Origin of the sequence: Carboxylicivirga linearis, assembly GCF_018271995.1 — a bacterium.
Classification (GTDB): Bacteria; Bacteroidota; Bacteroidia; order Bacteroidales; family Marinilabiliaceae; genus Carboxylicivirga; species Carboxylicivirga linearis.
On record NZ_JAGUCO010000007.1, the window covers coordinates 57,672 to 115,342 of the forward strand.

Genomic DNA, 57,671 nt, shown 5'->3' on the forward strand with positions numbered 1-57,671 from the left:
CCAGTTCTGAAGGATCTCTTAATAATATTTGAGCACTGTTGTAATAAGAAGCAATACCAACCAGGGTTCCATTGCCTTCGGGTAAATTATCGCTGGCAAAATCAGAAGCACTTCTTGTATATACAGCAATATTATCAGTACAATCTGTTAATGTTTGAGAACCACTAAAAGTTCCCGGAACACTACTGAATTGTACATTGCTTATTTGAACCAATTCACTTTGGTGACTACCATCTGTTAAGTCAGCAATAGTAACTGATGTTGGAGTTACTTCAGAGCCTGTTGGAAGCAATACTTCAACCATAGAGGTATAATCAACACTTCCGAATTGGAGTAAGCCATTGTATTCGGTTAGAGTTAAGCCCTGGCAATTAACTTTAATTTTACTGCCTTCTGTAAATGAATCTGTTCCTGATTCTGTTAAGGTAATTGCTGCTGTTTCATCTTGAATATAAGCTACAAAATCAGGAATATTACCTTGACTTGGTGTAAAGGTTATAGTTCCTTCTATGTAAACATCATCAGAAACACTAATGTCAGCCCCTGAATACAATGCTCTGAGTTGATTGATTGTAAGTTTTGTTCCTTCAGGAGTAGAAGGAGCCTCAGGGTCTTCGCTACAGCTAAATGTGACAAAAGCAATTAGCAAAAAATAAAAGCTTAGTTTAAATAACTTCATGGTAGTTAATTATTAAGTTAGTTTATTGTAATATTATCGATTCTCATTGATGTACTTTCAGTATCTGAACCTGAATATATAAAGGCTATAACAATCGAATTGTTTGATGTTGGTAATGAAATGTTACCTGAATCTACCCATGTAAATTCATTATCAATTCCATCTGTTGCAATGGTGGCATCTAACTCAATCCAGTTTGAATTGGTTGGATCACCTCCAGTAAAATCGGTAGAATAAACTACTTTTAAAGGTGTATTACCATTTGTGTGTGCCCAATAGGCAAATTGAGTTTCAAAAGTTAGTGTTTTTGCAGCAGATGTAGTAACCGGAGGCAGCATTAGCCACGATTCAATAGAAGCTTCTCCTGAATTGTAACCGGTAGCCTGAGCATATATTTCATCGCTATAAGTTCTTCCTCTCCATACTCTTGTTCCCGAAGTTGTGAAGTTATTCCAGCCTGTAATACTAATATCTGTATTATTACTTTCAGAGCTAAAATCTTCATTAATATTGTCAACCGGATCGCCCAATGTGATATCAATGTCGTTTCCGCATCTTTCACCTGTAAGTTGAACTTCATCAATACTTCGAATAACAATTTGTATAGTAGTTGTTGTGCCACTGGTGAATTTGGTTACAATACCCACAAAACTTCCATTTCCTTCGGGCAAATAATCACCGGCGAAAGATGAATAACCACTTGAACGAACAATTATGGAGTTGCCATCACAATCGGCTAATGTTCTATTTGCAGAAGCAGCATCCTGATCTTCCGTTTCTGCAATTGCATAGGTTAATCCCAATTGGCTATCGGCAAATTGTACATCATTAAACTGAACCAGCATTCCCATGTATTCTTCACCAGCCTCATTTATTGAAATAACTTTAGGTTCGATGACCTGTCCTTCAACTACATTTCGTTTGATATAATCGTGTTTGTCAATACCGGTTAAACGGTAATTGTTGCTATCATCAAAATAAGGAACCCCACCCAATTGAATAAAATCGCCATAGTCACTTAAATACAGTCCTTTTAGGTTAATGGTTACCGAGTCGTTTACATATAAACCTCCGGTTGATTGAAAAGTCATTCGCAAACCACCTGTTTCGTCCTGCACATAGGCTTCTTTATATAAATTACCATTTGAGGTTTTGTCGTCAGCAACAATAACTCCTTTTAAACTAATGTCTTCAGTAATTTCCACCGGAACTCTATCTGTCCAATATTTTGCTAATTCTTCATCATATAATGATTTAACATACATTACTGTTGTGGTCTCTCCGGGAACAAATTCTTCGTAGGGAGGTGCATCTTCGTTATTAAAATCGCAAGCACTTAACAACGATGTCATTAATACAATTAGAATGATATATATGCTGTTTATTCTTTTCATGATCATAAACTCTTAAAAGCTAACACTTAGGTTAAGAAAATAGTTAAAGCCGTAATAGTAGTAGTACTTAGGTGCAAATAATTCCGGACGTTCCGGGTTAAATCTTAATTGTTCGTATCCACCTGTAATAAAGCTTTGGTTGTTAGTTATATTACTTAAGTTGGCACTAAGTGAGATGTAATAACCGTTAAATCTCCAGCTTTTTCCGGCAAAAGCATCAATGGTATAGGCTGCATCTAACTGTTCAGGTGTACTCCAATATAGATATGATGTACGAGGTATTGGATTGTAATCCATATAAATCTGATCGAAATAAGAAGCTGTTACACCTGCCCACCAGTAACGTGGTGAATTGTATTTTATACCTGCAGAGTATGCATGTTGTGGAGTACCACTAATTTTAAACCCTTGCGAATAAACGGTGCTGGTCTCCAAAATTTCGCGACTGTTATCCTGGGTGATAATTACACCCGGATTGGATTGATAAGTGTATTCACCTAACGAAGCTACAGCATTAACAGTAATAGTGTTGGTTAGCTTGTACTCAGCTCCAAATTCAAATCCCATATATTGCTTATCGATGTCGTACATCGAATAGTTTACAAACGATCGTAATTCTTCGTGATAGAAGTTCATGTTTTTAACTTGATCGTTAATACGGGTGAAATATCCGGTGGCTCTCATGGTAAGGTTTGGAGAGCTGTAGAAATATCCTCCATCAACCGACATATGTGTTTCTTCTTTTAAGTTAGGAACAATATCATGTCGTGTACGAGGCGAAACGTATGCATTACGGAATACAGGTGGTTGAGTACTGTAACTGGCATTAGCCTTTACAATATGTCTACCTGTAAAACGGTATTCACCACCTAATTTTAAACCATAGGTATGAAACTGTTGTTTCTCTGAATCACCAAACGAGTTATCTGGAAACAAGCCTTTTCGCATTAATCCTTCGCGCCAGAATTCATTGTATTTATAATGACCTCCGAAATAAACGGAATATTGTGTTCCTGTATATTGGGTCATCAACCAAATATTATAAGTGTTAATATGTGGTTTGTAATGATGAGAGTATATATCACCTTCTTTAACAATTCGGTTGGGATTATTAAGGTCGTTTTGAATAATGTTATCATCATTGGGGAAGTCGCGTTCTGCAAACTGGTCAATATCTAACCAGTAATCACCTCCTAATAAATCATCCACCACATTAAAAACGTCACCTGTATAAATATCAACATTTAGTCCGCTGTTTATCTTCCAATTGTCATTAAAAGAATGTTCGAGGTTGGTGTTGAACTGAAATTGTGAAATGTCGTTTCTGCGATCTTCAACAATATAGAATGAACGGTTTCCACTATATGATTCGGTTCCTCCGTTAGCATTTTCAACCGTAAAATATCCGTTGTTACGGTTGGCTCTGTATAGAGCATCCCAATCGATTTGTCTAACAGTAGGATCAGTTCTCCACATTTCGGCAATTCTTTCCTGGTCGGCCGAATTGGTATAATAGCTTGGTAAGTATCGATAATAATCAGGGCGAGGATCTTTAGCATTGTTCCAGTTTAGCGAAGTATAACCTCCTTTACCAAACCAATAACCTGCAGTTGATTTAACTTTAGTTGAGGGTGTTGGTGTCCATGTGTGTTGTAATGTAAATAATGGTTTGTTACCACTTCTTACACGGGAATTACGTTTTTCACCATTCTGATACCCCCAATATGGATTGTAATAATTATCATCAACCAAATCATACACTTCCTGCATGGCACCACCACCAACTCCTCTTTCATACATGGCTGTCAAGGCAGTAAAATTTATTCGGTGTTTTTGATTAAATATTTTTTCAGCAGAAATGAAAAAGCTATTCGCATCATAAAAAGTAGCTTCTTTGTATCCTTCTTCACTCCATCGTCGAGAAGCAGAAACAGTAAGAGCCCAATCGTTTTCCATTAAACCGGTAGAAGCTGTAACCATGGCTCTGTTTCGATACGAACGGTTTGAACTGGAATAAACTAATTTAATGCCGGGGCGATATTCCGATGCAGAGGTAATTACTTGTGTTAGTCCGCCAAGCGGTTCGAACATAGCACCTGTTGGTGAGGCATCGCTGGTAATTATTGTGTTGCGCATTACATCGTTTAATCCTCCCCAGTTCGACCAATAGGGGCGTCCACTTTCGGCTTCATTCATAATAAAACCATTAATCATCACTTTTTGCAACTCAGAGTCGTATCCTCTTATTCTAAAGCGAGCCGGCCCAAAGGTATAGGCTGCTGCCGAAACAAACACATCTCGCGATGAGCTTAATAAGCCATGGATGGTTTGAGATTCCAAAGAGTTTTCGCTGTCTGAGTCGGTAATGGTTATAGTAGGAACATCCTGATTGGCCGTGGTTAGGTTTACTAAGAAAACATTCCCCAGATCGGTTGTGCCTTCACTACTAACAGAAGCATACATGGTTAAGCTTCTGTAGCCTTCTTTCGAAAAAGTAACCTGATAATCTTTGCCTTCGGTTACATTTATACTAAAAAAGCCTTGTTCATTACTGGTAGTGGTGTTTGTGATGTTTTCGATTTCAATGAGTACCTCATTAAGAGGTTGGTTTGAATCGGCATCTTTTACAACACCTTTAATGGCTGAGTTTTGGCCAAATGCACTTGAAGCAAGAAAAATGAGCCCCAGAAGCCATAAGATTTTAGGTTGCATAAACAGATTTTTTTTCAAAAATTAAGTTAATATTAAATTTCGACTTTAATATTTTAAAGTACAAATTAAGTAAAAAATATTGTACAGACCGGACGGTCTATGTCTAATTTTGATGAACTTAACACCTAATTAATATGTCGTGTTAGTTATTAATCAAAATTTAACTGGGTTTGGTCACCTTATAAGATGATGATATTTGTTTTTTATCCTTAAAAAATACTAACTTGCTCGCAAAAATCATATAATAGTATGTTAAATAAGATGATTAAATTTTTACTGACACTTGTTGTAGTAATTTCATTTTTACCTGTACAGGCCCAAACTTATAAAGCAGGTATTATTGCATTTTATAATCTCGAGAATTTATTTGATACCATAGATACACCGGATGTAAGAGATACTGAGTTTACCCCTTTAGGAGATAAAAAGTGGGATGGAGACAGATACTGGGCGAAAATTGGTAAAATGGCCGAGGTGATATCTGAACTAGGAGCAGAAAAAGGCTTAGGAGCACCGGCAGTGGTGGGTATGTGCGAGATGGAAAATAGAGATGTTATTGAGGATTTAGTGAATGATCCGAAACTAAAGCCTTTTAACTATCAAATAGTGCATTACGACTCGCCTGATAGAAGAGGAGTGGATGTGTGTTTGATTTATCAACCTCGGTTTTTTCAGGTAACTAACTCAAAATCGATACCCTTATATATACACGATAAAAATTCAGGCGATCGAATCTTTACTCGAGATCAGTTAATGGTATCTGGTGTTTTCGATGGAGAACCAATGCATTTTATAGTTAATCATTGGCCTTCGCGTTATGGAGGAGAGGCCCGAAGTGCACCTTTAAGAAATGAAGCTGCCAAATTAAGTCGTTCAATAGTCGATTCTATTCAAGCGGTTGATGAATGGGCAAAAGTAATTTTAATGGGAGATTTGAATGATGATCCGATTAATGAAAGCGTCGAGCTATATCTAAAAGGGATTGGAAAGAAAAGCAAAATGCGTGATGGAGATATGTATAACACCATGTATAAACATTACAAAAATGGTATAGGAACATTGGCTTATCGCGACAAGTGGAATTTGTTTGACCAGGTTATTATTACCGAATCATTATTGGGTAAAGATTTTTCTACCTATAAATTTAAATCCTCACACATTTATAATAAGCCCAAAATGATAGTGCCTGAGGGTCGATATAAAGGATATCCGCTTCGAACCTATGTGGGTAATCGATATCAGGGAGGGTACAGCGATCACTTCCCGGTTTATATTGTTTTGTTGAAGGAATTATAAATATTTGATATTTGTTTGAATTACCTTATCCAAAGGAGAAGAAGCCAATCATATTGATTGGTCTTTTTTTATTGGTATAAATGATTGGTGTTTATGTAATTCATAACTGCTGGAGAAGTAAGAAATGGCAATTGTTTCCCATTCTTAATCCACTCTCTTATTTGGGTAGATGATACTTCAATATTAGGAGCTTCAGTAATACGTACACTTAACGGTAATTGCATGTGATCAGTGGAGTATCTCAGGCGTGGATAAACCAATATGCAATAATCAGTTAATATACGGTCGCCATCTTTCCATCTGTGAATATTTTGAATATTATCGGCTCCCATGATAATATTAAATTCACAATCGCTATGAATCTTACGTAATTCAGTAAGAGTATTGATGGTGTATGATGGAACCGGCATACTGCTTTCAATATCCTCTACTTGGAAATTGGCATATTGGGCTATTGCCAGTTCAACCATTTTAATGCGATGATGGGTGCTAATTAAATCTAGTGAAGATTTAAATGGATTTTGAGGACTTACAACAAACCAAACTTCGTCCATTTCTTCGAATTCGCACATATAATTGGCCAGTGCTAAATGACCAATGTGTATGGGATTAAACGATCCGAAGAAAAGTCCGATTTGTTTCATGGCTTATAAAAAGTTAGTTAATAACTCTTCTGTTTCTTTGATTGCCTCATCCAGATTGTCGTTCACTACTACCTTATCAAATTGTGATGCAAAGCCCAATTCATATTCAGCTTTAGCCAGTCGTTGTTTAATTTTGTCGGCACTATCTGTGGCTCTTCCAATTAAACGTTCTTCTAAAGCTTTAATCGATGGAGGCTGCACAAAAATGCTTAAAGCATCATCATTGAACTCTTTTTTAATATTTACTCCACCTACCACATCAACATCAAAAACTACATTGTTTCCGGCACTGGTTATGCGGTCAACCTCACTCCGAAGTGTTCCATAATAGGTATCTTCATATACCTCTTCCCACTCCAAAAAAGCTCCTTCTTTTATTTTTTGCCTGAACTCATCAGGTGATAGAAAATAATATTCACGACCGTGCTGTTCTTCTCCACGTGGTGCTCTGCTAGTAGCAGAAATGGAAAATTCAAGATGAAAGTCTTTCTTTAATAAAGCTTGTACAATAGTACTTTTTCCTGAACCAGACGGTGCAGAAAATATTAGTAGCTTCCCTTTTTTATTCATGTTGTTGTGCTTGATGGTTAAAGAATATTGAGGATTTGCTCCTTAATTTTCTCTAATTCATCTTTCATTCTAATTACTATTTTTTGCAAATCAGCATCATTTGCTTTCGAACCCAATGTGTTAATTTCTCTTCCAATCTCCTGAGTGATGAATCCTAGTTTCTTACCTACCACATCGCTTGATTCTAATGTTTCAATAAAATACTTCAGGTGGTTAGATAATCGAACCTTTTCTTCTGTTATATCCAGTTTTTCCAGATAAAAAATAATTTCCTGTTCAAAGCGGTTTTCATCAGCCTGCGTTTGCAAGGCAATTTCTTCCAGGTTTTCTTTTATGCGGTTCCGAATTTTATCAATACGTTGGGTTTCGTATTTTGGAACCTCCTGTAATAACCCATCAATAGTTGTAATTCTATGGCGTATATCAACTTCCAGGGCTTTACCTTCGCTCTGCCTGAATAAGGTAATATCATCAATAGCCGCATCAATAGCTTGTGCAATTGCTTTCCATTCCTGCTCATCCAATTCGGCCAGTTCCACTTTCACAGTGTCGGGCAATGGCATAATCACCTTTAAAAAATCAGTGTTTTCAGATAGTCCTAAATTGGTTGAAACCTCTTTAAGCTGAGCGTAATAATCTTTTATTACCTGTTGATTTACTTTTGTGATTTTATCAGAAGAAGCAGCTTCCACATAAAAACTAACATCAACTTTTCCTCTAACCAGCTTTTTACCAACCTTATTTCTGATTTCAATTTCTTTTTCGCGATATAAATTGGGTACACGTGTGTTAAGATCAAGCTGTTTACTGTTGAGCGATTTAATTTCTATACTGATCTTCTTATTGGGAAGTTCGCAAACGCCTTTCCCAAATCCAGTCATTGAATGAACCATGCAATTATTTTTTCTATTGGGGCAAAGTTAATCTTTTTATTTAACTAAGATTTAGTGCTTTTTCGGTTAGTTAGTTCAATGAAATACTATAAAAATTAAACAAAATTTACAATGTCTAATGTATTGAAAATTAGTTGATAGATATTTGTCTTGGTAAATAATGTTTAATAAAGAGTAAAAAAGAATAAACAAAAATAGTCATCTGAAGTTATCCTTTAAAGAATTAATTAACTGACCAAAAAATTGGAAATCATGAAAGCATTTAAAAAAAATTATTGGGCTTTGGCACTTGTTTCAGCATTAATGTTAGTAGCAGTATCGTGTGAAGAAGATGATGATATGGATATGGATCAAAATCCTGTAGAAACTCCTCAATCAATTACTGACATTGCAGCTGCGAATGAAGATTTTAGCATACTGGTATCAGCTTTGCAAAAAGTTGGTTTAGATGATGATTTGAGTGGTGATGGCGATTTTACCGTTTTTGCTCCCACTAATGAGGCTTTCGTAGCTTTATTGGACGAACTTCAGGTTTCGGGCTTAGACGATATTTCGGATGATGTACTAACAGAAGTGTTACTCTATCATGTAGTTTCGGGATCGAAAGCATCTTCGATGATAGAAACCGGATATTATAACTCCTTGTCAGCAGGTCCAGTTGATGGTTATACTTTATCATTTTATGTTGATATGAATTCAACAATGATTAATACTCGGGCAAATATTATTCAAACTGATATTGAAGCTGATAATGGTATTATACACGTTATTGATAAGGTAATGTTACCTATGAGCATTACAGATCATGCTATTGCTAATGAAAATTTTTCATCGTTGGTGGCAGCTGTAAGTAAAGCCGATCTTGCATCAACCTTGGATAGTGATGGAACTTTTACAGTGTTTGCTCCTGTAAATAGTGCATTTGATTCATTTCTTGAAAGTAATGAGCTCACCTTTGATGATCTGACAAAAGAAACTTTAACACCTATTCTGTTATATCATGCGTTAGGGGCTGTTGTTCCGGCTTCAATGGTTGAATCGGGATATGCTTCAACTTTATCAACCGCATTTGACAATAATTTGAGCGTTAAAATTGATGTTGATAATGGAGTAATGTTAAATGTTTCAGCCAATGTGGTTGCAACAGATGTTGTTGCTACAAACGGAATCATACATGCAATAGATAAAGTTATAACGCCCAAATCAATTGTGGATATTGCATTACAAAATTCAAATTTCAGCATTTTAGTAGATGCATTAATAAAAGCTGATTTGGTAGATGCTTTGTCAAGTGAAGGACCTTTTACTGTTTTTGCCCCAACAAATGCAGCTTTTGAAACTTTCCTTCAGGAAAATGGCTTAAGTAGTTTAGATGATTTATCAAAAGAGGATCTAACACCCGTTTTATTGGCTCATGTGGTAAGTGCCAATGCGGTCTCAACTGGTTTAAGCAATGGAACAGTTCCTACATTAAACTCCGAAAAGAGTTTAACTATTAATGTAGATAACGGAGTTTCTATTGATGGAGAGATAAATGTAGTTGCTGCAGATATACAAGGAACAAATGGAATAATACACGTTATTGATAAAATTATAGTGCCGTAAGGCATGCTTTCAGACGTTGTTATTTCTTTCCGGGAGGCTTTTGCCTCCCTTTATAGTTTAAGAAATATCAAACGAAGCTTGAACATTAAACGTAAATTGCCTGTTTAAGAGGCAACCTAATAATTATAAAACATATTGATTCAATATGGCAGTCTATTCGATTAAAGATCTGGAAAAAATATCAGGAATTAAAGCACATACTATTCGTATTTGGGAGCGACGTTATAAATTGATTGAACCTCAAAGGACATCAACCAATATAAGATTTTATAACGATGATGATCTCAAGCGGATATTAAATGTGTCTATTCTCAATCAGAATGGATTTAAGATATCTAAGATTGCTGATTTAACAGAAGGTCAGCTGCGTGAGAGGGTATTAGATCTTTGTTTAGATAGCAAAAATATTGATGTGCAAATTGAGAGTTTGCTTGTGGCTATGCTGGAGTTGGATGAAAGTAAATTTACCAATGTGCTGACCAATTCTATTATAAAATTAGGTTTTGAATCTTCTGTTGAAACCATTCTTTTTCCTTTTCTTGAGCGCATAGGGATTCTATGGCAGGCAGGAACTATTAATCCTGCGCAGGAGCATTTTATTTCCAATTTAATTCGTCAGAAACTGATTGTTGCTATTGATAATGAGATGCAAAATTTTATTCCGAAGTCAGATAAAAATATATTATTCTTTTTGCCGGAAAATGAGCTGCATGAAATTGGTTTGTTGTTTTACAGTTTAATTGCCCGCAAAGAAGGATATAATGTTATTTATCTTGGAGCATCGGTGCCTGTAAATGACCTGAAAGTAATTGTTGAAACTCAAAAAATAGATGCCTTATTTACTTCGTTTGTTGCTGCTCAAACTCAGGAAGAATTAGAACAGAATCTTCATAAGTTATCTGAAGCAGTGCCTAATTATCCTATTTTTCTTATGGGATTACAAATAAAAGAGTTGAATCCGGTATTATCCAAGCAGTATATAAAAGTGCTATCTGCAACAGATTTTAAAAGCAATATTGCCAGTATTTAATCTCTTAATATTGTTTGTAATGAGGGCTTAAAATGCTGTGTTTTTTCGTTGCTTATTGTGATTCCGTATTTACCTATGCAAATAGCCTCTGTTTGTTGACCATTTATCTCGCTCAGTTGAATGCGGGTTTCTTTTTGCTTTGATGGATCTAAAAAATCGGTGATTTTTATGAAGAAAGGTAATTGTGTTTGGTTGATGTATTGATATCCGATTAATAAAACTTCATTATTTACTTTATTAAAATCGGCACCAGTTATTAAACCATACGAATTTATGGTGAATTGAGGTTTAGCAACTCTTTCTGTTGTATTAATTATATAAAAGGAGCTCTTACCATCAGCCCAGTTTTTAGTGAATAACCCAAGCTGATCATTAAAAGAAATAAGGGCTTCGCAATCAAAATTATGAGCATAAGGCTGAAGGTTAGTGCCCTGATCTTCATATTTAAAGTCGATAATCTTTGCTAAAATATGAATGTCTTCTTTTGATGGAGGAATGTCTTTTTTTCTGATTTTATATATTGTGAAGATTGTCCTGTTCCCGTTGTTGTTTCCCGTATCTGCTATGTAAATATTCTCTTCATCCTGAGTAATGTCTTCCCAATCAATGTTTTTGGCATTTGCTATTTTAATGGTTTGGTTTACTTCACCTTCTTCATTGATCCGGTACAAACATGCTTCGTTACCGCTATCGTTAATGGTCCAATAGCTATTATCAAAATAAATTAATCCCGATGTTTCATCTAACTTATTGGTTAAATCGCAAATATGAGAGATAGTTGCTTCTTGACTGAATAAAAGGCTTGAGAATAAAAGAAAGATGGTTAGTGTGGTTAATCGTGTCATTGTTTAGGAATTAAGTTATAACTCTTTTGCTTTTCCATTTGCCACTGAAATAATAAATAATTGAGCCTATTAATCCCATTGTCCACCCGATAGGGATGGCCCACCATATGCCATTAATTCCAAAATGCTTGGATAAAAATACGGCGAATGGAATGCGGATAATCCATAACGAAAATAGAGTAATAAACATTGGAATTAGGGTGGCTCCAGCACCACGCAATGTTCCATGTATGACAAACATGGTGGAGAATATCATATAAAAGGAACTAACAATCACAAGGTAGTTGTTTCCGTAATCAATTACATTGGTATCGGTTGTAAATAAGCGCATAATGTTGTCGCCAAAGAAAATGACAATCAACATAACTATTAGAGAGAGACTCCAGGCCATGCCTAATGTAGCTTTCAATCCTTTTTTTATCCGTTCTATTTTATTGGCACCTAAATTCTGACCGACAAAAGCAGAAAGGGCACTAGCCAGATTAAGAGCCGGCATAGCTGCCAAGGCATCAATTCTGCTGGCAGCCGTATAGGCAGCCAAAGCATCGGTGTCAAAATTGTTTACAATGCGGATTAAGGCCATAATGCCTAATGCAACAAATGTTTGCTGAAATCCTGTTGGGAGACCAATTTTAATGCTCTTGATGAATAATTCTTTATCAAATTTAAACTGGAATATATTAAAAGAGATAATTTGATGTTTATGTGTTAAGTATATTGCCCCTGAAATAAAAGCGCTAGACTGAGCTATCACAGTTGCCAAAGCAACGCCTTCAATTCCCCAGTCGAAAATCACAATAAATACAATGTCGAGTACAATGTTTATTACAGTTGCAATCATCATAAAATACAGAGGCGTCATAGAGTCGCCCAATCCTCTTAATACCGATGATGTTGCACTAAAGCCAAAGAAGGCAATCATGCCCAGCATAAATACGTTAAAGTAGCTTGTGGCCATTGGTATTACTTCTTCATCAACATGTAAGAGGGTAAATATTTCTTCACTAAATGAGATTCCTACAGCAGTAATTACAATTGATGCCCAAAATAGAAAGATGAAAATAGTGTCGATGGCGCGCTTAACTTTTTCAATTTCTTTAGCACCAAAGTATTGACTAATGACAATAGTTGCTCCGCTACCAATACCAATAATAAAGGCAATAAGGGCGTAAAAAATAGGAGAGGAAGCTCCCAACGCAGCCAGTGCTTCTTTGCCTATAAAGCGACCGACAATTACGCTATCTACAAAATGATACATCTGCTGAAGTAGATTCCCAAATACCATAGGTAGGGCAAACCTGAAAATTAATTTTGCTTCGTTCCCTACTGTTAAATCCTTCATCTATTCAGCTTATTGTTAGTTGATCAAGTAAATCCGTAATGTTTTACTCTTATAATCTATTTGAGGATTACAAAGCAAGCTAAAAAATGGCTCTCATCAAAGGGGATAAAAGAAAAAAGGTTGTGCCTAAATGGCACAACCTGTATTGTTAAATTGGGAATTATTATAAACTGGCACTGGTCTTTACTGCCGGAGCTAGTTCTACCGTAAAATGCCTCATAATTGGGGCTTCTGAAATAATTTGGTAGCCATTTTTTATTTCATTTCTGCGATCAAATACATTTTTTAAAGCTGCAGCAATTACATCCATATGGTTATTGGTGTATGTTCGGCGTGGAATTGCTAAACGTACCATTTCCAATACCGGATATCGGTTTTCTCTGGTATCGGGGTCTCTGTCGGCTAGCAAAGTGCCAATTTCAACGCCTCTTATTCCAGCTTCTTTATACAATTCAATGGCTAATGTTTGTGCAACATATTCTTCTTTCGGTATTTGCGGAAGAAATTTCTTGGCATCAATAAAAATGGCATGTCCACCAATTGGTTGTTGAATGGTAATTCCATATTCTATTAACTGATTTCCTAAATATTCAACTTGTTTTATGCGTGTCTCCAGATAGTCGAATTCAGTACCTTCATCCAGACCTTGAGCCAAAGCATTCATGTCTCTTCCCGACATTCCACCATAGGTAATAAATCCTTCGAAAATAATATTGTATTGACTTGCCTTCTTAAAGAGCTCTTCTTCTTTTAATGCAATAAAACCACCCATGTTTACAATAGCATCTTTTTTACTACTCATGGTCATTCCATCGGCATAGTTGTACATCTCCTTCACAATCTGCTTGATGCTTTTATCGGCATATCCTTCTTCACGAACCTTAATGAAATAGGCATTTTCAGCAAAGCGAGCAGAATCAAAAATAACACGAACGCCATATTTTTGAGCCATAGAGTAAACATCCTTCAGATTTTGCATTGAAACCGGTTGTCCTCCTGATGTATTGCAGGTTACGGTAACAATAATCATCGGAATTTTTTCCTTTGGATTGGTTAATAATATATGCTCCAGTTTGTTTAGATCTATATTTCCTTTAAACGGATGGTCTAATGTTGTATCAAATGCTTCGTCAATGGTACAATCAATGGCTTTTGCCTTTCTGAATTCAATATGACCTTTTGTAGTATCGAAATGAGAGTTTCCCGGTACAACGTCCCCATCTTTTACCAGAGCTGAGAAAAGCACATTTTCAGCGGCACGGCCCTGATGTGTGGGTAAGAAGTATTCAAAACCAAGAATGTTTTTTATGGCATTCTTTAAGTTATAATACGATGAGGCTCCGGCATAGCTTTCATCACCCAACATCATGGCAGCCCATTGTCTGTCACTCATTGCGCCTGTTCCACTATCGGTTAATAGATCAATAAAGACCTGATCGCTTCTTAAGTTAAATAAATTGTATTTCGCTTCTTTAATCCATCTTTCGCGTTCTTCTCTTGAGCTTTTACGTATGGGCTCAATCATTTTTATTTTATATGATTCAGAGAATGGTAATTCCATAATTAAGTTTTTTAATGACAACATCAAAATCACCACGAACTGTTGTTTACAGTATGCGGTAAAATAATTTGAGAAATAAGTATATTATAAAAGTGATTTTTGTAGCTGAAGTAAACAGCTTATTAACAGGAGAATTCGTCCCTGTTTTTGATGTTGATGTAAACGCGGGATGATAAAGCTGATTGTATGAGTGTGTTAATCATAACGGTAACTTTTATCTTTGGTAAAGATAACAAATCTAGTTGTGCTGAAAAAAGTTCTGTGGCTGATATTCATCAACCCAAGTTATTTTTTCATGATAATCTTTAATCTAATTATTTTTGTAAATCGCTTTTCGTGCTATTTTTGTCATTGAAAAATCATAAGAAGCAAATTTATTGTGCAAATAAAAAAGCTGGGGGTAGATAGTCTGTTTATCTTTGTTTTAGTGTTTTTCATAAGCCTCGTATTTATATCTCAGGATAGTAAAGGACAAATTGTTTCAGGTCAGATGTTGGAACAATTATGGGAGGCGAATGAGATAACTCAGGAGAGTTATGTCGATTCTTTAGGCGAAATTTTTCAAGGTAGTTATATTTCAAAGTATATACGAAGGCAGATATACAATGGGAGTATGCTTGGTAAACTTGGATATCCGATTGGTGAACAATCGAAATATATGCCACATACTTTTGGTTTAAAATATCGAGTGCCCGATTATCCAAAAATAGAGCATCAGAAAAAAGATTATTCATCGAAAGCATTTAACGATTATCAGCAATTTATAAAAAAGTTGAATCAGGGCGGATCGTATTCTTCGGAATTAAACTTAGATCAAAGACCTATTCTGCAAGTAATGCGAGATGCTTCCATTCATTATCCTGAGTATGTCGATTATATGTGGAATGATATTCCTGATGTTTCTCATGTGGGAAGAAGAAGATTATCGAGGAGGGCTGTTGAGAAGAGAATTAGTACTTTTATACCAGATACTTCCAGTACCAGGCCCAGTCTTGAACAAATTATTATAGAAAAGAGCCCATGGGAGTTTGGCGGGAAAGAGAATATTCAATTATCGCAAGGTTACCTTGAGAATTGGACTAAAGGGGGAGAGAGTAATGTAGCATTAAGTAGCGATTTACGTTTAAATATAAATTTTACCAAAGGAAAGCATAGTTGGGAAAATAAGATTACCCATAAAATAGGAGTGATATCAACGGAGTCAGAATCTGGACGTTTTAATGATGATTTAGTAGAGATTGATACAAAATACGGATTGCAGTCATCTAAAAAATGGTATTATAGTTTTTTGTATAATATTAAAACGCAGATATTTAAAGGTTATGATAATTCTGATAAGGAACATGAAAATCCGATTTCAGGCTTTTTAGCTCCAGCTTATATGTCATTTGCTGTGGGTATGGATTATAAACCTAGTAATAAGTTTACCTTGCTTTTATCACCTTTAACTTCAAGGTTGACAATTGTTAAAGATACAGCTACTATAGATCAAACAAGGTATGGTATAGATGCCAATAAGAAGGCGAATGTCTTAAATGGATTATCCGTTGTTAATAGCTTTAGCTATAAGGTTTCGAAGGAAATTAATATAACATCAAAAATCGATATCTTTTACCAGTACTTAAATGACGATGGAGAAAATCAGAAACAAGTTGATTGGGAATTAATAATGGATATGCGAATTAATCAGTTCTTATCTACTAGGTTGTTAGGTAATCTGCGTTATTTTACAACGGAATCGGACAAGGTGCAGATACGGGAAAATTTTAATATAGCATTTCAGTACCACTTTTAAGTATCTAATTATGTGAAGATAAAGATAAGTTAACATTTGTGTTAACAAAAATTAACAATTAATATTATGAACTGTATTAAAAAAGGGTGTATTTTTGCAGTGTAAGATTAAAGGGAAAACATCTTCTTACAATTTGAAATGATAGTAAAGCACTATGTGCTACAAGATATTGAGTAAGTTTTCTCATAGTTTAGGGTTAGGTTTGGTTAAAAGTTGAAAGTCGTCTTAAAGAATGCTTTAAGGCGGCTTTCTTTTTTTGTATTTGTTTAAGCATATCTTCTTTCTTATTTTGGCAGTGTAATACTTAAATTATGAGTAAAAGGGGTATTAGCTATCAAAAGGATTTACAATTTTATAAATTCTGTGCCTACGGTTTTTTTAAGAATTTGCGTTTCTTCGATCCTTTTTTGTTATTGTTCTTTCTCGAAAAAGGAATTTCTTATGCTCAAATTGGGGTTTTATACGGTGTACGTGAAATAAGTATAAATATTCTGGAGGTTCCATCGGGTATAATTGCTGATATTGTTGGGCGAAAGCGATCTTTGATATTTGCTTTTGCGGCATACATTATTAGTTTTTTAATGTTTTATTTTCTAACGGGTTTTGTTGGTTTTCTTGTAGCTTTTGTATTTTATGGAGTTGGAGATGCATTTCGTTCGGGTACCCATAAGGCTATGATTTTAGCCTATTTGAAGAAGAATGGTTGGGAAGATTCAAAAACAGCCTATTATGGCAGAACCCGATCCTGGTCGCAAAGAGGATCAGCATTAGCATCCGTTTTAAGTGCCGCTTTCGTATTTTATACAGGATCTTATAAATTCATCTTTTTGATGTCAGTTATTCCTTATGTTATTGATTTATTTTTAATGATGTCTTATCCTTCCTATCTTAATGGAGATGGCAGGCAACAAAAGCATCATGTTGGACAATTGTTTAAAGAGTTTTTTACTTCAGTAAAACAAGCATTCTCTGAGTGGAAGCCTTTCCGTATTATTGTAACTACAAGTAGTTATACCGGATACTATAAAGCTGTAAAAGATTTTATTCAGCCATTGTTGGTTGGGTTGGCTATAAGTTTGCCTTTTCTTACCGATTTACCCGATAAAAAGAAATCTGCAATAGTAATAGGTGTAGTTTATTCAATTCTGTATTTAATTAATGCTATGGTGAGCCAACGTGTTTATAAAGTAGAAGCTTTATTTAAAGATGTATTATCGGGTTTGGTAATTATACAATTGTTTGGATGGATTGGAGGGGCGATAGCTGGAATTATGTATGTTTTGGAATGGAAGTTAATGGCAATTTTGTTTTTTGCATTTGTTTTAATTGTTCAAAATGCACGCAGACCCTTGGCTGTTAAATATGTAAGTGGAAATTTTGATGATAAAATTATGGCAACAGTTCTATCAGCAGAATCTCAAAGCGAAACTATTTTTACATCGGTTTTTGCTGTTGTCTTAGGCTTTTTAGTTCAGTACATGGGGGTTGGATATGGATTGCTTTGTATTTCTTCAGTACTTATAGTATTTAACTTTGCAATTCGGTTTTTTAAGAAGTAATAATTGAATTTACGTAAAGTATTTAATATATTGAATACTTTACGTAATATAAAATGGTTAAATTATTCTTTTCTTATTCTCCTTTTTTAAAGGTGGTTGTTCCCTTTATTATCGGAATTTGGCTTTTTAATCAGTTTGACATTTCAATTGTACTATTAGGGATTACAACCCTTCTTGTGATGTTGGGGTATGGGTTATTTGTTTATCTCTATCAGAAACGACCTGTCTTTAAATTAGGTTTTTTGTCAGGAGTATTAATGATTTTATTTATGATATGTTTTGGTGTTACATATCATTCTTTACGGGCGCCTGTAATCATTGATTCAATTAATGAGGTTTCATTTAAAGTGCAAGTAAGAAAGTGGATTGGTGAAACTGAGAAGAATAATAAATACAAAGCTAAAATTAAAAATGTCCCGCATGATTCACTACGTTACTTAATAAATAAAGATGGAATTATTTACGTTTCAAAATCTACGAATGATGTAAGAATAGGTTCAGGAAGTAATTTGAATGTCAGTGGCAGGTTACTGCCATTTGATGCTCCGGTAATGCCTTATCAATTTAATTATTCGCAGTACCTAAAGAATAATAGAATTTCTTTTCGTCTTATTGTATTCGATTCTGATTTATCTGCGGACAGCAATGGGTTCTCAGATCTGGAATTGTTCTTGATTAGTTACAAAGAATATTTAAATGAACGATTCCTGGAAAATGGAATGGGTAAGGAGGAGCTGGCAATTATTAATGCTATGTTTTTGGGAGATAAGCATCAGTTAACGTTTGAGCAAAAACAAGCTTTTGTAGATGCCGGCGCAATGCATTTATTAGCAGTTTCTGGGCTTCATGTTGGTATTATTTATCTTCTTGTTTCCGGGCTTTTTAAAAAACTATTTAAAAACCGAAAATCTGTTTTTATATCAGTGTTTATTACTTTATGGTTATATGCTCTGTTAACTGGTTTTTCGGCTTCGGTATTACGTGCGACTATAATGTTTTCTGTAATTGAGATAGGCAGGCTAAGTCAACGACGGATTTATATTATTAACCTGCTATCAATTTCAATGTTTATTATTCTCTTAATCGATCCCTTGTTTGTTTATAGTGTAGGTTTTTGGTTAAGTCATTGTGCAGTTGCAGGTATTGTTTTGTTCTATCCCTATTTTGATAGATTGATTTATTTTAAATTTCCTCCATTCAGATGGTTTTGGTCCATACTTGCATTGTCAATTACTGCACAATTAGGAGCACTTCCCATAAGCATAGCAACTTTTCATCAGTTTCCGGTATTTTTTGCTTTAACCAATTGGATGCTTATTCCAATTGTTACACCTGTTTTAGTATTAAGTGTTTTGGGAGCTGTATTTAGTCCGGTTTCTTTTTTAATGCAACTTATAGTTCCTGCTTTAAGCGATTTATTAAGCTATATGAATCATACAACAGAGGCCATAAGTGGACTTTCATATTCATCACTGCATCATATACCATTTACTTATTGGCAGATGGCTCTTTTGTTTATTGCGCTAATTACCTTGTTAATTCGTATTGAGCTGAAAACTCTTAAGAGCTTACAATTGTTCTTATTAATGGCGATATTATTTGTTGGAAGTCTACATCTTAATCGTTTAATAATGCCTGAAAAAGGAATAGTTGCAGTTGAAACAGAGAAGGGTATGGTTGTTAATTACTTTGATCCATTTGTGAATGAACTTATTGTTAGTGATAAAATGACGAAAAAAGAAATTGACTGGTTGTTTGATGGATTATGGTCAAATATAGGTGTCTCAAATAAACCTGTGATTTATCAACAATGTATGAATGCTGATTCGGTTTTTAACGCTAGGATGGTTAATGGAAGATCAGTACTGGTTGTGAGGAAATATTTAAAGAAATCCCCTATTGCCATAGATGAGAAGTTTGATTATATATTCAATGTTCAAAGCGATAATAGCCCCCTAAATGGAGATGGAGAAGATTTGAATTGTATTATGTTGTATGGAGGCGGTTTGAATAGTGTTGGTGATAAAAAAAATAGCATTATGAAACCCTAGTGTTTCATAACGCTTGCGGGCATCTTGCTTAATTAGGATGTTATTTCTATCAATATTATTTGGATATATGCCCTTATTATATCTTAATTTGCGATGTTTTTTGCCTTGGGTAATTTTAGGGAAATAGATTTATATCATCATGAGGATTTTTATTGCAGGAGCAGGAGAGGTAGGTACACATCTGGCAAAGATGTTTTGTAATGCCAATCATGACGTAATACTTATGGATGAAGATGAGGAAAAGCTTAAACAAGTAGATTCTCATTTTGATCTGATGACCATTGTTGGAACCATTTCTTCAATTGAAGATTTGAGAGAGGCCAATGTTAAATCATGCGATTTATTTATTGCTGTACCGCCTTATCAGGATATGAGTATTCTATCTTGCATATTAGCCAAGCAGCTGGGGGCTAAAACAACGGTAGCAAGGGTTAATAATCATGAGTATTTGATGGAGGAAAATAAATTATTTTTCAAGAAGTTGGGTATTGATGAGTTAATTTATCCTGAACAATTAGGGGCTAAAGAGGTCCGTGCATCATTAAAACAGGTAGGTACACGTCAGATGTTTGAGTTTACCGGAAGTAAGTTGGTGATGTTTGCTTTAAAGGTTCGCGATAATGCTTTGATTGTTGGTAAAACATTAGCTGAAATATCGGCTATGTATGAAAAGCAGGAATATAATGTGGTTGCCATTCTAAGAAGTGGAGAAACAATTATTCCTCGCGGTCAGGATGTATTGAGACATAACGATTTGGTTTATGTTATTACTACCAAGTCGGCTGTTAAGCAGGTGATGGTTGATGCCGGTAAAAAACAGTTTGAGATTAAAAATGTAATGATCCTTGGAGGAAGCCGTATTGGTAAAAAAGTAGCTGAAGGCCTGGAAGGAAAATACAATATTAAGCTGATTGAGATTGATAAAGAACGAGCTATTCGTCTGGCTGATCAGTTATCAAATACATTAGTGATAAATGGTGATGGTCGTAACCTGGAGTTGTTGAAAGATGAAGGGATTAAAAAGATGGATGCCTTTGTTGCTGTTACAGGTAATTCAGAGGTAAATATTCTGGCTTGTCAGTTGGCTAAGAAAATGGGAGTTCCCAAGACGGTTGCTGAGGTTGAAAATATCGATTACATCGATTTAGCTGAAAATATTGGTATTGGTACTTTGATTAATAAGAAATTAATTGCTGCGAGCCATATATACCGATATACCTTAAGGGCGAATGTTTCTCATGTAAGATGTTTAACGGCTACTGATGCAGAGGTTTTAGAGTTAACCGCTCAACCAGGATCAAAAATTACCAAAGGTCCATTGCGTAAGTTAGGTCTTCCAAAGGATGTGAATATTGGTGGAATTATTAGAGGGGAATCTGCTATTATAGCAACAGGTGACACTGTTATCGAACCTAATGATAAAGTTGTGATGTTTGCTATGCCTTCAGGGATTCCTAAGGTTGAAAAGATGTTTAGCTAGATATACTGGCATTTTTTTGTACATAACCCATGTTGAATAAAAAGTTTATCATTAATATCCTCGGGCTAGTTCTTGTGTTCGAGGCCTTGTTTATGCTTGTGTGTGCCTTGGTGGCATACTTCTATCAGGAAGGAGATACATTGGCATTAACCTATTCGGGTTTAATTGCAATGGGAGTAGGTGGATCTGCCTGGCTTCTGACCCGTAATGTTCCAAAGGATCTGATTAAGCGTGAGGGATTTATTGTAGTTACATTTGTATGGATTGTAATTGCTTTATTTGGCAGTTTACCTTACATATTAAGTGGAACGGTTCCTCGTTTTACAGATGCTTTTTTTGAATCTATCTCAGGATTTACTACTACCGGAGCTTCAGTAATAACCGATATCGAAGGTTTGCCTCACGGAATATTATTATGGCGCAGTGTAACTCATTTGCTTGGAGGAATGGGAATTGTTGTGTTGGCTGTTGCTATCTTACCTTATTTCGGTTTTGGTGGAATGCAGTTGTTTAATGCTGAAGCAGGAGGTGTTACCAATGAACAATTGCATCCGCGTATAGCTAAAACAGCAAAGAGTCTGTGGGGGATATATGTTTCGCTTATCGGACTTGAAACTATTTTTTTGGTTTTAGGCGGAATGCCTATGTTTGATGCTTTGTGTCATAGTTTTGGTACCATTGCATCCGGTGGATTCTCAACCAAGAATGATAGTATGATGGGATATTCACCATATATACAGTATGTGGTGATTGTTTTTATGTTTTTTGCCGGAACAAACTTTACCTTGTTTTATTTTTTGTGGAAAGGAAAATTTAAAAAGGTAATTGAAAATAAAGAGTTGCAATTATACGCCTTAGTGGTTTTGGCTGTGGCGGTATTAATCGCTGGTACACTTGCTTTGTATGATCATTTTCCTGCTGAGCCATCATTTCGGGCAGCACTTTTTCAAGTGGTTAGTATTGTAACAACAACCGGATTTGTGTCAGCTGATTATACTGCCTGGCATCCGTACTTCACATACGCTATCTTTTTATTAATGTTTATGGGAGCTAGTGCAGGAAGTACTTCTGGAGGTATAAAGATTATGCGTCATCATATTCTGGTGAAAAATACAATGTTGGAATTTAAACGTCTAACGCATCCTTTGGCAGTTTTTTCATTAAAGATTAGAGATAAAGCTATTCCTAAAGAGGTTGTGTTTAAGGTAATGGCATTTGTTATTTTGTATTTTGTCATCTTCACTGCAGGATCTTTTGTTCTTACTTTTTTAGGGATGGATATGAATTCAGCAATGGGAGCTGCCGCTACAACAATGGGAGGAATTGGCCCGGGGTTAGGGACTGTTGGACCAATGAATAATTTCCTTTCTGTTCCCGAGGCTGGTAAGTGGGTATTATCTTTACTGATGCTGTTAGGGCGTTTGGAATTATTCTCTGTGTTGATACTTTTTTCACCGCATTTCTGGCGAAATAAATAAGTCTGCTTATTTTTACTGCTAATTGACTGGTTACACTTGACTTTATAACATGTTGAATTCAAGGTTTATTTTATTGGTTCTTGGGCTGCTATTGGTGGTTGAAGGTGTATTTATGTTGTTGTCTGCAGGGATTGCAGCCTTGTATAATGAGTATGATTTACCGTATCATCTGATATCTTCAGGAATTTGTATTTCTATAGGAGGTACTATTGCAGGAATATTCTTCAAAGCACCAAAGGATATAGGTAAACGAGAAGGGTACCTTGTGGTTACAATGGTTTGGGTGGTATTCTCCATTTTTGGATTACTTCCATTTTGGTTGAGTGGTGCTATTCCTTCTTTTACAGATGCTTTTTTTGAAACAATTTCTGGTTTTACAACAACCGGTAGTAGTATCTTAAACGATATTGAGGCCTTACCTCATGGTTTGCTGTTCTGGCGTAGTTTGATTCAGTGGCTGGGAGGAATGGGAATCATAGTACTATCTTTAGCTATTTTACCATTGTTAGGAGTTGGCGGGATGCAGATGTTCGTTGCTGAGGTCCCAGGGCCGGTTCCGGATAAGTTACACCCACGAATAAAAGAAACAGCAAAGCGCCTTTATGGTATTTATGTATTATTTACTTTGGTTGAAGCTTTATTGTTGGTATTAGGTGGGATGACACCTTTTGATGCTATTTGTCATTCTTTCACCACTATGGCTACAGGTGGATATTCAACCAAACAAGCCAGTATAGCATATTATGATTCGTCTTACCTGCAATATGTAATGATCTTTTTTATGTTTTTGGCAGGGGCTAACTTTACCTTGTCATTTAGTGCTCTTAAAGGACGTTTTTCGAAGGTGATAAAAGATGAAGAATTTCAATCGTACTTTGGGATTGTAGTTGGCATGAGCCTGGTTGTGGCAGTGGTGTTGTATTTTACCGGAGGATCTGAAGGGATAGAACAAAGTGTAAGAGATAGTCTTTTTCAGGTAGTATCTATTATAACTACAACAGGTTATGCTACTGCTGATTATTTATTGTGGGCGCCTTTCTTAAGCATCATCATCTTCTTGTTGATGTTTTTTGGTGGATCAGCCGGATCAACGGGGGGAGGAATTAAAATAGTTCGTATAGTATTGTTGATGAAAAATAGTTATTACGAACTAAAGCGATTAGTTCATCCAAATGCAGTAATTCCGGTTCGATACAACGAGCGTGCTGTTGGGCAGGGAATCATTACTAATGTGTTGGCTTTTATTGTAATTTATATGATGATAGTGGGCTTGAGTATGATTGTTATGAGTATGATGGGATATAGTCTTGATACGTCGCTGGGAGCTGTAGCTACCTCAATAGGTAATATTGGTCCGGGCTTGGGCGAAGTGGGACCAGCATCGAACTTTTATAATATACCGGCCTTTGGTAAATGGTTTCTATCTATTTTAATGTTGATTGGTCGTTTAGAAATATTCACCGTAATACTAATCTTCTCTCCTTATTTCTGGAAAGAATAAAGGGCGCAATAACGGTTTAATTAAAATTCAACAATACCCAATCCTTGACGGGTAATTTCCAATTCGTCACTGGTGCAGTCTATGATGGTGGATGGTTCGTTACCACCATAACCGCCATCAATTACAATATCTACCAGATCTGAAAATTTTTCGTGGATTAATTCAGGATCAGTACTGTATTCAAGTATATCATCATCTTCTTTAACTGAAGTGGATAGAATGGGGTTGCCAAGTAAATCAACCAAAGTGCGTATTATGTTATTGTCGGGTACGCGAATACCTACCGTCTTTTTATTGTTTTTAAATAGTTTGGGAACATTGCTATTGGCATTTACAATAAAGGTAAATGGACCAGGTAAGTGTCTCTTCATCATTTTAAAAACATGATTATTTAATGGCTTGGTAAAGTCTGAAATATGGCTTAAATCATAGCAAATAAACGATAGATTAGCCTTCTTTAGATTAATGCCTTTAATGCGGGCCACTTTTTCAACAGCTTTTGCATTGTAAATATCACAGCCAATACCATAGATTGTGTCAGTAGGGTAAATTACCAGACCTCCATTGCGTAATACATCTACAACCTTTTTTAATTCTCGTTCATTCGGGTTGTTTTCGTATATCTTTAATAACATGTTTTCGGTATATTTGACCCTAAATTACTCTTTTATTCATTCACTTGGCAATAGTTGTTTAAAGAAAAATTATTTAAAGTTTTTTGCTTTATGCCAAATGCCAGAATTTGTGTGTGAATTCAGTAACATTGGTTCTGTAGAAAATTTTTAAAAAAAATAGATAGTTTCTGTGGTATAATTGTTGAAGAATCACACAACTTAAAATAGTTATAATGAAAAAAATGCGTTCTTATTTATTGCTCTTGAGTGTTTGTATATTATCGGTACAACAGGCTTCGGCTTGGGGAAGCACGGGGCATAGGGCTATTGCGGAAATAGCTTACGGTCAATTATCGGCTAAAACTAAAGCAAAAGTTAAAGATATTTTGGGTAACGATTATTTACCACTTTTTGCAAATTGGGCTGATGAAATTCGTTCCGATAAAGACAATCCATATAATAGTTTACCTCATTACGTAAATATGCCATTGGATGCGAAATATGAGCAAGCTGATAAAAATCCTAAAGGTGATTTAGTTTCTGTAATGGAAAATATGGTTGAGATGTTGCAAAGTAAAACATCATCCAATGAAGAAAAAGCTATTGCATTGAAGTTTATAATTCATTTGGTAGGAGATGCGCATCAGCCTATGCATGTAGCATTATCAGAAGATTTAGGAGGAAATAGGGTGGAAGTTCAATGGTTTCGACAAAAGAGTAATCTGCATAAGTTGTGGGATGAAGATTTAATAGATTATAGTCGGTTGAGTTATAAAGAGCTTGCTGTTTTTGCAGGAGAGCCTCAAAAGGAGGAGTTACGGGAATGGCAAAATATTAGTGTGGTGGATTGGATTGATGAGACTCATGAAATCACAAAAAATATTTATGAAAATCTGGGAGATAAGAATTATAGTTACGTGTATAACTATCAATATAGCCCGGTTGTGTATCAACAAATTCAAAAAGCCGGATATAGATTGGCGCTTTTTCTGAATAAATTGTTAGAATAGCATTGTAATTGGAAATGATATGAAGCACTTGTCGATATTCGTTAAGTGCTTTTTTATTTCAAGAAAGTTCTTAGATAAAAAAAAGGTTAACTTCTTTCGAAATTAACCTCTTTGTGGTGCCACCTGGAATCGAACCAGGGACACACGGATTTTCAGTCCGTTGCTCTACCAACTGAGCTATGGCACCATGTTATTTCTACCGAAGTAAAAATAACGAACAATAACCCTTTACCCTTTAATATTAGTCCTGTCCTCACAGAACTAATTAACCCTAAAATCAGTCTCTCAAGACTGGTGGTGCCACCTGGAATCGAACCAGGGACACACGGATTTTCAGTCCGTTGCTCTACCAACTGAGCTATGGCACCAATCATTAAAAATCCCCATTTATCGGGGCTTTCAGGAGCATTTCCGTTCAAATGCGGTGCAAATATACGGAAAGATTTTATAACACAAAATCATTTTTAAAATTTTACTTTTTCTTTTTCTGATGAGGTATGCTAATTTGCTTGATATTTAGTAATTTTGCGCCTCATAAATTTTTTAATGGAATATCAGAATTTTACACTGCCAAATGGTATTCGCATTATTCATAAGCAGGATAAGTCTCCTGTTGGGTATTGCGGATTGATAATAAATACGGGTTCACGCGATGAAGATGAAAAAGAACATGGGATGGCTCACTTTATTGAGCATGTCGTGTTTAAAGGAACCAAAAAAAGAAAAGCATATCATATTCTAAGTCGTTTAGATGATGTAGGTGGCGAATTAAATGCCTACACAACCAAGGAGGAGACATGTATTTATGCTTCATTTCTAAAGCAGGATTTTCAGCGTGCCATTGAGTTAATTCAGGATATTACTTTTAATTCTGTTTTTCCTGATAAAGAAATTGAGAAGGAAAAAGAAGTAATTGTTGACGAAATCAATTCGTATAAAGATAGTCCGGCAGAATTGATTTTTGACGAATTTGAAGAGATGGTGTTTGCGAATGATCCTATGGGAAGAAATATCCTGGGAACTCCTGAGCATTTGAAGACTTTTGGTAAAAAAGAAATTAAGCAATTTATCGATCGTAATTACAATACCGATCAAATGGTGTTTGCCAGCGTAGGAAATGTTTCATTTAAAAAAATTGTTGCCTGGGCTGAAAAATATTTAGGTCAGGTACCAACTAATCTTCGTCAGCATCAAAGGTTAGAGGTTAGTCCATATACTCCGCAGTCGTTAACCGTTGAAAAAGATACACATCAAAGTCATGTAATTATTGGGAATGTGGCATATGATTTTAAGAATCCTAATCGTTTGCATCTCCATTTATTAAATAATCTTTTAGGTGGTCCGGGAATGAATTCTCGTTTGAATATGGCTTTGCGCGAGAAGAATGGTATTGCTTACAATGTTGAATCATCTTATACACCTTATTTCGGAACCGGTGTTTTCTCTATCTATTTTGGAACGGATCAGGAAAATCTATATCGTTCTTTTTCCATTGTCGATCGCGAACTAAAAAAGCTTAAAACCAAAGAGCTTGGATCGTTGCAACTGCATAAAGCTATCAGGCAATTAAAAGGGCAAATGGCCATATCAGCCGATAATCGTGAGAATTTGATGCTGAATATGGGTAAGAGCTATTTAATGTATGATCAGGTAGATAGTTTGGAAAAAGTGTATAAAAAAATTGATACCATAACCGCCAAACAACTGCTTGAAATTGCCAATGAAATTTTGGCTGATAACCGATTGTCATATTTAATTTACCAATAATAATGGAGTATTCAATCGAGCTGGAACAATATATATTAGATCATATTGATGACGAAAGTGATGTTCTGAAAGAATTAAATCGTCAGACACATATAAAAATGTTACAGCCACGCATGTTAAGTGGTCATGTACAAGGGCAGATTTTAAAAATGCTGGTACAGATGATTGCTCCAACCAATGTGTTAGAAATTGGAACCTATACAGGTTATTCGGCAATTAGTATGGCGCAAGGTCTAGAAAAAGAAGGTGCTACTATAGATACTATTGAAATTAATGATGAGTTAGAACCATTTGTAAAGCCTTTTTTGGAAAAGTCGGGATTTGATAAAAAAATCAATCTTCATTTTGGTGATGCATTGGAGGTGATTCCTCAGTTGGATAAGATGTACGATCTGGTTTTTATTGATGGTGATAAAAGGGTGTATCCCGAGTATTACGACTTATTGATTGATAAAGTACGGCCGGGTGGATATATCTTAGCAGATAATATCTTGTGGGATGGTAAAATTGTTCAGGAGCTTCAAAAGAATGACAGATATACCAAGGGAATTCTGGATTTTAATGATCAAGTAAAGAGTGATGACAGAGTAGAGAAGGTTATTTTACCAATAAGAGATGGAATATTCCTGATTCGTAAAAAGCATTAAACTTTTTGAGAGGGAATATGTTTTCATCTAACATTAACCATTGTAAATTATGAAGACGGCGATATTCTACGGATCATCATTAGGAAATACTCATTTTGTTGCTGAAAAAATTCAGAAGCAATGGCCGGGAGCCGATTGTAAATCTGTAATTGATTTGCGAAGTGATGATATACTGAAATACGATTTAATCATTTTGGGAACTTCTACCTGGGGAGTTGGTAATTTGCAAGATGATTTTGAGCTTTTTGTTGATTTGCTTTTGTCCCTTGATCTGAAAGATAAAACATTTGCTCTGTTTGGTTGTGGAGATCAACAAACTTATCCCGATACCTTTTGTAATGGAATGGGTAAACTTTACTTTTTATTAAAAGAAAAGGGTTGGAATATTATTGGTGACTGGTCTACTGAAGGATATGATTTTTCAGAATCTGAAGCTGTGGTTGATGATCATTTTGTTGGATTGGCTTTAGATGAAGATAATGAGCCCGATATGAGTGATTATCGTATAGGTAAGTGGATTGAGCAATTACAAACTCAGTTAGCTATTAAGTGATTAATCGATCTAAATCCTGTTTTTCAAAAAGAGTAGGGTAGTCTTCAAGGAATTGTTCCATCACAACACGCATAACTGTTTCGCGCATGAACTTCGATTTATTACCTATTTTATACTTTTTGCAATAAGCTTCTATCGCCTCATTCTCCTTATCATTTAGTAGAAAGGTAGCTTTGTGCTTTCTAATCAAAGCTTTATCGCGGTTAAGTATAGCTAGTTCTTTCTTTTTATTTTTTGTCATGCGCTCATTAGCTTGTACCTCACAAAAATAGTAAAATACGCGCTATCTGAAAATTTATAATCAGCTGTCAAACCATAAAAGTGTTAACTGTTGTATTTGAATGATTAAAAATTTAGGCCTTCAGTATTGAAATTTAAAAATGAGCCTTAAATTTGCATTTTTATTTAAAACCAGATTAATATTATATAATGGGACGCGCATTTGAATATCGTAAGGCCACCAAATTGAAACGCTGGGGCACAATGGCCAAGACATTTACTAAGATTGGAAAGCAAATTACTATCTGTGTAAAAGAAAGTGGCCCTGATCCGCAAAGTAACTCTCGTTTGCGTGTTTTAATTCAGAATGCCAAGGCGGCTAATATGCCCAAGGATAATGTTGAGCGTGCAATTAAAAAAGCTACCAGTAAAGATACAGCCGATTATAAAGAGATTGTTTATGAAGGGTACGGACCTTTTGGAACTGCCTTTATGGTTGAAACAGCAACGGATAATCCAACCCGCACAGTAGCCAATGTAAGAAGTTACTTTAATAAGTATGGTGGTTCGTTAGGTACCACCGGTTGTGTTGACTATATGTTTGAGCATAAGTGTAACTTTAAGGTGGTGATGAAAGAAGGGGTTGACCTTGAGGAGTTGGAGCTTGAAATGATAGATTTTGGTATCGAAGAGATATTTGAAGAGGATGGCTATATGATGGTGTATGGTGAATTCGAAGCCTTTGGTCCTATTCAGAAATACCTTGAAGAAGCTGGCTTTGAAATTGAAAAAGCTGAATTTGAACGTATTCCTCAAGATACTAAAGAACTAACCGAAGAGCAGCATGCTGAAATAGATAAATTGCTGGCTAAGTTTGAAGAAGATGATGATGTATCTAATGTCTTCAACAATATTAAGTAGGTAATACTATAAAAACATTATAGGAGCGATAATCGATTGATTCGGTTATCGCTCCTTTTATTTAGAATAATTATAAAGAAGATGGCATAACATGAGATATGTCCTAGGTTGTTCGGTGAGATATACTTATTTTCATCATTAGAAATAGAAATATTTCTTTTAAGGTGATTGAATATGGAGTCAATTGCTTAATTATTATTAAATTATAAAAATATAAGCCAAATAATATGCAAGACTTAAAACAATACATTGAAGAAAATAAACAAAGATTTTTAGATGAGTTATTCGAATTAATTCGAATCCCATCTATTAGTTCAATTGCTGATCATAAACCCGACATGTACAAGGCAGCTGGTCAGTGGCAGAAAATTTTGTTGGATGCAGGGGCTGATAAGGCTGAAATTATGGATACAGCGGGAAATCCGGTAACATACGGTGAGAAAATAATTGATCCATCTTATCCAACGGTTATGGTATATGGTCATATGGATGTGATGCCTGTTGATCCAATTAATCTTTGGGATTCACCTCCTTTTGAACCAGAAGTAAGAGATGGTAAGATTTATGCGCGTGGTGCCGATGATGATAAGGGGCAGGCTTTTATGCATGCAAAAGCATTTGAATACCTAGTGAAGACGAATCAATTAAAGTGTAATGTTAAGTTTTTAATTGAGGGGGAAGAAGAAGTAGGATCTCCAAATTTACCGAAGTTTTGTGAGGAGCATAAAGAAATGCTTCAATCAGATGTAATTCTGGTTTCTGATACTGGAATGATTGCACCCGATGTACCAACTATTACCACAGGTTTAAGAGGATTGGCATACTGGCAGGTTGAAGTTACCGGTCCTAACCGTGATCTTCACTCTGGTTTGTTCGGAGGAGCAGTTGCCAATCCAATAAATGTGTTGGCTAACATGATTACTCAGATGGTGGATAATAATGGCCATATCACTATTCCCGGTTTTTATGATGATGTAATTGAGGTGTCAGCCGAAGAAAGAGCAATGATGGCTAAGGCACCATACAACGAAGATGACTATAAAAAAGCGTTGGATGTAGATGCTTTATATGGCGAAAAAGGCTTTTCTACAAATGAAAGAACGGGTATTAGACCTTCATTTGATGTATGTGGAATTTGGGGAGGATATACAGGCGAAGGTGCCAAAACAGTGTTGCCATCAAAAGCTTATGCTAAAATATCATCTCGCTTAGTGCCTGATCAGGACCATGAAAAGATAGCTGAATTGTTTAAAAATCATTTCGAATCCATTGCGCCTGACTATGTAAAAGTGGAGGTGGAATCTTTGCATGGAGGACAAGCTTACGTATGTCCGATTGATTTGCCAGCTTATAAGGCAGCAGAAAAGGCATGTGAAACTGTGTTTGGTAAAAAGCCTGTTCCTGTCAGGAGTGGTGGTTCTATTCCAATTATTTCAACTTTTGAAGAAATTTTAGGAGTGAAATCAGTATTGATGGGATTTGGTTTAGAATCGGATGCAATTCATTCACCTAATGAGAATTTTCCTTTGGAACAATTTTATAATGGAATTGAAACCATTCCATATTTTTATAAAAATTTTGCTGAACTAAGTAAATAACGAAAATTATAACACCTTAGGTTTAATGCCGGGAGTATTACTTTTTTAATAAAATTTGAAAGTCATCTATCCGAAAAATATGGGGTAGGTGACTTTTTTTATAAAAATGATTAAAGAAAGAGAGTTGATCTAATTAGAGGGTTATTTCTTTATTCTTTCGAAAAATATTCTGTTTTACTTGCAAAATGAAGGTTTTTTGTGTCAAAAAATAAAAAATTATCAAATTTGACCCCAAAAATGATTGTGATATGATAAAAAAATCTATTTTTGTTGCTGCTAACTCGATAAAAAATTAAGCGAATATGGCAAAACTTAGATTTCAAGCTCTTGGTGAGTTAATGAACAGGGAAGCAAAAGAAGTTGTATTCCCATCGGCAAAGGCAACCGACTACTATGGAGAATTAGTATTCAACATGGATGCCATGTCAAAGTATCTTGGTAAAGATGCTTACAAAGCAGTAAAAGTTGCGATTGATAAGGGAGAATCAATCGACCGTAAAGTTGCTGACACTGTAGCTTCAGGAATGAAAGCCTGGGCAATGGAGCGTGGTGCTACTCACTACACTCACTGGTTTCAACCATTGACTGATGGTACTGCAGAAAAACATGATGGTTTCCTTGATTATGGGGATAACGGACATATGATTGAGTCTTTCTCAGGTAAACTGTTGGCTCAACAAGAACCAGATGCATCATCATTCCCATCAGGTGGTATACGTCAAACATTTGAAGCACGTGGTTATACTGCATGGGATGTTTCTTCACCTGCATTTATCGTAGGTACTACTCTTTGTATTCCTACTGTATTTATTTCATACACTGGTGAAGCTTTAGATTATAAAACACCTTTCTTAAAAGCTCTTTCTGCAGTAGATAAAGCTGCTGTAGCTGTAGCTCAGTATTTCGATAAAGATGTACGTAAGGTTCACACAAATTTAGGATGGGAGCAAGAATATTTCTTGATTGATACTGCTCTTTACCAAGCACGTCCTGACCTTATTGTTGCTGGTAGAACATTAATGGGCCATTCATCTGCTAAAGATCAGCAGCTTGATGATCACTATTTTGGTTCTATTCCAGAGCGTGTTTCCAAATTCATGATTGAATTGGAGATTGAATCACATCGTTTAGGAATTCCAGTTAAAACTCGTCACAACGAGGTGGCTCCAAACCAGTTTGAGGTAGCTCCTATTTTTGAAGAAGCTAACTTGGCTAACGACCACAACTTGTTGTTGATGGATTTGATGAAGCGTGTTGCTCGTCACCACAAATTCGAAGTGCTACTTCACGAAAAACCATTTGCCGGAATCAATGGTTCAGGTAAACACAATAACTGGTCATTATCTACCGATAAAGGTGTAGTATTAATGGCTCCTGGTAAAAATCCAAAAGGAAATCTTCAGTTCCTTACTTTCGTTGTAAACGCTATTGCAGCTGTTTATAAGAGCCAGGATTTATTACGTGCTTCTATCTTAACTTCTTCAAACAGTCACCGTTTGGGAGCTAACGAAGCACCACCAGCAATTCTTTCTGTATTTACAGGATCTCAAATTGCTGATACTTTAGATAATTTAGCTGAAAAAATTACTGATCAGAAAATGACTCCTGATGAGAAAACAGCTCTTAAATTAGGTATTGGTCGTATTCCTGAGATTCTTTTAGATAACACTGATCGTAATCGTACATCACCATTTGCATTTACTGGTAACCGTTTTGAGTTCCGTGCTGTTGGTTCTTCAACTAACTGTGCTGCTCCGTTAACAGCTTTAAGTGCTGCAATGGCTCTTCAATTAGAAGAATTTAAGAAAGATGTTGATGCTTTGATTGCTAGTGGCGTTAAGAAAGACGAAGCTATCTTCCAAACTATTAAGAAAGTTATTTTGGAATCTAATCCTATTCGTTTCAACGGCGATGGATATTCTGATGAGTGGAAAGAAGAAGCTGCTAAGCGTGGTTTAACTAACATCACTTCTGTACCTGAGTCATTAACAAAGTATTTAGATGCTAATAGCAAGAAAATTCTTTGTGAAACAGGTATTATGACTGAGCGTGAGTTGGAAGCTCGTGTAGAGGTTGAGATGGAGAAATTCATGATGAAGATCCAGATTGAGTCTCGTACATTGGGTGATTTGGCTATTAACCATATCGTACCAACAGCAGTTGCTTATCAAACACAATTAATTCAAAACGTACAAGGAATTCGTGATATCTTCTCAGAGAAAGAGTTTAACGAAATTGCTGCTGCACGTAAAGAACTAATTAAAACTATTTCAGGACATATCTCAGCTATCAAAGCTAAAGTGAAAGATATGACTGAAGCTCGTAAGAAGTGTAATGTAATTGAGTCTGGTGAAGAGAAAGCCTTTGCATATGACAAAGAAGTTCGTCCTTACTTAGATGATATTCGTTATCATATCGATAAATTAGAATTAACAGTTGATAACGAGATGTGGCCATTGCCAAAATATCGTGAATTGTTATTCTCAAGATAGTAGAGTAAAATCTTACAAAATAAAAACGCATCGAATTTTATTTCGATGCGTTTTTTTTATGTTTTAAAAACAAATAATTAAATCATTTCAATGGTTGCTTTAACAACATTTTCGGCACCTTCCGCTATTTGAAGAATATTAGCATCCAACATATAACAAGGGGTAGTTGCAATTTTATTTGTTTGGTCGATCACCACTTCACCATGGTTTGTTTGCTTGTGAGTAGCCCCCATTTTTTCTATAGCGTCAGCAGTGCCTTTGTCTTGTCCAATGGTAACTTCAATATTTCCAAGTGCTTTAGCAATTACTGCCGGGGCAATGCATAATGCTCCAATTGGTTTTTTTGCTGAATGAGTTTCTTTGATGGCTCGCATTGTTTCTGATTCAACTGAGCTGTCAGCACCTTCAAAAGCAAAAGAGCTTAGGTTTTTAGCTGCGCCAAACCCTCCCGGCATCATCAATGCGTCAAAATCTGTTACATTAAATTCACTCAAAGGTTTAATAGCGCCCCGTGCAATACGTGCAGCTTCAATCATTACATTTCTTTCCTCATTCATTTCATCACCTGTGATATGATTTACCACATGGTGTTGGTTAATGTCTGGCGCAAATAATGTGTATTCAGCTCCTTGTTTGGCAATGGCCAACATTGTTAATACTGATTCATGTATTTCGGCTCCATCAAATACACCACAACCTGAAAGTATAACTGCAATTTTTTTTGTGTCTGACATGTTTAGTATTTTTAGTTAGTGAACTAAAATTACGAAAAAATGTAGCTCATAAATAAAAAAGGATGTCCGTTAAGATAAATTTAACACAAGCACTTATGTATCGTATTTTTATTGGGGTGCCAGTTGTAATAACTACTGATTTTCGGAATGAATTGGAATATCTCAGAGCTCTTTTATATCCGAATAAAGTATCATGGGTTAAAGAAGAGTTAATGCATATTACAGTAAGGTTTTTGGGAAATATTTCAGTTAATAAATTGCATTTGCTAAAACAAGAATTCGCTCAAATCAGATATGAGAAGCCCATTGAACTGAGTATTAATGGTGTGGAGTTGTTTGGCGCGAAACATTCACCTAAAGTTATTTATGCAGATATAAAAAATACTGAGCCATGGCTGGATTTATATGATAGAGTGAATGACATGTTGCGAGCTATAGGTTGCAATGACGATGCATATAGGTACACACCACATTTAACTTTAGGACGAATAAGAAGAGTAAAAGATGTGGCGAAGATAATTAGGGCATCAGAATGTAAATTAGAGTTAGAGCAGAAAAATTTACAACTTTGCTTATACCAAAGTCAATTAAGTCAGTATGGGCCTGAATATACTATCTTAGAATCGGTTCCCTTATCTAATTTTTAAGATGTAGAATAATGATTGATTTTGCTCCGATTAATAAATTGGTAAAATCATCAAAAGTTGATTCACTTACAATGTCATAGCCAGTTTTGTATTGGTCTAAAATTTCACTGTATTTCTTATTGTTGATTCGTATTGGATTTTCTGTATTATTGATAAAAATAAAGGCAGCTTTATCATTATATTTCCTGTAGTAAGCATAGGTCCCATCTTCCGGGGCAAACTGTACAAAATCACCCGTGAATAGATCGCTATTTTTATTTCTCCAATTGACTAATCTCAAAAAGTAATTGTAAAATTCACCTTCCTGAATATTGAAACCTGTTTGAGTGAATCCATTCTTGTTATCGTTTGACCAGCCGCCTGGAAAATCTTTTCTTACAAATCCTTTGCCTTTATTTATTAATCCATCAAGTAGCCATTCTGTGCCATAAAATACGCTCGGAATACCTCTGGTTGTTAGTATATAGCCTAACATCATCTTAGCTTGATTTAATTCCTTATCTGCATCTGAAAACAAGCGAGATAGGTGATGATTATCAGCCATTACAATATTACCATATGGATATTGGTATTTATAATCTTCAGTTATTGTTGTATAAATTGCTTGGAGACCTTGGTTATTTTCATTGAAAATTGAAAAGGCATCAGATAAGGATTCGGCAATTGGATAATCGGTAATATGAATTTGTTCCTTTGTGAAGCCTGAAGCTATGGCAATGTTTTGCCAGAAATTGATATTAATATCAGAAGGAGAATGGTCAGATACAATTGAAATATTTGGAAAATTACTATGAACAGCTTCAAACAGATGTTTTAGAAAAGCAGGAGAATTGCGGTTAATTTCGTCTATTTTTAAAATATCAACCTGAGATGTTTCTAACCACCAAATGCAATTTTGTATGAGCAGGTTTTGCACACTTTCGTTACTTTGATTTAAAACCGGCATATTTAACTCCTGCCAGGTGCCATAGGCTATTTTTTTATCGTATTCTGATGAATATGGATCCGTTGAAATAACCTTATGAGTAGACTCGTATTTAAATTCAGAATTATGAAAGAAAGAATTAGAAGGAGGATTGATACTAAATGGATGATATTTACCTAATTGATGGAATATCATGGTTTTCATAACCTTCAGGTTTTTCTGATGGCATAAATTAATAAGATTCAAATATTCTGAAGTCTCTCCCAGGCGTTTGTCAATACTGTAACTATCAGTTATACCATTTTTTTGGTATGACATAGTCATCAGGTTGCTTTCAAAAACAGGTAGAATATCAACACAGGTAAAACCCAGGTTGGATATGTAGTCAATTGAAGATGTGATTCCAGCAATATCACCGCCATGGATACCCATTGGGTTGGTACGATCATTTACTTCAAAATAGCCACTTATTTTATCGTTTTTGGTATCTCCATTTCTAAAACGATCAGGAACAATTTGATAGATAATGTCTTTGCTCGATAAAGCCTGTTGTATATAGGTAGAACGGCTTTGTATACTAAATTCAAAAGATCCTGTATTTCCACGCGAGTCTCTGAAGTTGATGGGGAACGTTCCAGCTGATACTTGTTCTGATATTTCGATATCGATAAATAGGAATTTGTTATTCTTATCGCTATAGGTTTTTAAAATTTTAACACCAGGGTAATTGATTGTTGCATAGGCTTTACCATCAAATTCAGCAGAAGAGGTGAGAGTAATAATATTCCTATTCATTTGAGTCCACCAGTTCGCAGGTTGAACATTTACATCGATGTTACGTGCAACAGCACTAACTGAAACTAAAATAGATAGTAAGGTGATTATAACTTTTTCTATGCGGTTCATGGTTACAATTGGTTGAAGCTCTTTTTCAATAATATAGTAATAGTTAATGAAAAAGCAAAACGTTTTTCCCCGGTGTAATATTAATAAAAAAAGGAGTCTTATGACTCCTTTTTTTATTAAATAAACTATTCATCGTCCATTTTCATTGAATACCAAGTGTATTTAGTGAGCTTCAGTTTCAACTATTTGATGAGGTTCAGCTTTAATTAATTTGCCGTATACATACAGTTCAATTGGATTGTCGGAATGAGAAACAACTTCAATCTTATCCTTCGAAACAATAACTTCCAAGTCATTATTCATGAAAGTAAGTCGGAAAGCATATTTCTTCCATTGTTTTGGAATGATCGGATTCAAATAAAGTTTTCCATCATAAACGCGTTTACCTCCAAATCCTTCTACAACAGACATCCACGTGCCGGCCATTGAAGTAATGTGCAAACCTTCATGAGCTTCATGATTGTAATCATCTATATCGAGACGAGAAGTACGCAGATACATCTCATAAGCCTTATCGGTTAAGCCTATTTTAGCTGCTAATATGGAGTGTACGCAAGGAGATAATGAAGACTCATGCACGGTGCGAGGTTCATAAAATTCGAAGTTTCGCTTGATTGTTTCCAGATCAAACTCTTCTTCTAAAACATAAATACCTTGTAAAGTATCGGCTTGTTTGATATAGCAGCTACGTAAAATTCTATCCCACGACCAATATTGATTAATAGGGCGCTGTTTGGGATCCAGATCTTTTACCAGTATATGCTCCTTATCCATATAGCCGTCCTGTTGCATAAATACATTAATCTCTTCATTGAAAGGGAAATACATCTGGTCGGTAATCTCTTTCCATTTGGCTAACTCTACTTCTGCTTTAAAATTTGTTTTGTTGCAGATTTGATTGAATGCATCAGCATTATTTTGCTTTACTTTTGCAATGGCTTCGGTTGTATATTTCATACACCAGGTTGCCATTTTATTGGTATACCAGTTGTTGTTGATGTTGTTCTCGTATTCGTTAGGTCCGGTAACCCCCAGCATTACGTACTTTTTCTTTTCACCCGACCAATTCACTCTTTGGCTCCAGAATCGTGAAATGCCAATTAATACTTCCAATCCATATTCTTCAAGATACTTAAAGTCGTTAGTATGACGTATGTAATTGTGAATGGCAAAAGCAATGGCTCCGTTACGATGAATTTCTTCAAAAGTGATTTCCCACTCATTATGACACTCTTCGCCGTTCATGGTTACCATAGGGTAAAGAGCAGCACCATCTTTAAAACCAAGCTTTTCAGCGTTTTCAATAGCCTTATCGAGTTGTTTGTAACGATAAATGAGTAGGTTACGTGTTACATTTGAAGGAGCAGTAGAAATAAAAAATGGTATACAATATGCTTCCGTATCCCAGTAGGTACTACCACCGTATTTTTCACCAGTAAACCCTTTAGGTCCAACGTTTAATCGTTCATCCTCTCCTGTGTAGGTTTGATGAAGATGGAAGATGTTAAAGCGAATACCTTGCTGAGCAGCAATGTCTCCTTCTATTTTTATATCGCTATGTACCCATTTTTGCTTCCATTCATTAGAATGAGATGAGAAGAGTTGATCAAAGCCCTTATCAAATCCAGCCTTTGTTGATTTCTTAGTTGCAACCAGAATATCGTTTTTGCTATAATTTAACGAGCTGGTTACACCCACTATTTTTTCTATAGAAAACTCTTCACCTTCCTTTACTTCTTTTTCAAAGCGATTTCCGACCCAGGCCTCTTTTTTCATTATTTCTGGTTGGATCTTAACTTCAACACCTTGAATAAATGTTTTTGTCATCATACCAAAACCAGCTCTGAAACCTAATTTTTTTGTCTCAGTTACTATGTATGCCTCTCCGGAGTGAGCTTCCATATCAATTAGATTCCAGAATTTTTCATCGTAGTTGGAATCTTCATTCTCCACATCTCCATCCAGATAAGGAGTGAATGATATTTTACCTTCGAAATTTAACGGAGTAACAGAATAGCGAATGGCACCAATTTCTGTATCAGCCATGCTAACAAAACGTTTAGCTGTTACCGCTACTTTTTTGCCATCGTCCATTATAGCCGTAAATTCCCTAAGTAAAAATCCTTCCTGCATATTCAGAACACGTCTGAAATTTTCTGTTTTACAAGTGTATAAATCCAGAAAGTGACCGTCTATCTGAACGTCAATACCTATCCAATTGGGACTATTCAAAACCTTGGCAAAATACTCAGGGTAACCATTTTTCCACCAACCAACGCGGGTTTTATCCGGATAATAGATTCCAGCTACGTAGCTCCCTTGTAAGGTTGGGCCAGTATAGGTTTCTTCAAAATTGGCTCTTTGACCCATTTTTCCATTACCTAAACTAAATATACTCTCTGATGATTTATGATTTTCCGGTTGAAATCCCTCTTCTATAATGTTCCACTCATCGTGGATTAAATATTCTCTCATTTTCTACTTTTTTAAGGTTTATCAGTTGTAAACATTTCTGCAAACACTTAAATCAATCAATTAGCTATTCCTTTTCTAAACTGATTAGTTTATTGTAATCCATTTGATGTAGCCCATCAACTACCATATGGGCTTTTCCTAATACGCTGGCAGAACCAATTCCTACGCATCTCATATTGCCTGCTAGAGCTGCTTCAACTCCTGCTTCGGCATCTTCAAAAACAACACATTCTTCAGGTTGTACATTTAAAGCCTCAGCTCCTTTTAGAAATACTTCGGGATTGGGTTTGGCTTCAGATACCTTTGTTCCATCAATAATAGCCTCAAAAAGGTTGGTAAGTTCCAGTCGTTCAAGAATTGTCATGGCATTTTTGCTGGCAGAACCTAATGCAATCTTAATGTCTTTAGCTTTTAATTCTTTTAAAAATGATTTTGCGCCCGGAAGAATTTCATCCGGTTTCATCTTTAATATAAAAGTTCTGTAGTTTTCATTTTTTTTGTCGGCCAGGCGCAGTTTTTCTTCATCTGTAAGAGTTACTCCACCTATTTCCAGTAATATTTCCAGGGATGTCATTCTGCTAACTCCCTTTAAGCGTTCATTGTCTTTTTCAGTAAAGTCAAATCCAAGTTCTTTCGCTAATTCTCGCCAGGCTATATAGTGATACTTGGCTGTGTCCACAATTACCCCATCTAAGTCAAATAGACAAGCTTTTATCTTTCCCATGATTTCTTTTTGATTTACGACTGTACTTAATTATTTGTTTTTACAAAGAAGACGGATATTGCACCCAATATCATACTAACACCTGCAATTACAAGCATAAAAATAGCTTCTCCATCAAAGAAGTACTTTAGTATTGATCCGGCAACTAATCCGCTTAAGATCTGAGGACCAGCAATGGTGAAATTGAAGATTCCCATAAACACACCCATCTTATCGGCAGGTATTGATTCAGATAAAATAGCATAAGGCATAGCCAAAATACCGGCCCAGGCTATTCCTATTCCAATCATTGGAATCATCCACATTACAGCGCTGGAAGGAACATCAACCTGTGTAAATAAAAGGTTCAAATGTACCATATCACCTCCTTGAAAGAATAGGGTAGAGATATAAGCTATTCCTCCGATTAATAAGGTTATGCTGTATACAGTTTTTCTTCCTAACTGGTTTGCTAATTTCGACATTTGGGTTGAAAACAAAGCGGCAAATAAACTGTAACCTGCAAATAAAATTCCTACCCAATCACCAGCATCCTGAGCTCCTTGAGATGCACTTTCACCAATGGCTTCGCCCCAAACATGTTGCGAAACGGCAGGTGTTGTATACACCCACATGATGTAAAGTGCAAACCACGAGAAAAACTGAACAATGGCCAGTTGGAGCATTGTTTTAGGTGTAATTCTCAAAAGTCGAAAGAATCCGATAAATCCTTTGTAGCGAGGATCTGTTTCTTTTGTTTGATCCAATCCTTTATATTCAGCATATTCCTCTGGCGGATATTCTTTTGTTCGTAGAACAGTCCAAATAACCGAAAGAAGTAAAATGCTTCCACCAATGTAAAAGGACCAGATAACGGATGGAGCTACTGTTCCGGGATCTGAAGTGTTAGCAATATTGAGTACGTTGGTAAGGATAAAAGGAAGTATGGATCCTAATACTGCACCAGCATTAATTAAGAAACTTTGAGTTGAATACCCAAGGTTTCTTTGTTCTGATGGTGTCATGTCGGCTACCAATGCCCGAAATGGCTGCATAGTAATATTAAATGAGCCATCCATTAAGGCAAACATAAATAAACCAAATAATAGCACAGGCATAACAGAAACCACGACTGATGCATTAGGCATTAAAAACATGGAAATAGCAGCGACAATTGCCCCGCCTAAAATGTAGGGGCCTCTTCGTCCGAATCGATTCCATGTGCGGTCACTTGCCGAACCTACAATAGGTTGTACTATTAAGCCCATCAACGGTGCTGCTATCCAAAAAAGGGGTAGCGCATGTAAGTCGGCACCTAAATTGGAAAGAATTCGACTAACATTGGCACTTTGAAGTGCAAAACCCATTTGAATTCCAAGGAAGCCGAAGCTTACATTCCAGATTTGCCAAAAAGATAGTTTTGGTAGTTTCTTCATCTTTTATCTATTATCAATGATCACAATATTGATTGATGTATCTCTTATAATGGTAATTAACATAGGCTCAAATCATCAACTGATTGAGTTAATATTAATTATTCCAGATACATCTATTTACAGCATAACTACTGTACCACTAAAATGATGTTATTTGAGATTTCAACAGAATAATATACCATTCTTAAAACTGATGCTTTAAGTTAAAGGTATTAGCAGGTAAGTCACTTTTTACATAAATCCAATACAAATGTAATAATTATGAAGAAATGTTACCTCTAAAAAAGTTGCGGTTGTTTTGTGTAAAGGTATAGTTTTCAGATGTGATACAGAATGCAAACGTTTGCGATGGTGGTTAAAAATCTTTAATTTTTTTTCAATATAATAATTTAATTTTTTCGCAAACGTTTTCGGAAAACTATCTAATCATTGTCAATTACTAATTAAGGTAATGTTTTCTTTTAGTTAATAATGCTGAAGTTCTTTTTAGATAGTCTTACCTAATTGAGAAGAGGTGCGTTCTACTAATTCAGGAGTAAAGATCTTTGTTTCAAACTCTCCATCAATAGCTGTCTCTTCAATATGACCGATTAAAAGATTCATGGCTGCTTGTCCTATTATATAGCCTTTTTGCTCAACGGTTGATAGTGGAGGATAGGCAATATCTGCAATAGGGCCATCGCCAAAGCCAACAACAGCAATGTCTTTGGGTACATTATATCCGTTGCGTTGAAGCACCTGCATGACGGCTATGGCAGTACTATCATTAACAGCAAAAATGCCATCAATGCTACCGGCCAGATTGAGTATTTCGTCTTCTTTAGCAAAAACAGATTCCCGGGTATCGCATTTCACAATAAACTGTTCCTTGCATTCTAGCTGGTGTTCTTTCATGGCACTGCAAAAACCTTCTTTTCTATTTTTACCTATTAATAAATGTTGTGGAGCTGAAAGGTGCATTATTTTTTTACATCCCTTGCTAATCAGGTGTTTGGTTGCTATTCTTGCCCCTTCAAAGTCATCTGCAATAACCCTATCGGTAGAAATAGCTTCACAAATTCGATCAAAAAAGACCATTGGAACACCATTTTCCTGCACATTTTGAAAATGAGCAAAGTCGTGGGTGTTCTTACTCATAGAAACCAGTATGCCATCTACTCTATTGTCGATTAGAGCTTGTAAATCAATTACTTCTCTTTGGTAGTTTTCATTTGTTTGGCAAATAATTGCATTAAAGCCTTTTCCATAGGCTACATCTTCAATGCCACTAATAACGGTAGAAAAGAAATGATGCACTATTTCAGGAATTACTATACCAATGGTATTGGTTTTACTACTTCTGAGACTTAAAGCTAAAGCATTCGGTCTGTAATTTACTTTTTCGGCAAAGGTCTGAACTAATTGCTTGGTTTTAGGGCTAATATCTGGATGGTCTTTTAAAGCTCTTGAAACGGTTGAAGGTGAAATACCAAGAACCCTGGCTATATCTTTTATTGTAATAGGATGTGATTTCATATTGTCTTCTTGGATAATAAAGGTATGTCCTTTATACAGCTCATTTGTTAAAGATAATAAATTTGATTGATTCTAAAGAAGACAAACGTTCGTATTTCTACCATTTAAAGGGGGCTGATGCATGACTTGATATTTGTTAATTGATGTTAATAAGCTGTGAGCCTTTGATTTCTTAAATAGTAATCTTAAAAGGAACATCTTATTATTGTATGCTTAATGTAGGTTCTTGGGTAATGCTTGTTATTGCAAACGTTTTCGGAAAATTGACCGTTCTTTTTAAACATGTTTTATATCATAAAAATGCTTTTGCAATCGTCATCGCAAACGATTGCGGAGAGATATTTGGAAAATTAATGTAATTCAATGTTAAAAAGTGTATACTTTTTGATTGAAACTTCATAAGTTTGCAATGATATTTCAATACAATAAACACTGTTTTAAAGGTATTAGCATTGTTGCTAAGTCATAAATCCACTGAAATCCTTTAAAATGGATTCTAATGTTTATTAATAATCAAGAAAATCTATGTTTTATGAAAAAACAGTCCAATTTGTTTAAGTTACTGTTTCTTTTTCTGGCATTTTTTAGCTTTCTAAATATTAATGCACAGGAAATGACTGTTACAGGAGTTGTGACAGATGCAAGTAATGGTATGCCTTTGCCCGGAGTAACAGTGGCTATAAAAGGTACTACTATTGGTACAATTACTACTCCTGATGGTACATATACCCTAAAAGCCAATAAGGGACAAATACTTGTTTACTCATTTATTGGCTATAAAAATGTGGAGTCTGTTATTGGAGATCAATCTCAGATTAATATTGCTTTAGACGCCGATGTAATTGGAATGGAAGAGGTAGTAGTTATTGGTTATGGTACCAGTAAAAAGAAAGACCTTACCGGTTCTATTCAAACAGTAAGTGCTGACGATTTTAATCAGGGTGTTTTAAGTTCACCTCAGCAATTAATCAATGGTAAGGTGGCCGGTGTTCAAATAACCGACGGTGGTGGTGCTCCAGGAGAAGGTGCTACTATTCGTATTCGAGGAGGATCGTCTTTAAGTGCTTCAAATGATCCTTTAATTATTATTGATGGAGTTCCGTTAGATAATAGTGGTGTATCAGGAATGCGTAACCCTTTAAATGTTGTTAATCCTAACGATATTGAAACATTTACCGTGTTAAAAGATGCATCAGCTACTGCCATTTATGGTTCTCGTGCATCAAACGGTGTTATTTTAATTACCACTAAAAAAGGTAAAGCTTCTGGTTTACAGGTTGATTACTCTGGTAATGTATCTGTAGCAACTCCAGCAAGCAAATTAGATATGCTTTCTGCTGATGAGTATAGAGAAGTGTTGGCAGATAAATTTCCTGGTAATGTAGGTTTATTAGGAACAGCTAATACAGATTGGCAGGATGAAGTGTACAGAAATGCCATAAGTACAGATCATAACTTGGCTCTTTCGGGTATGGTTGTTGAAAATTTACCGTACAGACTTTCTGTTGGTTACAATAATACCAATGGTATTCTAGATGAGTCGAGTATGGAAAGAACCACTGCTTCATTAAACTTGAATCCTTCATTATTTGATGATCATTTACGAGTAAATATTGCGGCAAAAGGGATGTTTATTAATAATAACTTCTCAAATCAGGGAGCAGTTGGAGCAGCCATTTCAATGGATCCAACACAAGTTATTCGAGGTGATGAATATGCAGCTTATGGTGGTTATTTTGCCTGGGCGCGTCCTGATGGATCACCAAACGGTAATGCTCCGGATAACCCACGTGCATTAATTGATCAAAGAGTTGATAAATCAAAAGTAAACCGTTTTGTAGGTAATGCACAGTTCGACTATAAATTCCATTTCTTACCAGACTTAAGAGCCAACTTAAATTTAGGTCTTGACATGTCAGAAGGTAAAGATGATGATGGTATACAGACACTTCCTGGTGCAGCTTGGGACACAGATGCATATCTACGAGGAGGTGGTTATAATACCTATGTTCAGAAAAAAGAAAATAAGTTATTAGACTTCTATTTGCAATATACCAAAGCTCTTCCATCAATCGATTCTCGTTTTGATGTAATGGGAGGTTACTCATGGCAACACTTCTGGGCTGAAAATACTTCAGGCTCCTGGTTTAATTTGCCTAATGAGGATGGCGAATATGTAAGAGATCCTGAGAATTTAACAAGAAATGAAAATTACCTGGTTTCCTTCTTTGGTCGATTAAACTATATATTGTCTGATAAATACTATGTTACTTTTACCTTACGTAACGATGGTTCATCGCGTTTCTCGGAAGAAAATCGTTGGGGACTATTCCCATCAGTTGCTCTTGCATGGAATATGAAAGAAGAATCATTTCTGTCAAACTCTGATGTTCTGTCAACCTTAAAAATGAAAGTAGGTTATGGGGTGACAGGTCAGCAGGATATTGGATCTGATTATGGATATTTTGGAACCTACAAATCAGGTCAGCCAACTGCCCAATACATGTATTATAATAGTCTAACTGGAAGTTATGATAGAATTCCAATGACAACTATTCGTCCGAATGGCTACGATGAAAACCTTAAGTGGGAGGAAACAACTACATATAATGTTGGATTTGACTATGGATTCTTAAATAATAGAATTAGCGGTACTTTAGATGTATATCTTCGTGAGACCAAAGATTTATTGAATCAAATACCAGTTCCAGCAGGTGCTAACTTAACAAATGAGTTGGTAACTAATGTGGGTAGTTTAGAGAATAAGGGTTTTGAATTTACTGTTAATGCAACAGCTATTCAAAACAATGATTTTACCTGGGATATAGGTGCTAATGTAACTTATAACCAAAATGAAATCACTAAGTTAACAAGAGTTGAAGATCCTAATTATTTAGGTGTTCAAACTGGTGGTATAAGTGGTGGAACAGGTAACCTTGTACAAATACATCAGGTTGGTCAGGCAGCAGGTTCATTCTTTGTATATCAGCAAGTTTACGATAATGATGGTAACCCTATTGAAGGAGTTTATATTGATAGAGATGAGAATGGAGAATTTAATGAGAGTGACCTTATGGTGTATAAGCAATCGGCTCCAAAAGTAATGCTGGGATTAAATACTTCTCTTACTTATAAAAACTGGGATTTTAGTTTGGTAGGACGCGCTAATCTTGGGCAATATGTTTATAATAACATGGCTTCTAATACAGGGTGGTATAATAGTATGCAGATTAGTGGTGAGTATTTAAATAATTTAAACAGAGACGTGTTTAATACAAACTTTAATAGTGCTCAATATTTGTCATCTTACTATGTTCAAAAGGCATCTTTCTTTAGAATGGATAATATCACTTTAGGTTATGATATGAGTGATTTATTGAATAATTCATTCAAAATGCGTGTATATAGTTCCGTTAACAATGCATTTGTAATTACAGGATATGAAGGATTAGATCCTGAAGTTAGTGGTGGTATTGATAACAATGTTTATCCACGTCCAAGAACATTTTTGTTAGGTGTAAATGTTACATTTTAATTTTGAAAGAATATGAAAGTATTTAATATATATAAAGTATTTCTTGCACTTGCTCTGGTATTTGGTCTTGGAGCGTGTGTGAATGATTTGGATGTTACTCCAATTGATCCAAATCTGGCTACAGCTGATAAAATTCTGGATTCTGAAGAGGCTTTCTATCAGGTGTTAACTAAAATTTATGCCGGTTTTGCTGTCTCAGGTCAGACAGGTCCTGCAGGTGATCCCGATTTGGTAGGTTTTGATGAAGGACATAGTCAATATTGGAGAGCTTATTTTGTTTGTCAGGAATTACCAACTGATGAGGCTGTTAATGGTTGGAATGATGGTGATTTGCCCGATATAAGTCAGTTGGATTGGGGAGCAAACAATGGTTTTATTCGTCAGTTTTATTATAGAGCAATCTATCAGGTATCGTTAGCCAATGAGTTTATTCGTCAGGCAAATTCACTGGGTAAAGAAGAATATACAAATCTTCCTCAATATATGGCAGAAGCTCGATTTCTTAGAGCACTTGCTTACTGGCATGCGTTGGATTTATTCGGTAACGGAGTTCCTTTTGTAACAGAAGATAGTCCTATTGGATCAGTACTTCCATTGCCGGCTGGTGAAGCCAGAGGTCCTGAGTTATTTAACTATATCGAAAGTGAATTGATGGCTATTGTTGGCGATACTGAGGATGATTCTCAAGTATTACTGGATGTTGGTCAATCAATGGGCGGACAAGCTAATAAAGCAGCAGCCTGGATGGTTTTGGCTAAATTATATCTAAACCATAGTGTTTATTTAGGAGAAACTAATTCTGAATATTATACAAAAGCAAGAACATACTTAAATAAGATTACCTCAGCTGGTTATAGTTTAATAACTGATTCTGAAGTAACTGATGTATACACTCCTTATGAAAGGTTATTCTTGGCAGATAACTATTCAGCAGATAGTGAAATTATCTATTCAATTAATTTTGACGGAGATGTTTCGCGTTCATACGGTGGAATGACCTATGTAATTGCAGCCTCTATTGGTGGAGAAATGACTCCAAATGAATATGGTATGGCCAATGGTTGGGGTGGTAATAGAACTACTAAAGCTTTAGTTAATAAGTTTGATGCTGCTGATGGTCGTGCGCTTTGGTTTACCGAAGGTCAACAACTAGAGATTGATCAACAAGATCAGTTTACTCATGGATATGCAGTTGTAAAATACAAAAACCGTACAAGAAGTGGTGGTTTTGGTACGAATGAAGGTAGCTCTGATTGGGTTGATGTAAATGTTCCTGTATTTCGTTTGGCTGATGCTTATTTAATGGCAGCAGAGGTTGATTTGCGTTTAGATGGAAGTGTATCCGCTCAGAGTTTATCTTATCTGCAAGAAATTGTAGATAGAGCAGGAGTTTCTTTGCCAACTAATGTTGATTTAGATTGGATTTTGGATGAGCGTGCTCGCGAATTGTATTGGGAGTGTCATCGTCGTACTGATTTGGTTCGTTTTGGCAAATTCACTTCAGGATACAATTGGCCATTAAAAGGTAATAGTTTAAGTGGAAAGGATGTTGATGCAAAATATAACTTAATGCCAATACCATTTACTGATATTACTGCAAATCCTAACCTTGTACAGAATCCGAATTATTAATCTTAATTACAGAAACAATGAAATATTTTAAAATATATTCTGCATTATTACTGTTACTTGGTCTTATTGTATCGTGCGAGGAGGATCTTAAAGTTGAAGTACCAGCAGATGCTGTTAATCCGGAACTATCTGCTCCAGAAACAGGAGGGACCTATATTCTGGAAAAAGTTAATGAAGAAAATGTATTTGCGACTTTTGAATGGTCCGATGCTGATTTTGTTATTCCTGTTGTTGAGGAATATTCAATTGATGTAGATATTAAAGGAGGCGATTTTTCAAAAAATTATGTTATTGCGTCTGGTATATCTTCACCACATGAAGTAACTGTTGGAGATTTTAATAAAGCTTTGTTGGCAGCTGGTTTTGTTGATGGAGAAGCTCATGATATTGTTTTAAGAGTGAGCGCAAATCATCATCTTGCTACGGAGACCATAGAAATGAATGTTACCACTTATTTCGATGCTGAGCCATGGACAGTGATTGGATCAGCAGTTGGTGGATGGGACGAGGCCAATGACCAGTATATGACCTATGACAAAGATAATGATGTTTACACCATTAATTTAGATATGACTCCGGGCGAGTTTAAGTTTAGAGCACCGAAAAAAGGTGATGATGCTTGGGCATATAATTATGGATTAACAGGCGATTCAGAAGTGATAGAAAATGCTGAAGGTGTTGAATTAACTCAAGATGGTGCTAATGTATTAACCTTAGGTGGTAATTACACAATAACGCTTGATGTTACCAATGAAACATTCTCTATTGTTCAAAACTCAGCAGGTGATTTAACTAACTGGACCGATGTTGTTTTAGATGCTGTAGGAACAGGTGTAAGTGCTGATAATCCAGATGCTACCGCTGATGGAAGTAGTTGGAATTGGGGTAATGTTTTACTGCCTGATAACGAAGGTAAACCAACCGCAAGTGGTTCGTTATTTACCTGGACCTGGACCGGTATAATTTTAGAAGCTGATGAAGGTTTTAAACTTCGTACATTAAATGGCGTTGCAGCTCCTCAAAACGACATTAGTTTTGATGTTGGTTATGGTGCTTTGGATGTTGAAAATAGTTCAGATAAAGTAGTTGATAAAGATGGTAATTTCTCAGTGACTGAGAAAGGAGAGTACACTATAACTATAGAAATTGATGCTGCTAATGGTGATGCTAAAACAGTGACAATTGAAGAATACACTCAATATCCGGAAGCTGTTTATTTGGTAGGAGATGCTACTGCTTATGGTTGGGATACGCCTGGAACAAAAGCTGAAGCTGTAATGCATAAGATTGCCGGAGGTGATGCTAATTTAGGTGTATTCTGGAAAATAGCATATTTAGAAGCTGACAAAGGATTTAAAATTTCAGCAGCAGACTGGGAAAGTCCAAATGTTGGCTTTGGCGAAGTGACAGAATTTGATGCCAATGGACAAACAGTATCTGATAATGGTGGAAATATGAGTATTACTGCATCTGGTATGTATACTATTGTTATCGACTTAAGAGGTGGTACAACAAAGGTATCTGTTACTGAAGTTAAAGTATACGGTATTGGAGATGCTTTTGGTGGATGGACTGAAGATGTTGAAGCTAATATGTTTACAGTAGACAATACTGCTAAAACAGTTACTTCACCTGCTTTAACAGGTAACGCAAGTATAAGGTCGTATGTTGATCATGAATGGATACCTGATTGGTGGAATGCTGAGTTTGTACCAAATGAAGGTGTTATTGAATATCGTAATGATGGTGGTGATCCTTCTGCTATAGATGGAACAACCGGGCAAGTTGTTACTTATATGTTTGATGATAATACATGCTCGATAAATTAGAAAAAATATGAAATATTCAAGGCTGTCCTTATATTTAGGACAGCCTTTTCTTGCTTTAAGAAAATGAGAACTATTATATTAATTCTTTTTTTAATGCTAAGTTCATTAATGCATTCTCAAGTCATACTTCAAGGGTTTTATTGGGATGTGCCTGTCAATAGTGAGGCAAAAGAAGGAATATGGTATAATAATCTTGATTCAAAACTTACTTACCTTGAGCAAATAGGCATAACTGGAATCTGGTCTCCTCCTCCCTCAAAGGGCAACTGGGGAATTTACGATATGGGTTATGGGGTTTATGATCATTATGATTTAGGAGATATTGATCAAATAGGAACAATAAGTACCCGATTTGGTACCCGAAAGGACCTTGATAGACTTATAGAACATGCTCATAAAAAAGGAATTGAGGTTTATGCTGATGCAGTACTAAATCATCTGTACTCATTTCAGCTAAAAGATTTGGAGGAAAATCCTGTTTTAAAGAATTATCTTCTTACACGAAGTAAAAAAACAGTAGGATACCCGGTAAATGAATTAAGGTTTGCGGTTGATTTAAAACCCAATCAAGGAATTGTTATAAAACTTAAAAATACAGTTAACAGCAAGCTTAGATCTGGATTTCGACTTAAGGTTTCTGATGATCCATCTATGAATAATGCCTCTCAACTATTTCATCCAATACTAACAAAAAATAATCCTTATGGTTTTTGGGAAGGTGTTGTTTCTAAAGATGTAGAGATACAGTATAGGATAAACCGAAATTCAAAAATGAAACTATGGTTTCAACTTGAGGTTTTGGAGGAGGATATGGAATGGGGTGATCAGACTAACGGATTAACTATTTCATCAATAATAGATGAAGCTGGTAATGAATTGAACTGGGAGGTTTATTCATATACCGGAATCAAACCAATGTCGGGAAAGGTAAATTGGACTTATGGTGATTTTCATCCTTCTAGCGAAGATGATTACCTGGTTAATTACCCTGATACCGGTGGAATTGTTGCTAATTCAAAGTTGTTTGGACACGATTTTGATCATCAGAGTAAAAATGTACAAAGGCAATTGACTGAATGGGGGCAATGGTTGTTGGAAGAAGTTAGATACGATGGGTTTCGATTGGATTTTGTGAATGGTATAGAGGTTCAATTTATAAAGGATTGGACTAATAAAGTGATACCTGATTCTGCATTTTGTGTAACAGAGTTTTTTACCAATTCAGTTCATCAAATTGCTGATTGGAATAAGGCCATAAACAGTGGTAACATAGCTAAAGTAAAGTCATTTGATTTTCCTTTAAAGAAGGTGCTGACCGATATGTGCAACGATACTCTTGGTATGTTTGAAATGCAACAATTGCTTAATGCCGGATTGATCTCGCATTTGCCAGCAGATAGGATTGTTACTTTTGCTGAAAATCATGATACAGGAAAGGAGCATGATAAATGGATTACCAAAGACTGGTCAATGGCTTATTCCTATATTTTGTTTCATCAGCCTAAACCATGTATTTTTTATTCACATTTGTTCCCGACGGTTCAAACCGATTTTCATACCAAAAAACATACGGTTAAGGCGAATGATAATTTACCTGATGTTATTGAGGGATTACTAAAAGTAAGGTCAATTCTGGATGGAGAAGTTATTACTGATAGTTCGTTGATTGATAAAGAGAAATATGTGGTTTTCAGAAAAGGAGTTGAACAATACAATGGTGCAGTTCTGATCATTGCAAATCCAATATCACAGGAGAATCCAATAAATCTTGCCCGCTTTTTTAATTGCGAAGAGCAGAAGTGTTTTATAAATGTATTAAATCCAAATGAAAAGGTTTGGGTCGACAATCAAGAACTATCAATAAATATTGCAGAAAGAGGAGCATCGGTTTGGATGCCGCTTAACGATTACGAGAAATTATTTAAAATAGAGAGATGAAAAAAGTTTACTTTTTCGGAATATTAATATTTCTGATTCAATGGGCAGGAGCTCAGGTGGTCACATCCGATCCGGCAATTCCTGTTGAAACCAATCAGGTTTTAATCACTTTTTATGCTGATAGAGGCTCTGCAGGGTTAGAGGATTATTCAGGTGATATATATGCTTATACGGGTGTAATTACCGATCAAAGTTCCAGTGATAGCGACTGGAAATATGTTAAGGCTGATTGGGATGAGAATATAGCAGATTGTAAGTTAACAAAGATAGGGAGTAATCAATACACTCTAACCATTTCTCCTTCTATAAAAGTATTTTATGGCGTTCCAGATGGGGAGAAAATTCTGAAGATGGCTTTTGTTTTCAGAAATGAGGATGGTTCAAAAGAAGGAAAAGATACCGGGGGAAGCGATATTTTTGTGGACGTCTCTGATGAGGTGTTAGCTGTTTCAATAGAATCGCCACTCGACAAGAGTTTGATTCCTGTGGGAGAAGATGTTGTAGTAAATGTCAATTCAATATTAAGTGATCAATTGTCATTGTTTATAAATGATGTTGAGATAGAATCCACAACCAGTACATCAATCTCGTATACCTTGGTTAATGTTACTGAAGATTCATATTCCATTAAAGCTGTTGCTTCTTCAGGAACAAATATTGTTGAAGATAACGTAACTCTTTATACCAGGGGAACGCCTGTTGAAGAACCAATGCCAGAAGGATTGAGCCGGGGAATCAACAGAATTGACGACAGTTCTGTTACTGCGGTTATCTATGCTCCTTATAAAGAGTATGTATACCTGATGGGTGATTTTAATGATTGGACGCCTGCCAGTAATTATCTGATGAAAAAAGATGGTGATTATTTTTGGTTGACACTTAATGGTCTTTCTGTGGATACTGAATATGCTTATCAATATTGGATGGATGGAAACCTGAAAATAGCAGATCCTTATACCAATAAGATTCTTGATCCCTGGAATGATCAATATATACCAGATCGAATTTATCCTAATTTAAAAGATTATCCAGTCGGTAAAACAGATGGAATAACAAGCGTTTTCAGTACAACAATTGATAATTTTAATTGGGATGCAGATAATTTTGTAGCTCCCGATAAAGAAACGCTGGTTATTTACGAAATGTTGATTCGTGATTTCACAGAAGATCAGGATATTAAAACCGTTACCGATACATTGTCTTATTTGAAACGTTTGGGTGTTAATGCTATTGAGTTGATGCCTTTTAACGAGTTTGAAGGCAATGACAGTTGGGGGTATAATCCATCTTTCTATTTTGCAACCGATAAGGCTTATGGTACTGCTGTTGATTATAAAACCTTTATCAATGAGTGTCATAAAAACGGAATTGCCGTAATAATGGATATGGTTTTGAATCATTCCTTTGGTCAATCGCCTTTAGTACAAATGTATTTTGATGGCGAAAAACCAACCGCTGAAAATCCATGGTACAACGTTGAGCATAATATGAAGAATCCGGATGCACAGTGGGGATACGATTTTAATCATGAAAGCCTGGAAACACAGGCCTTGGTTGATAGTATTTGTTCATTTTGGATGAATGAATATAAGATAGACGGATTTCGCTTTGATTTTACTAAAGGCTTTACTAATACAGAATACGGTGAAAGTAGTTGGGCAAGTCCTAAGGATGATAGTCGCATAGCAATTTTGCAGCGTATGACTGATGAAATCTGGAAGCGGAAATCGGATGCATATGTAATTTTTGAACATTTATCAGATAACGATGAAGAAACCATATTAGCCAATTATGGCATTATGCTTTGGGGGAATGCCAATCATGCTTATAATGAAGCTACCATGGGATATGATTCTGATTTAAGTTGGACATCGTATGTTGCCCGTGGCTGGGATTCACCGCAAGTAGTTAATTATATGGAGAGTCATGATGAAGAACGATTAATGTATAAAAATAAGCTGTATGGTAATTCAGAAGGTGATTATGATACTTCGGATGAAGACATTGCCTTAAAAAGAATGGAAGCTGCTGCAGCAATCTTTTTTAGTACTCCGGGACCTAAGATGATATGGCAGTTTGGTGAGTTAGGTTTCGATTTAAGTATTAATCGTTGTACCGACGGAACCGTTGATGATGCATGTCGTTTGGCACAAAAACCACCTGTTTGGGAGTATCAGGATGAAGAAAACAGAAAGCGATTATTTGATGTGTATAAACGCATGATTGATATTAAAATAGGTGAAGAAGTTTTTAATACAGCCGATTTCACAATGGATGTATCGGGCGATGTAAAAAAGATTGCTTTAAATATGTCAGGAACAGATGTGAGGGTAGCTGCTAATTTTGGAGTTACAGCACAGGTAGTCTGTCCATACTTTAGTACCGAAGGATGGTGGTATAACAACATTTTAAATGATAGTATATACGTATCAGATGTTGATGTACCATTAACTTTTCAACCGGGCGAATATGTTGTATACAGCCAGAAGAAGCTAACTGGTTTTGATACAAATACATCTATTGAAGATGATGAAAATACTTATAAGGCAAAACTTATCAATTGTTATCCTAATCCTTTTTCAACAGCATTAAGAATTGAAACAGATCTGGGTGGAGAAAAAACAATGGAGATTTATTCCATTTCGGGTGTATGTGTTAAAAAGAAACGATTTAATGAGGAGAAAATTACCTTGCAGTTAAATGAATTAGCAAAAGGTCAGTATTTGATTAAAGTTGCTAATGCAAGCAGTGTGTCGTATTCTAAAATTGTAAAATACTAAAACGAAAAGAGGTGAGTCAAATGGATTCACCTCTTTATTTTCCTTCACCACTAATTAGAGTTTTAAAAGTATAAATCAGTATTTTAAAATCGATCCACAGTGAAATATTATCCATGTATAAAATGTCGTAATTTAATCGTTTAATCATTTGCTCAATGTTTTCGGCATACCCAAATTTAACCATGCCAAGCGATGTAATGCCAGGACGACATTGAAGAATTTCGCTGTACAAAGGTACTTTTTTAGATATTTCATTGATATAAAACGATCTTTCAGGCCGTGGACCCACAATGGACATATTTCCAATTAAAACATTGATAAATTGTGGCGTTTCATCAATTCTCCAGCGCCTTAAAAACCTGCCAAATGATGTTACCCTGCAATCATTAGTTGATGATAAAGCAGGTCCTTTGGCTTCGGCATTCACAATCATCGATCGAAATTTGATAATATTAAAAGGTTTGCCATTTTTTCCAATTCTTTCTTGCTGATAAAATACGGGGCCATCTGAACTTTTTTTAATCCCCCATACAATAAACGGGAAAAATGGAAGTAAAAGAACAAGTCCTACGATAGATATTGTTATATCAATAATTCTTTTAATAAACTCTTGCCAAACAGGCATTTCTTTTTTGTTGACAGCTACATATGGTGGGGCTATTAATGCGTTAATTTTAGCAAAACCTTTAACAACTGATTCCATATCCGGAATCAATTTAATAGAGATGTCTCGCATTTTGGCAACAGCAATTAAGTTGGTAATTAACTTTTCTTTTGTTGAAGGAACTGCAATAATAATCTCTTCAGGTTGATGCTCATTAATTAATTTTTCAGCTTCATTAAAACTAATAGCAATATCCTGTTTGTCTAATTTTATATCTTCAATTCTAATTACGTTAGTAATGTTGTTGCCGCTTAAACCACTCAGTCTAGATAGTTCTTCTTCTGTTTTGGTTAATATTCCGTTCGATCCAATTAAAATAGTTTTAATACCCCAATACCCCTTGTGCATTAATAATCTTAACAGAAGAATCAGTAAAATGTGAGGTATGTTAATGCTAAAAAATGTAGTCGCAAAAAGCATCAAAAATGTATTCCAAACATTGGCAAATGAAAACAGATTAAATAAACCATAAAAGTATGCAAATAAGCTTATGTAAGCTATGCCTAAGCCACTGAATGTCTTAGATAAATGGCTAGATATTGATAGGTTAATCTTGTTTCGGTAAAGTCCGGTGAGATATAAGATAAATAGCATGTAAAAGCTTAAAAGAACAACTACAGTTCCCTGATTAAGCAAGGACTGAATGGTTTGCGCAAATTCTGTCGAAAATGACGGTAAATCGCGTTTAAGAATATAAACGGAATAGATAGCTGACAAAATGATTATAATAATATCATTTATCAGAAAATATAGGTTGATCGATTTTTTCGATATCTTAAAATTACCCCCCATAAAAAGGTTAACGAATGTTCTTGATAAATATTTCCGGAAAGTTAAAAAAAATTAATTTTGCTTTCTATGGAGATGATGGATTCGTTCAGACATAAGGGTATGCGTCAGCGATTGGTGCAGGAACTTATAGGTAAAGGTATTAAAGATAAACATGTATTAGAGGCTATTGGTAAAGTTCCCAGACACTTGTTCTTAGATAGTAGTTTTGTTTCATTTGCATATCAGGATAAGGCATTTCCGATAGCTGCCGGTCAAACAATTTCTCAACCTTATACTGTTGGTTTGCAGTCGCAATTACTAAATGTAAAACAAGGTGATTTGATTTTGGAGGTTGGCACCGGATCAGGATATCAGGCAGCTGTTTTGATTCAAATGGGGGTGAAGCTCTTTTCCATTGAAAGGCAAAAAGAATTATATGTCAGATCGAACAATTTATTGAAACAAATAGGCTACAGGGGGCGTTTCTTTTTGGGCGATGGATATGAAGGATTACCATCCTTTGCTCCCTTTGATAAAATAATTGTTACGGCAGGTGCTCCCTTTATTCCTGAGAAACTATTGCTTCAGATGAAAATAGGGGGAATAATGGTAATACCCGTTGGCGACAAACAGCAAACAATGATGCGAATTAAGCGTTTGACTGAAGACGATTTTGAACAGGAACAGGTTGGGCAATGCGCTTTTGTACCTATGTTAAAAGGAACCGTAAATTAAATAAACTAATATGATAAAAGTAGATACACTGCCAATTAATATGTGGCAGGAAAATACATATATTCTTTCGGACGAAACGAAAGAGTGCGTTATTATTGATCCGGGATGTTTAACAACCGAGGAAAGAAAATCGGTTGCTGAGTTTATTGAAACCAATGGATACAAACCGGTTAAATTGTTGCAAACACAC

General features: G+C 35.6%; 42 protein-coding genes and 2 tRNA genes (2 of these 44 cut by a window edge). 24 read left to right on the forward strand and 20 right to left on the reverse strand.

Going from position 1 to position 57,671, the window contains the following annotated elements:
• The 3 genes in view from KEM10_RS11510 to KEM10_RS11520 are tightly spaced (at most 17 nt apart) and all read right to left on the reverse strand, a layout consistent with a single transcriptional unit that may run on beyond the window.
• A protein-coding gene (locus tag KEM10_RS11510; RefSeq protein ID WP_212216152.1) for a DUF5689 domain-containing protein crosses the window boundary here: on the reverse strand, nucleotides 1–679 show its beginning. Its footprint begins 974 nt before the window's first position; 679 of the gene's 1,653 nt are visible here — the first part of the coding sequence; it begins with the start codon at nucleotides 677–679; its stop codon lies beyond the left edge, outside the window.
• Between the two features lie 17 nt (nucleotides 680–696).
• Nucleotides 697–2,073, reverse strand: a complete 1,377-nt coding sequence (locus KEM10_RS11515; protein WP_212216153.1) for a DUF5689 domain-containing protein — start codon at nucleotides 2,071–2,073, stop codon at nucleotides 697–699.
• Between the two features lie 12 nt (nucleotides 2,074–2,085).
• Nucleotides 2,086–4,785 (reverse strand): TonB-dependent receptor, encoded by a 2,700-nt coding sequence (locus tag KEM10_RS11520; RefSeq protein ID WP_212216154.1) that lies wholly within the window; start codon nucleotides 4,783–4,785, stop codon nucleotides 2,086–2,088.
• A 261-nt stretch (nucleotides 4,786–5,046) separates the two neighbouring features.
• Here KEM10_RS11520 and KEM10_RS11525 point away from each other — a divergent pair, with 261 nt between their 5' ends.
• Nucleotides 5,047–6,081 (forward strand): endonuclease/exonuclease/phosphatase family protein, encoded by a 1,035-nt coding sequence (locus tag KEM10_RS11525; RefSeq protein WP_244825779.1) that lies wholly within the window; start codon nucleotides 5,047–5,049, stop codon nucleotides 6,079–6,081.
• A gap of 68 nt (nucleotides 6,082–6,149) precedes the next feature.
• Here the strand turns inward: KEM10_RS11525 and nadD are convergent, their stop codons facing one another.
• Genes nadD through KEM10_RS11540 form a run of 3 tightly spaced genes read right to left on the reverse strand, consistent with a single transcriptional unit; the run spans nucleotide 6,150 to nucleotide 8,188 of the window.
• The gene (gene nadD, locus KEM10_RS11530) at nucleotides 6,150–6,725 is read right to left on the reverse strand and encodes a nicotinate (nicotinamide) nucleotide adenylyltransferase (RefSeq protein ID WP_212216156.1); all 576 of its coding nucleotides are present in this window, start codon (nucleotides 6,723–6,725) and stop codon (nucleotides 6,150–6,152) included.
• 3 nt (nucleotides 6,726–6,728) lie between these two features.
• Nucleotides 6,729–7,295, reverse strand: coding sequence for a guanylate kinase (gmk, locus tag KEM10_RS11535; RefSeq protein ID WP_212216157.1), 567 nt, complete (start codon nucleotides 7,293–7,295; stop codon nucleotides 6,729–6,731).
• A 17-nt stretch (nucleotides 7,296–7,312) separates the two neighbouring features.
• Complete coding sequence (locus KEM10_RS11540) at nucleotides 7,313–8,188, reverse strand: YicC/YloC family endoribonuclease (RefSeq protein WP_212216158.1); 876 nt, start codon at nucleotides 8,186–8,188, stop codon at nucleotides 7,313–7,315.
• Between the two features lie 252 nt (nucleotides 8,189–8,440).
• Here KEM10_RS11540 and KEM10_RS11545 point away from each other — a divergent pair, with 252 nt between their 5' ends.
• Both KEM10_RS11545 and KEM10_RS11550 read left to right on the forward strand, forming a co-directional pair.
• On the forward strand, nucleotides 8,441–9,793 hold the full coding sequence (locus KEM10_RS11545; RefSeq protein WP_212216159.1) for a fasciclin domain-containing protein: 1,353 nt from the start codon (nucleotides 8,441–8,443) through the stop codon (nucleotides 9,791–9,793).
• Nucleotides 9,794–9,938: 145 nt separating this feature from the next.
• Nucleotides 9,939–10,823: a MerR family transcriptional regulator gene (locus KEM10_RS11550; protein WP_212216160.1), complete on the forward strand. Its 885-nt coding sequence runs from the start codon at nucleotides 9,939–9,941 to the stop codon at nucleotides 10,821–10,823.
• On the opposite strand, the gene KEM10_RS11555 is transcribed toward KEM10_RS11550, so the two are convergent.
• The 3 genes from KEM10_RS11555 to KEM10_RS11565 form a co-directional block, all read right to left on the reverse strand.
• Nucleotides 10,820–11,668 carry a hypothetical protein gene (locus KEM10_RS11555; RefSeq protein ID WP_212216161.1) on the reverse strand — a complete coding sequence of 283 codons (849 nt, stop codon included), beginning with the start codon at nucleotides 11,666–11,668 and terminating at the stop codon, nucleotides 10,820–10,822. The genes KEM10_RS11550 and KEM10_RS11555 overlap by 4 nt on opposite strands.
• Before the next feature lie 10 nt (nucleotides 11,669–11,678).
• On the reverse strand, nucleotides 11,679–13,010 hold the full coding sequence (locus KEM10_RS11560; protein WP_212216162.1) for an MATE family efflux transporter: 1,332 nt from the start codon (nucleotides 13,008–13,010) through the stop codon (nucleotides 11,679–11,681).
• 163 nt (nucleotides 13,011–13,173) lie between these two features.
• A complete protein-coding gene (locus KEM10_RS11565; RefSeq protein ID WP_212216163.1) occupies nucleotides 13,174–14,571 on the reverse strand; it encodes a tryptophanase in 1,398 nt (465 codons plus the stop codon).
• Nucleotides 14,572–14,950: 379 nt separating this feature from the next.
• Here KEM10_RS11565 and KEM10_RS24745 point away from each other — a divergent pair, with 379 nt between their 5' ends.
• The 6 genes from KEM10_RS24745 to KEM10_RS11595 all read left to right on the forward strand — a co-directional run bounded on the left by KEM10_RS24745 (nucleotide 14,951) and on the right by KEM10_RS11595 (nucleotide 24,435).
• A complete protein-coding gene (locus KEM10_RS24745; RefSeq protein WP_212216164.1) occupies nucleotides 14,951–16,366 on the forward strand; it encodes a DUF3078 domain-containing protein in 1,416 nt (471 codons plus the stop codon).
• A 311-nt stretch (nucleotides 16,367–16,677) separates the two neighbouring features.
• Nucleotides 16,678–17,925, forward strand: a complete 1,248-nt coding sequence (locus tag KEM10_RS11575) for an MFS transporter (RefSeq protein WP_212216165.1) — start codon at nucleotides 16,678–16,680, stop codon at nucleotides 17,923–17,925.
• A 53-nt stretch (nucleotides 17,926–17,978) separates the two neighbouring features.
• Nucleotides 17,979–19,976: a ComEC/Rec2 family competence protein gene (locus tag KEM10_RS11580; RefSeq protein WP_212216166.1), complete on the forward strand. Its 1,998-nt coding sequence runs from the start codon at nucleotides 17,979–17,981 to the stop codon at nucleotides 19,974–19,976.
• A 139-nt stretch (nucleotides 19,977–20,115) separates the two neighbouring features.
• Nucleotides 20,116–21,456, forward strand: a complete 1,341-nt coding sequence (trkA, locus tag KEM10_RS11585) for a Trk system potassium transporter TrkA (RefSeq protein ID WP_212216167.1) — start codon at nucleotides 20,116–20,118, stop codon at nucleotides 21,454–21,456.
• A 92-nt stretch (nucleotides 21,457–21,548) separates the two neighbouring features.
• Nucleotides 21,549–22,934, forward strand: a complete 1,386-nt coding sequence (locus tag KEM10_RS11590) for a TrkH family potassium uptake protein (RefSeq protein WP_212216168.1) — start codon at nucleotides 21,549–21,551, stop codon at nucleotides 22,932–22,934.
• Nucleotides 22,935–22,983: 49 nt separating this feature from the next.
• Nucleotides 22,984–24,435 (forward strand): TrkH family potassium uptake protein, encoded by a 1,452-nt coding sequence (locus tag KEM10_RS11595; RefSeq protein WP_212216169.1) that lies wholly within the window; start codon nucleotides 22,984–22,986, stop codon nucleotides 24,433–24,435.
• Nucleotides 24,436–24,455: 20 nt separating this feature from the next.
• Here the strand turns inward: KEM10_RS11595 and KEM10_RS11600 are convergent, their stop codons facing one another.
• The gene (locus KEM10_RS11600; RefSeq protein ID WP_212216170.1) at nucleotides 24,456–25,070 is read right to left on the reverse strand and encodes an L-threonylcarbamoyladenylate synthase; all 615 of its coding nucleotides are present in this window, start codon (nucleotides 25,068–25,070) and stop codon (nucleotides 24,456–24,458) included.
• A gap of 212 nt (nucleotides 25,071–25,282) precedes the next feature.
• On the opposite strand from KEM10_RS11600, the gene KEM10_RS11605 reads away from it, so the two are divergent.
• Nucleotides 25,283–26,059, forward strand: a complete 777-nt coding sequence (locus KEM10_RS11605) for a S1/P1 nuclease (RefSeq protein WP_212216171.1) — start codon at nucleotides 25,283–25,285, stop codon at nucleotides 26,057–26,059.
• Nucleotides 26,060–26,173: 114 nt separating this feature from the next.
• Here the strand turns inward: KEM10_RS11605 and KEM10_RS11610 are convergent.
• A tRNA-Phe gene (locus tag KEM10_RS11610) sits at nucleotides 26,174–26,246 on the reverse strand.
• Between the two features lie 105 nt (nucleotides 26,247–26,351).
• Nucleotides 26,352–26,427: transfer RNA gene (locus KEM10_RS11615), tRNA-Phe, on the reverse strand.
• A 178-nt stretch (nucleotides 26,428–26,605) separates the two neighbouring features.
• Here KEM10_RS11615 and KEM10_RS11620 point away from each other — a divergent pair.
• Genes KEM10_RS11620 through KEM10_RS11630 form a run of 3 tightly spaced genes read left to right on the forward strand, consistent with a single transcriptional unit; the run spans nucleotide 26,606 to nucleotide 29,026 of the window.
• On the forward strand, nucleotides 26,606–27,826 hold the full coding sequence (locus KEM10_RS11620) for a M16 family metallopeptidase (protein WP_212216172.1): 1,221 nt from the start codon (nucleotides 26,606–26,608) through the stop codon (nucleotides 27,824–27,826).
• A 2-nt stretch (nucleotides 27,827–27,828) separates the two neighbouring features.
• A complete protein-coding gene (locus KEM10_RS11625) occupies nucleotides 27,829–28,473 on the forward strand; it encodes an O-methyltransferase (protein WP_212216173.1) in 645 nt (214 codons plus the stop codon).
• A gap of 49 nt (nucleotides 28,474–28,522) precedes the next feature.
• Nucleotides 28,523–29,026 (forward strand): flavodoxin, encoded by a 504-nt coding sequence (locus KEM10_RS11630; RefSeq protein WP_244825781.1) that lies wholly within the window; start codon nucleotides 28,523–28,525, stop codon nucleotides 29,024–29,026.
• Here KEM10_RS11630 and KEM10_RS11635 read toward each other — a convergent pair.
• On the reverse strand, nucleotides 29,019–29,267 hold the full coding sequence (locus KEM10_RS11635; protein ID WP_212216174.1) for a hypothetical protein: 249 nt from the start codon (nucleotides 29,265–29,267) through the stop codon (nucleotides 29,019–29,021). The genes KEM10_RS11630 and KEM10_RS11635 overlap by 8 nt on opposite strands.
• A gap of 188 nt (nucleotides 29,268–29,455) precedes the next feature.
• On the opposite strand from KEM10_RS11635, the gene KEM10_RS11640 reads away from it, so the two are divergent.
• From KEM10_RS11640 to KEM10_RS11650, 3 genes are all read left to right on the forward strand, one after another.
• Nucleotides 29,456–30,166: a YebC/PmpR family DNA-binding transcriptional regulator gene (locus tag KEM10_RS11640; RefSeq protein WP_212216175.1), complete on the forward strand. Its 711-nt coding sequence runs from the start codon at nucleotides 29,456–29,458 to the stop codon at nucleotides 30,164–30,166.
• A 227-nt stretch (nucleotides 30,167–30,393) separates the two neighbouring features.
• The gene (locus KEM10_RS11645; protein ID WP_212216176.1) at nucleotides 30,394–31,764 is read left to right on the forward strand and encodes a dipeptidase; all 1,371 of its coding nucleotides are present in this window, start codon (nucleotides 30,394–30,396) and stop codon (nucleotides 31,762–31,764) included.
• A gap of 302 nt (nucleotides 31,765–32,066) precedes the next feature.
• Nucleotides 32,067–34,256, forward strand: a complete 2,190-nt coding sequence (locus KEM10_RS11650) for a glutamine synthetase III family protein (protein ID WP_212216177.1) — start codon at nucleotides 32,067–32,069, stop codon at nucleotides 34,254–34,256.
• A gap of 77 nt (nucleotides 34,257–34,333) precedes the next feature.
• Here the strand turns inward: KEM10_RS11650 and elbB are convergent, their stop codons facing one another.
• On the reverse strand, nucleotides 34,334–34,990 hold the full coding sequence (gene elbB / locus KEM10_RS11655; RefSeq protein ID WP_212216178.1) for an isoprenoid biosynthesis glyoxalase ElbB: 657 nt from the start codon (nucleotides 34,988–34,990) through the stop codon (nucleotides 34,334–34,336).
• Between the two features lie 62 nt (nucleotides 34,991–35,052).
• Between elbB and thpR the strand changes: the two genes are divergently transcribed.
• A complete protein-coding gene (gene thpR / locus KEM10_RS11660; RefSeq protein WP_212216179.1) occupies nucleotides 35,053–35,637 on the forward strand; it encodes an RNA 2',3'-cyclic phosphodiesterase in 585 nt (194 codons plus the stop codon).
• Here thpR and KEM10_RS11665 read toward each other — a convergent pair.
• The 5 genes from KEM10_RS11665 to KEM10_RS11685 form a co-directional block, all read right to left on the reverse strand.
• On the reverse strand, nucleotides 35,627–37,468 hold the full coding sequence (locus KEM10_RS11665) for an alpha-amylase family glycosyl hydrolase (protein ID WP_212216180.1): 1,842 nt from the start codon (nucleotides 37,466–37,468) through the stop codon (nucleotides 35,627–35,629). The two genes, thpR and KEM10_RS11665, sit on opposite strands and share 11 nt — an antisense overlap.
• A 162-nt stretch (nucleotides 37,469–37,630) precedes the next feature.
• Nucleotides 37,631–39,943, reverse strand: a complete 2,313-nt coding sequence (locus tag KEM10_RS11670; protein WP_212216181.1) for a family 65 glycosyl hydrolase domain-containing protein — start codon at nucleotides 39,941–39,943, stop codon at nucleotides 37,631–37,633.
• Nucleotides 39,944–40,007: 64 nt separating this feature from the next.
• Nucleotides 40,008–40,667, reverse strand: a complete 660-nt coding sequence (gene pgmB, locus KEM10_RS11675) for a beta-phosphoglucomutase (RefSeq protein ID WP_212216182.1) — start codon at nucleotides 40,665–40,667, stop codon at nucleotides 40,008–40,010.
• 26 nt (nucleotides 40,668–40,693) lie between these two features.
• Nucleotides 40,694–42,082: an MFS transporter gene (locus KEM10_RS11680; RefSeq protein ID WP_212216183.1), complete on the reverse strand. Its 1,389-nt coding sequence runs from the start codon at nucleotides 42,080–42,082 to the stop codon at nucleotides 40,694–40,696.
• A 486-nt stretch (nucleotides 42,083–42,568) separates the two neighbouring features.
• Entirely contained in the window at nucleotides 42,569–43,597 is a 1,029-nt protein-coding gene (locus KEM10_RS11685; RefSeq protein ID WP_212216184.1) for a LacI family DNA-binding transcriptional regulator, read from the reverse strand.
• 532 nt (nucleotides 43,598–44,129) lie between these two features.
• On the opposite strand from KEM10_RS11685, the gene KEM10_RS11690 reads away from it, so the two are divergent.
• The 5 genes from KEM10_RS11690 to KEM10_RS11710 all read left to right on the forward strand — a co-directional run bounded on the left by KEM10_RS11690 (nucleotide 44,130) and on the right by KEM10_RS11710 (nucleotide 55,311).
• Nucleotides 44,130–47,132 (forward strand): SusC/RagA family TonB-linked outer membrane protein, encoded by a 3,003-nt coding sequence (locus tag KEM10_RS11690; protein ID WP_212216185.1) that lies wholly within the window; start codon nucleotides 44,130–44,132, stop codon nucleotides 47,130–47,132.
• Nucleotides 47,133–47,144: 12 nt separating this feature from the next.
• On the forward strand, nucleotides 47,145–48,764 hold the full coding sequence (locus tag KEM10_RS11695) for a RagB/SusD family nutrient uptake outer membrane protein (protein ID WP_212216186.1): 1,620 nt from the start codon (nucleotides 47,145–47,147) through the stop codon (nucleotides 48,762–48,764).
• 17 nt (nucleotides 48,765–48,781) lie between these two features.
• Entirely contained in the window at nucleotides 48,782–50,593 is a 1,812-nt protein-coding gene (locus KEM10_RS11700) for a SusF/SusE family outer membrane protein (protein WP_212216187.1), read from the forward strand.
• Nucleotides 50,594–50,686: 93 nt separating this feature from the next.
• A complete protein-coding gene (locus KEM10_RS11705; protein WP_212216188.1) occupies nucleotides 50,687–52,531 on the forward strand; it encodes an alpha-amylase family glycosyl hydrolase in 1,845 nt (614 codons plus the stop codon).
• Nucleotides 52,528–55,311 (forward strand): alpha-amylase family glycosyl hydrolase, encoded by a 2,784-nt coding sequence (locus KEM10_RS11710; protein WP_212216189.1) that lies wholly within the window; start codon nucleotides 52,528–52,530, stop codon nucleotides 55,309–55,311. The genes KEM10_RS11705 and KEM10_RS11710 overlap by 4 nt, the downstream gene beginning before the upstream one ends.
• A gap of 34 nt (nucleotides 55,312–55,345) precedes the next feature.
• Here the strand turns inward: KEM10_RS11710 and KEM10_RS11715 are convergent, their stop codons facing one another.
• Entirely contained in the window at nucleotides 55,346–56,767 is a 1,422-nt protein-coding gene (locus KEM10_RS11715) for a sugar transferase (protein ID WP_212216190.1), read from the reverse strand.
• A gap of 66 nt (nucleotides 56,768–56,833) precedes the next feature.
• On the opposite strand from KEM10_RS11715, the gene KEM10_RS11720 reads away from it, so the two are divergent.
• Both KEM10_RS11720 and KEM10_RS11725 read left to right on the forward strand, forming a co-directional pair.
• Nucleotides 56,834–57,481, forward strand: coding sequence for a protein-L-isoaspartate(D-aspartate) O-methyltransferase (locus tag KEM10_RS11720; RefSeq protein WP_212216191.1), 648 nt, complete (start codon nucleotides 56,834–56,836; stop codon nucleotides 57,479–57,481).
• Between the two features lie 10 nt (nucleotides 57,482–57,491).
• On the forward strand, nucleotides 57,492–57,671 hold the beginning of the coding sequence (locus tag KEM10_RS11725) for an MBL fold metallo-hydrolase (RefSeq protein ID WP_212216192.1). 465 nt of this gene lie beyond the right edge of the window; only the first 180 of its 645 coding nucleotides appear in the window; its start codon is at nucleotides 57,492–57,494; its stop codon lies beyond the right edge, outside the window.

Coding starts and splice junctions, on each gene's coding strand:
- trkA (WP_212216167.1), top strand. CDS start 20,116: ATGAGGATTTTTATTGCAGGAGCAGGAGAGGTAGGTACACATCTGGCA.
- KEM10_RS11705 (WP_212216188.1), top strand. CDS start 50,687: ATGCTAAGTTCATTAATGCATTCTCAAGTCATACTTCAAGGGTTTTAT.
- elbB (WP_212216178.1), bottom strand. CDS start 34,990: ATGTCAGACACAAAAAAAATTGCAGTTATACTTTCAGGTTGTGGTGTA.
- KEM10_RS11665 (WP_212216180.1), bottom strand. CDS start 37,468: ATGAACCGCATAGAAAAAGTTATAATCACCTTACTATCTATTTTAGTT.
- KEM10_RS11595 (WP_212216169.1), top strand. CDS start 22,984: ATGTTGAATTCAAGGTTTATTTTATTGGTTCTTGGGCTGCTATTGGTG.
- KEM10_RS11700 (WP_212216187.1), top strand. CDS start 48,782: ATGAAATATTTTAAAATATATTCTGCATTATTACTGTTACTTGGTCTT.
- KEM10_RS11720 (WP_212216191.1), top strand. CDS start 56,834: ATGGAGATGATGGATTCGTTCAGACATAAGGGTATGCGTCAGCGATTG.
- KEM10_RS11645 (WP_212216176.1), top strand. CDS start 30,394: ATGCAAGACTTAAAACAATACATTGAAGAAAATAAACAAAGATTTTTA.
- nadD (WP_212216156.1), bottom strand. CDS start 6,725: ATGAAACAAATCGGACTTTTCTTCGGATCGTTTAATCCCATACACATT.
- thpR (WP_212216179.1), top strand. CDS start 35,053: ATGTCCGTTAAGATAAATTTAACACAAGCACTTATGTATCGTATTTTT.
- KEM10_RS11715 (WP_212216190.1), bottom strand. CDS start 56,767: ATGGGGGGTAATTTTAAGATATCGAAAAAATCGATCAACCTATATTTT.
- KEM10_RS11680 (WP_212216183.1), bottom strand. CDS start 42,082: ATGAAGAAACTACCAAAACTATCTTTTTGGCAAATCTGGAATGTAAGC.
- KEM10_RS11590 (WP_212216168.1), top strand. CDS start 21,549: ATGCTTGTGTGTGCCTTGGTGGCATACTTCTATCAGGAAGGAGATACA.
- KEM10_RS11540 (WP_212216158.1), bottom strand. CDS start 8,188: ATGGTTCATTCAATGACTGGATTTGGGAAAGGCGTTTGCGAACTTCCC.
- pgmB (WP_212216182.1), bottom strand. CDS start 40,667: ATGGGAAAGATAAAAGCTTGTCTATTTGACTTAGATGGGGTAATTGTG.
- KEM10_RS11520 (WP_212216154.1), bottom strand. CDS start 4,785: ATGCAACCTAAAATCTTATGGCTTCTGGGGCTCATTTTTCTTGCTTCA.
- KEM10_RS11695 (WP_212216186.1), top strand. CDS start 47,145: ATGAAAGTATTTAATATATATAAAGTATTTCTTGCACTTGCTCTGGTA.
- KEM10_RS11555 (WP_212216161.1), bottom strand. CDS start 11,668: ATGACACGATTAACCACACTAACCATCTTTCTTTTATTCTCAAGCCTT.
- gmk (WP_212216157.1), bottom strand. CDS start 7,295: ATGAATAAAAAAGGGAAGCTACTAATATTTTCTGCACCGTCTGGTTCA.
- KEM10_RS11630 (WP_244825781.1), top strand. CDS start 28,523: ATGAAGACGGCGATATTCTACGGATCATCATTAGGAAATACTCATTTT.
- KEM10_RS11635 (WP_212216174.1), bottom strand. CDS start 29,267: ATGACAAAAAATAAAAAGAAAGAACTAGCTATACTTAACCGCGATAAA.
- KEM10_RS11550 (WP_212216160.1), top strand. CDS start 9,939: ATGGCAGTCTATTCGATTAAAGATCTGGAAAAAATATCAGGAATTAAA.
- KEM10_RS11575 (WP_212216165.1), top strand. CDS start 16,678: ATGAGTAAAAGGGGTATTAGCTATCAAAAGGATTTACAATTTTATAAA.
- KEM10_RS11620 (WP_212216172.1), top strand. CDS start 26,606: ATGGAATATCAGAATTTTACACTGCCAAATGGTATTCGCATTATTCAT.
- KEM10_RS11545 (WP_212216159.1), top strand. CDS start 8,441: ATGAAAGCATTTAAAAAAAATTATTGGGCTTTGGCACTTGTTTCAGCA.
- KEM10_RS11710 (WP_212216189.1), top strand. CDS start 52,528: ATGAAAAAAGTTTACTTTTTCGGAATATTAATATTTCTGATTCAATGG.
- KEM10_RS11580 (WP_212216166.1), top strand. CDS start 17,979: ATGGTTAAATTATTCTTTTCTTATTCTCCTTTTTTAAAGGTGGTTGTT.
- KEM10_RS11560 (WP_212216162.1), bottom strand. CDS start 13,010: ATGAAGGATTTAACAGTAGGGAACGAAGCAAAATTAATTTTCAGGTTT.
- KEM10_RS11640 (WP_212216175.1), top strand. CDS start 29,456: ATGGGACGCGCATTTGAATATCGTAAGGCCACCAAATTGAAACGCTGG.
- KEM10_RS11565 (WP_212216163.1), bottom strand. CDS start 14,571: ATGGAATTACCATTCTCTGAATCATATAAAATAAAAATGATTGAGCCC.
- KEM10_RS11690 (WP_212216185.1), top strand. CDS start 44,130: ATGAAAAAACAGTCCAATTTGTTTAAGTTACTGTTTCTTTTTCTGGCA.
- KEM10_RS11525 (WP_244825779.1), top strand. CDS start 5,047: ATGATTAAATTTTTACTGACACTTGTTGTAGTAATTTCATTTTTACCT.
- KEM10_RS11685 (WP_212216184.1), bottom strand. CDS start 43,597: ATGAAATCACATCCTATTACAATAAAAGATATAGCCAGGGTTCTTGGT.
- KEM10_RS11515 (WP_212216153.1), bottom strand. CDS start 2,073: ATGAAAAGAATAAACAGCATATATATCATTCTAATTGTATTAATGACA.
- KEM10_RS11650 (WP_212216177.1), top strand. CDS start 32,067: ATGGCAAAACTTAGATTTCAAGCTCTTGGTGAGTTAATGAACAGGGAA.
- KEM10_RS11600 (WP_212216170.1), bottom strand. CDS start 25,070: ATGTTATTAAAGATATACGAAAACAACCCGAATGAACGAGAATTAAAA.
- KEM10_RS11625 (WP_212216173.1), top strand. CDS start 27,829: ATGGAGTATTCAATCGAGCTGGAACAATATATATTAGATCATATTGAT.
- KEM10_RS11670 (WP_212216181.1), bottom strand. CDS start 39,943: ATGAGAGAATATTTAATCCACGATGAGTGGAACATTATAGAAGAGGGA.
- KEM10_RS11605 (WP_212216171.1), top strand. CDS start 25,283: ATGAAAAAAATGCGTTCTTATTTATTGCTCTTGAGTGTTTGTATATTA.